50 protein-coding genes (2 of these 50 cut by a window edge) are annotated in these 55,988 nt (G+C 66.4%); 26 read left to right on the top strand and 24 right to left on the bottom strand.

Annotation, left to right across the window (positions count from 1 at the left end):
* Window positions 1–816, bottom strand: the 5' portion of a protein-coding gene (locus AC1Q7Q_RS08335) for an alpha/beta fold hydrolase (protein WP_492374789.1). It extends 27 nt beyond the left edge of the window; 816 of the gene's 843 nt are visible here — the first part of the coding sequence; its start codon is at window positions 814–816; its stop codon lies off the left edge, out of view.
* A 28-nt stretch (window positions 817–844) separates the two neighbouring features.
* Entirely contained in the window at window positions 845–1,597 is a 753-nt protein-coding gene (locus AC1Q7Q_RS08330) for a maleate cis-trans isomerase family protein (protein WP_043352885.1), read from the bottom strand.
* Window positions 1,598–1,978: 381 nt separating this feature from the next.
* Here AC1Q7Q_RS08330 and AC1Q7Q_RS08325 point away from each other — a divergent pair, with 381 nt between their 5' ends.
* The 5 genes from AC1Q7Q_RS08325 to AC1Q7Q_RS08305 all read left to right on the top strand — a co-directional run bounded on the left by AC1Q7Q_RS08325 (window position 1,979) and on the right by AC1Q7Q_RS08305 (window position 9,559).
* On the top strand, window positions 1,979–3,133 hold the full coding sequence (locus AC1Q7Q_RS08325; RefSeq protein ID WP_492374788.1) for an FAD-dependent monooxygenase: 1,155 nt from the start codon (window positions 1,979–1,981) through the stop codon (window positions 3,131–3,133).
* Window positions 3,134–3,216: 83 nt separating this feature from the next.
* Window positions 3,217–3,723 (top strand): (2Fe-2S)-binding protein, encoded by a 507-nt coding sequence (locus AC1Q7Q_RS08320; protein WP_492376017.1) that lies wholly within the window; start codon window positions 3,217–3,219, stop codon window positions 3,721–3,723.
* Window positions 3,720–6,743, top strand: coding sequence for a c-type cytochrome (locus AC1Q7Q_RS08315; RefSeq protein ID WP_492376015.1), 3,024 nt, complete (start codon window positions 3,720–3,722; stop codon window positions 6,741–6,743). Before AC1Q7Q_RS08320 ends, AC1Q7Q_RS08315 begins: the two co-directional genes overlap by 4 nt.
* A 415-nt stretch (window positions 6,744–7,158) precedes the next feature.
* Complete coding sequence (locus AC1Q7Q_RS08310; RefSeq protein ID WP_492376014.1) at window positions 7,159–8,469, top strand: MFS transporter; 1,311 nt, start codon at window positions 7,159–7,161, stop codon at window positions 8,467–8,469.
* Between the two features lie 325 nt (window positions 8,470–8,794).
* Window positions 8,795–9,559 carry an IclR family transcriptional regulator gene (locus AC1Q7Q_RS08305; protein WP_492376013.1) on the top strand — a complete coding sequence of 255 codons (765 nt, stop codon included), beginning with the start codon at window positions 8,795–8,797 and terminating at the stop codon, window positions 9,557–9,559.
* Here AC1Q7Q_RS08305 and AC1Q7Q_RS08300 read toward each other — a convergent pair.
* The gene (locus AC1Q7Q_RS08300; RefSeq protein WP_492376012.1) at window positions 9,556–12,381 is read right to left on the bottom strand and encodes a hypothetical protein; all 2,826 of its coding nucleotides are present in this window, start codon (window positions 12,379–12,381) and stop codon (window positions 9,556–9,558) included. The genes AC1Q7Q_RS08305 and AC1Q7Q_RS08300 overlap by 4 nt on opposite strands.
* A 199-nt stretch (window positions 12,382–12,580) precedes the next feature.
* On the opposite strand from AC1Q7Q_RS08300, the gene AC1Q7Q_RS08295 reads away from it, so the two are divergent.
* From AC1Q7Q_RS08295 to AC1Q7Q_RS08265, 7 genes are all read left to right on the top strand, one after another.
* Window positions 12,581–13,315: an IclR family transcriptional regulator gene (locus tag AC1Q7Q_RS08295; protein ID WP_492376011.1), complete on the top strand. Its 735-nt coding sequence runs from the start codon at window positions 12,581–12,583 to the stop codon at window positions 13,313–13,315.
* Window positions 13,316–13,382: 67 nt separating this feature from the next.
* Window positions 13,383–14,972: an OPT/YSL family transporter gene (locus tag AC1Q7Q_RS08290; protein WP_492376010.1), complete on the top strand. Its 1,590-nt coding sequence runs from the start codon at window positions 13,383–13,385 to the stop codon at window positions 14,970–14,972.
* Window positions 14,973–15,017: 45 nt separating this feature from the next.
* Window positions 15,018–16,202 carry an aminotransferase class V-fold PLP-dependent enzyme gene (locus tag AC1Q7Q_RS08285; RefSeq protein ID WP_492376009.1) on the top strand — a complete coding sequence of 395 codons (1,185 nt, stop codon included), beginning with the start codon at window positions 15,018–15,020 and terminating at the stop codon, window positions 16,200–16,202.
* A 34-nt stretch (window positions 16,203–16,236) separates the two neighbouring features.
* Window positions 16,237–16,992 (top strand): dipeptidase PepE, encoded by a 756-nt coding sequence (gene pepE, locus AC1Q7Q_RS08280; protein ID WP_492376008.1) that lies wholly within the window; start codon window positions 16,237–16,239, stop codon window positions 16,990–16,992.
* 126 nt (window positions 16,993–17,118) lie between these two features.
* Window positions 17,119–18,267 (top strand): porin, encoded by a 1,149-nt coding sequence (locus AC1Q7Q_RS08275; protein WP_492376007.1) that lies wholly within the window; start codon window positions 17,119–17,121, stop codon window positions 18,265–18,267.
* Window positions 18,268–18,623: 356 nt separating this feature from the next.
* Window positions 18,624–19,583, top strand: coding sequence for a DUF1177 domain-containing protein (locus AC1Q7Q_RS08270; protein ID WP_492376331.1), 960 nt, complete (start codon window positions 18,624–18,626; stop codon window positions 19,581–19,583).
* A gap of 120 nt (window positions 19,584–19,703) precedes the next feature.
* Window positions 19,704–20,402: a hypothetical protein gene (locus AC1Q7Q_RS08265; protein WP_492376332.1), complete on the top strand. Its 699-nt coding sequence runs from the start codon at window positions 19,704–19,706 to the stop codon at window positions 20,400–20,402.
* An 11-nt stretch (window positions 20,403–20,413) separates the two neighbouring features.
* Here the strand turns inward: AC1Q7Q_RS08265 and AC1Q7Q_RS08260 are convergent, their stop codons facing one another.
* From AC1Q7Q_RS08260 to AC1Q7Q_RS08250, 3 genes are all read right to left on the bottom strand, one after another.
* A complete protein-coding gene (locus AC1Q7Q_RS08260) occupies window positions 20,414–21,403 on the bottom strand; it encodes a VTT domain-containing protein (protein WP_492376333.1) in 990 nt (329 codons plus the stop codon).
* A 199-nt stretch (window positions 21,404–21,602) separates the two neighbouring features.
* The gene (locus AC1Q7Q_RS08255; protein ID WP_492376334.1) at window positions 21,603–22,016 is read right to left on the bottom strand and encodes a copper resistance protein CopQ; all 414 of its coding nucleotides are present in this window, start codon (window positions 22,014–22,016) and stop codon (window positions 21,603–21,605) included.
* A 174-nt stretch (window positions 22,017–22,190) separates the two neighbouring features.
* A complete protein-coding gene (locus AC1Q7Q_RS08250; protein ID WP_492376335.1) occupies window positions 22,191–22,910 on the bottom strand; it encodes an FMN-dependent NADH-azoreductase in 720 nt (239 codons plus the stop codon).
* A gap of 95 nt (window positions 22,911–23,005) precedes the next feature.
* Between AC1Q7Q_RS08250 and AC1Q7Q_RS08245 the strand changes: the two genes are divergently transcribed.
* From AC1Q7Q_RS08245 to AC1Q7Q_RS08235, 3 genes are all read left to right on the top strand, one after another.
* The gene (locus tag AC1Q7Q_RS08245; protein ID WP_492376336.1) at window positions 23,006–23,926 is read left to right on the top strand and encodes a LysR substrate-binding domain-containing protein; all 921 of its coding nucleotides are present in this window, start codon (window positions 23,006–23,008) and stop codon (window positions 23,924–23,926) included.
* A 106-nt stretch (window positions 23,927–24,032) separates the two neighbouring features.
* The gene (locus AC1Q7Q_RS08240) at window positions 24,033–24,593 is read left to right on the top strand and encodes a cupin domain-containing protein (protein ID WP_492376337.1); all 561 of its coding nucleotides are present in this window, start codon (window positions 24,033–24,035) and stop codon (window positions 24,591–24,593) included.
* Window positions 24,594–24,663: 70 nt separating this feature from the next.
* Window positions 24,664–25,014 carry a DUF1304 domain-containing protein gene (locus AC1Q7Q_RS08235; protein ID WP_492376338.1) on the top strand — a complete coding sequence of 117 codons (351 nt, stop codon included), beginning with the start codon at window positions 24,664–24,666 and terminating at the stop codon, window positions 25,012–25,014.
* A 25-nt stretch (window positions 25,015–25,039) separates the two neighbouring features.
* On the opposite strand, the gene AC1Q7Q_RS08230 is transcribed toward AC1Q7Q_RS08235, so the two are convergent.
* Both AC1Q7Q_RS08230 and AC1Q7Q_RS08225 read right to left on the bottom strand, forming a co-directional pair.
* Window positions 25,040–25,480, bottom strand: a complete 441-nt coding sequence (locus AC1Q7Q_RS08230) for a type II 3-dehydroquinate dehydratase (protein WP_492376339.1) — start codon at window positions 25,478–25,480, stop codon at window positions 25,040–25,042.
* Window positions 25,481–25,537: 57 nt separating this feature from the next.
* Window positions 25,538–26,908 carry an MFS transporter gene (locus AC1Q7Q_RS08225; RefSeq protein WP_492376340.1) on the bottom strand — a complete coding sequence of 457 codons (1,371 nt, stop codon included), beginning with the start codon at window positions 26,906–26,908 and terminating at the stop codon, window positions 25,538–25,540.
* A 213-nt stretch (window positions 26,909–27,121) separates the two neighbouring features.
* Here AC1Q7Q_RS08225 and AC1Q7Q_RS08220 point away from each other — a divergent pair, with 213 nt between their 5' ends.
* Entirely contained in the window at window positions 27,122–27,904 is a 783-nt protein-coding gene (locus AC1Q7Q_RS08220) for an IclR family transcriptional regulator (RefSeq protein ID WP_150986556.1), read from the top strand.
* Between the two features lie 26 nt (window positions 27,905–27,930).
* On the opposite strand, the gene AC1Q7Q_RS08215 is transcribed toward AC1Q7Q_RS08220, so the two are convergent.
* The gene (locus AC1Q7Q_RS08215; protein WP_492376341.1) at window positions 27,931–28,452 is read right to left on the bottom strand and encodes a hypothetical protein; all 522 of its coding nucleotides are present in this window, start codon (window positions 28,450–28,452) and stop codon (window positions 27,931–27,933) included.
* Between the two features lie 420 nt (window positions 28,453–28,872).
* On the opposite strand from AC1Q7Q_RS08215, the gene AC1Q7Q_RS08210 reads away from it, so the two are divergent.
* Entirely contained in the window at window positions 28,873–29,721 is an 849-nt protein-coding gene (locus AC1Q7Q_RS08210; protein ID WP_174423415.1) for an IclR family transcriptional regulator domain-containing protein, read from the top strand.
* 47 nt (window positions 29,722–29,768) lie between these two features.
* Entirely contained in the window at window positions 29,769–30,866 is a 1,098-nt protein-coding gene (locus tag AC1Q7Q_RS08205; protein ID WP_492376342.1) for a diguanylate cyclase, read from the top strand.
* 32 nt (window positions 30,867–30,898) lie between these two features.
* Here AC1Q7Q_RS08205 and AC1Q7Q_RS08200 read toward each other — a convergent pair whose 3' ends face one another.
* Window positions 30,899–31,648: a flagellar brake protein gene (locus tag AC1Q7Q_RS08200; protein ID WP_492376343.1), complete on the bottom strand. Its 750-nt coding sequence runs from the start codon at window positions 31,646–31,648 to the stop codon at window positions 30,899–30,901.
* 225 nt (window positions 31,649–31,873) lie between these two features.
* On the bottom strand, window positions 31,874–32,812 hold the full coding sequence (locus AC1Q7Q_RS08195; protein ID WP_492376344.1) for a LysR substrate-binding domain-containing protein: 939 nt from the start codon (window positions 32,810–32,812) through the stop codon (window positions 31,874–31,876).
* A gap of 124 nt (window positions 32,813–32,936) precedes the next feature.
* On the opposite strand from AC1Q7Q_RS08195, the gene AC1Q7Q_RS08190 reads away from it, so the two are divergent.
* Window positions 32,937–33,575, top strand: a complete 639-nt coding sequence (locus tag AC1Q7Q_RS08190) for a LysE family translocator (RefSeq protein ID WP_253933311.1) — start codon at window positions 32,937–32,939, stop codon at window positions 33,573–33,575.
* Between the two features lie 21 nt (window positions 33,576–33,596).
* On the opposite strand, the gene thpR is transcribed toward AC1Q7Q_RS08190, so the two are convergent.
* From thpR to AC1Q7Q_RS08170, 4 genes are all read right to left on the bottom strand, one after another.
* Window positions 33,597–34,166: an RNA 2',3'-cyclic phosphodiesterase gene (gene thpR / locus AC1Q7Q_RS08185; protein WP_492376345.1), complete on the bottom strand. Its 570-nt coding sequence runs from the start codon at window positions 34,164–34,166 to the stop codon at window positions 33,597–33,599.
* Window positions 34,167–34,229: 63 nt separating this feature from the next.
* A complete protein-coding gene (locus tag AC1Q7Q_RS08180; RefSeq protein ID WP_492376346.1) occupies window positions 34,230–34,763 on the bottom strand; it encodes a methylated-DNA--[protein]-cysteine S-methyltransferase in 534 nt (177 codons plus the stop codon).
* Entirely contained in the window at window positions 34,760–36,253 is a 1,494-nt protein-coding gene (locus AC1Q7Q_RS08175; protein WP_492376348.1) for an AlkA N-terminal domain-containing protein, read from the bottom strand. The genes AC1Q7Q_RS08180 and AC1Q7Q_RS08175 overlap by 4 nt, the downstream gene beginning before the upstream one ends.
* A 588-nt stretch (window positions 36,254–36,841) precedes the next feature.
* Window positions 36,842–37,693 carry a hypothetical protein gene (locus tag AC1Q7Q_RS08170; protein WP_492376347.1) on the bottom strand — a complete coding sequence of 284 codons (852 nt, stop codon included), beginning with the start codon at window positions 37,691–37,693 and terminating at the stop codon, window positions 36,842–36,844.
* A 1,519-nt stretch (window positions 37,694–39,212) separates the two neighbouring features.
* On the opposite strand from AC1Q7Q_RS08170, the gene AC1Q7Q_RS08165 reads away from it, so the two are divergent.
* From AC1Q7Q_RS08165 to AC1Q7Q_RS08150, 4 genes are all read left to right on the top strand, one after another.
* Window positions 39,213–39,509 (top strand): hypothetical protein, encoded by a 297-nt coding sequence (locus AC1Q7Q_RS08165; RefSeq protein WP_492375358.1) that lies wholly within the window; start codon window positions 39,213–39,215, stop codon window positions 39,507–39,509.
* A 203-nt stretch (window positions 39,510–39,712) separates the two neighbouring features.
* Window positions 39,713–42,592, top strand: coding sequence for a M16 family metallopeptidase (locus AC1Q7Q_RS08160; RefSeq protein ID WP_492375357.1), 2,880 nt, complete (start codon window positions 39,713–39,715; stop codon window positions 42,590–42,592).
* A gap of 147 nt (window positions 42,593–42,739) precedes the next feature.
* Entirely contained in the window at window positions 42,740–43,123 is a 384-nt protein-coding gene (locus AC1Q7Q_RS08155; RefSeq protein ID WP_006159736.1) for a hypothetical protein, read from the top strand.
* A gap of 343 nt (window positions 43,124–43,466) precedes the next feature.
* The gene (locus AC1Q7Q_RS08150) at window positions 43,467–44,777 is read left to right on the top strand and encodes an MFS family transporter (RefSeq protein WP_492375356.1); all 1,311 of its coding nucleotides are present in this window, start codon (window positions 43,467–43,469) and stop codon (window positions 44,775–44,777) included.
* 12 nt (window positions 44,778–44,789) lie between these two features.
* On the opposite strand, the gene AC1Q7Q_RS08145 is transcribed toward AC1Q7Q_RS08150, so the two are convergent.
* From AC1Q7Q_RS08145 to AC1Q7Q_RS08130, 4 genes are all read right to left on the bottom strand, one after another.
* Window positions 44,790–45,647, bottom strand: a complete 858-nt coding sequence (locus AC1Q7Q_RS08145; protein WP_492375355.1) for a M78 family metallopeptidase domain-containing protein — start codon at window positions 45,645–45,647, stop codon at window positions 44,790–44,792.
* A 148-nt stretch (window positions 45,648–45,795) separates the two neighbouring features.
* On the bottom strand, window positions 45,796–46,953 hold the full coding sequence (locus tag AC1Q7Q_RS08140) for an acyl-CoA dehydrogenase family protein (RefSeq protein WP_150986502.1): 1,158 nt from the start codon (window positions 46,951–46,953) through the stop codon (window positions 45,796–45,798).
* A gap of 160 nt (window positions 46,954–47,113) precedes the next feature.
* Window positions 47,114–47,512 carry a lysozyme inhibitor LprI family protein gene (locus tag AC1Q7Q_RS08135; RefSeq protein WP_492375354.1) on the bottom strand — a complete coding sequence of 133 codons (399 nt, stop codon included), beginning with the start codon at window positions 47,510–47,512 and terminating at the stop codon, window positions 47,114–47,116.
* Between the two features lie 151 nt (window positions 47,513–47,663).
* Window positions 47,664–47,984, bottom strand: coding sequence for an H-NS histone family protein (locus AC1Q7Q_RS08130; protein WP_174426112.1), 321 nt, complete (start codon window positions 47,982–47,984; stop codon window positions 47,664–47,666).
* A gap of 1,074 nt (window positions 47,985–49,058) precedes the next feature.
* On the opposite strand from AC1Q7Q_RS08130, the gene AC1Q7Q_RS08125 reads away from it, so the two are divergent.
* From AC1Q7Q_RS08125 to AC1Q7Q_RS08115, 3 genes are all read left to right on the top strand, one after another.
* The gene (locus AC1Q7Q_RS08125) at window positions 49,059–49,226 is read left to right on the top strand and encodes a hypothetical protein (RefSeq protein WP_492375353.1); all 168 of its coding nucleotides are present in this window, start codon (window positions 49,059–49,061) and stop codon (window positions 49,224–49,226) included.
* A 211-nt stretch (window positions 49,227–49,437) separates the two neighbouring features.
* On the top strand, window positions 49,438–50,388 hold the full coding sequence (locus AC1Q7Q_RS08120) for a LysR family transcriptional regulator (protein ID WP_492375352.1): 951 nt from the start codon (window positions 49,438–49,440) through the stop codon (window positions 50,386–50,388).
* 102 nt (window positions 50,389–50,490) lie between these two features.
* Window positions 50,491–50,964, top strand: coding sequence for an aminoacyl-tRNA deacylase (locus AC1Q7Q_RS08115; RefSeq protein ID WP_441632760.1), 474 nt, complete (start codon window positions 50,491–50,493; stop codon window positions 50,962–50,964).
* 150 nt (window positions 50,965–51,114) lie between these two features.
* Here the strand turns inward: AC1Q7Q_RS08115 and AC1Q7Q_RS08110 are convergent, their stop codons facing one another.
* From AC1Q7Q_RS08110 to AC1Q7Q_RS08090, 5 genes are all read right to left on the bottom strand, one after another.
* A complete protein-coding gene (locus tag AC1Q7Q_RS08110) occupies window positions 51,115–52,116 on the bottom strand; it encodes a Bug family tripartite tricarboxylate transporter substrate binding protein (RefSeq protein ID WP_492375351.1) in 1,002 nt (333 codons plus the stop codon).
* A 265-nt stretch (window positions 52,117–52,381) separates the two neighbouring features.
* On the bottom strand, window positions 52,382–53,635 hold the full coding sequence (locus AC1Q7Q_RS08105; protein ID WP_492375350.1) for a Zn-dependent hydrolase: 1,254 nt from the start codon (window positions 53,633–53,635) through the stop codon (window positions 52,382–52,384).
* Between the two features lie 67 nt (window positions 53,636–53,702).
* Window positions 53,703–54,776 (bottom strand): histone deacetylase family protein, encoded by a 1,074-nt coding sequence (locus AC1Q7Q_RS08100; RefSeq protein ID WP_492375360.1) that lies wholly within the window; start codon window positions 54,774–54,776, stop codon window positions 53,703–53,705.
* 20 nt (window positions 54,777–54,796) lie between these two features.
* On the bottom strand, window positions 54,797–55,114 hold the full coding sequence (locus AC1Q7Q_RS08095) for a cupin domain-containing protein (RefSeq protein WP_253928501.1): 318 nt from the start codon (window positions 55,112–55,114) through the stop codon (window positions 54,797–54,799).
* 40 nt (window positions 55,115–55,154) lie between these two features.
* Window positions 55,155–55,988: the 3' portion of an NAD-dependent succinate-semialdehyde dehydrogenase gene (locus AC1Q7Q_RS08090; RefSeq protein ID WP_492375349.1), read on the bottom strand. 633 nt of this gene lie beyond the right edge of the window; only the last 834 of its 1,467 coding nucleotides appear in the window; the start codon falls outside the window, past its right edge; the stop codon is at window positions 55,155–55,157.

Genomic DNA, 55,988 nt, shown 5'->3' with positions numbered 1-55,988 from the left:
CGGCGCACCGAGGAAATCGCCGAAGGCGCGGTAGAAACCCGCCTCGTCGTCCCACGGGATCATGTGGCCGGCATCCGCCACGCGCGCAAGCTGCACGGCAGGCAGCAAACCGCGAATTTCCTCGATGTCTTCGGCGCGGATCACGTCGCCGCGGCCGGCCACCATCAGCAGCGTGGGAACCCGTACCGACGGCATGTCGGCATGCACGTCATCGCGGTGGAAGTCCTCGAAGCTCGTGACGATGGCGCGCTCGTCGCAGGTGTGCAGCCACTCGGCGCGCAGGCGCAACTGCTCATCTGTCCAGGTCGGGCAGAAGCGGCGCATGCCTTCGGCATCGATGCCCTGGCGCGCCAGGCGGATGGAATCCACGTACCACGGCAGCTGCGAGGGATAGGCGCGCCGTCCCGGGCCGGAGACGGGCGGGTCCACCATCACCAGCCGGGTCAGCCCGGCCGGATTGCCGCGCGCGGCGCGAATGCCGATGCGCGCGCCCATGGAATGGCCAACGATGGCATAGCGCGCCAGGCCGAGCGCGTGCGCGAAGGCGACCACATCCGCCGCCTGCGCGTCCAGGCCGTAGTCCAGCGCATCGCCGGTCTCGGACAGGCCACGTCCACGCACATCCAGGATATAGGTATCGAAGTGCTTGCCGAACTGCTCGCCGACAAAGCCCCAGGTGACCGCCGGGCTGGTGATGCCGGGCACGATCACCATGGCATCGCGTTGCGCGCGCGCGCCGGTGCTGCCGCCGTAGCGCAGGTAATGCTGGCGGATGCCATTGGCGAACACGTTGCCGCCTTGGAGAAACTCGCTCATTGCTGGGCTTCCTTTACCGAAGACGTGATCAATAGGCACCTGACAGCAGCGCACCCGCGCCGGGCACGACCGGCTCCAGGTCGAGCTGCTTGAGGATGGCGTAGGTGGTGGCAATGGCCGCGGTGATGACCGGCTTGCCGGTCATGGCTTCCACCTTGGCCACCGCCGGCAGGGACGGCATCTGCACGCAGGCAGACAGCACGATGGCATCCACATCCTTGGTGTTCATCTGCGCGACGATGCCAGGCAGCCTGGCGGGGTCGTGGCGGCCCACTTCGAGGTTGTCGGGGATTTCCAGCGCGCGCCAGTCCACCACTTCATAGCCTTCGTTGCGGATGTAGTCCACCACCAGCTCGGTCAGCGGCTTCATGTACGGCGCAACCACGGCGATGCGCTTGGCGCCGATGACCTTGAGCGCGTCGATCAGCGCGCCGGCGCTGGTGATCACGGGCGCGTCAGCGCCGTTGGCGGCGGTATGGGCCTGCAGGCGCTTTTCAGAGACGCGATGGTAGCCGTGGCCCATCGCCATGATGGCCACCAGGCAGGCGTAGCCCAGCACGTCGACGCGGGCGTCGCTCAGTTCCAGCGCGCAGCGGTCGGACTCGGCGTCCATGGCCGCCAGCTCTTCCTTGACCACTTTCTTCATGCGCATGCGGCTGGAATGGAAGGTGAAGCGTTCGGGGCGCACCTGCTGGCGCAACGTCAGCATCGCCGGGATCTCGGTTTCCATGGTGGTGTTCGAGCTCGGCACGATCTGGCCGATACGGAAAATTTTCTGCACTGTCGACTCCGTCATCTGTTTGTTCTGTCCACCCGCCCTGGCGCCCGTCCTGGCGGAGAAGCGCCCTGCACGGCCGGACCGGAGCCTTCATCGGTCTCCGTGTCCTGCGAACGATTGTAGTGTACACACGATATTTTCACAACAAGACGTTAGACCGGGCACGGCGCACGATTTCAGTGCCCACTTCATGAATCAACCCCTCATATGGTGCTTGATTTCACGGTCTATGGGCATTAACGCGGGGAAGCCACTTTGGCATAAGGGTTTTCCATAGGGGTGGCATGTCACTTCTTTACAAGCAAATTTATCGTGTGTACACTCGATTTACCGATTGGCCAGACGGCCACTTCAGACCCACATCACACCGCCAGGAGAAATATCGTGCAAGGCAAACCACGGATCGCAGTGATTGGCGCCGGACTGGGGGGGACGGTCGCGGCCGCCCTGCTGCAGCGCGCCGGATTCCAAGTCAAGCTGTATGAGCAGGCTCCGGCGTTCTCGCGCCTGGGCGCCGGCATCCACGTCGGGCCCAATGTGATGAAGGTCATGCGCAGGATCGGCCTCGAAGATGCGCTCAACGACATGGGCTGCCACCCGGACTACTGGTACAGCCGCGACTGGCAAAGCGGCGAAGTGATCGCCCAGATCCCGCTTGGGCGCTACGCGCTGTCGCATTACGGCGCCAGCTACCTGACCGTGCACCGTGGCGATTTCCACGCCCTGCTGACCGAGGCGGTGGCCCCCGGCACGCTGCTGTTCGACAAGAAACTGGCCGGTGTGGAAGACCTGGGCCATGTGGTGCGCCTGACGTTTGCCGACGGCACGGTGGACGAAGCCGACATCGTGATCGGCGCGGACGGCGTGAACTCCCGCATCCGCGAGACACTGCTGGGCGCTGAGCCGCCCAAGTACACCGGCTACGTGGCGCACCGCGCCGTGTTCCCGATCGCGCGTGTCAAGGGCTTCACCCATGACCGCTGCACCAAGTGGTGGTCCGACGATCGCCATATGATGGTGTACTTCGACACCAGCAAGCTTGACGAGATCTACTACGTCACCGGTGTGCCCGAGCCCACCTGGGACATGACCAAGAGCTGGCTGCCCAGCAGCATCGAGGAAATGCGCGTTGCGTTCGACGGCTGGCACGAAGGCGTGCAATCGCTGATTGAAGGCACCGTGGAAGTGACCAAGTGGCCGCTGCTGGAGCGCGATCCGCTGCCGGTATGGAGCCGCGGCCGCCTGGTGCTGCTGGGAGACGCCTGCCACCCGATGAAGCCGCATATGGCGCAGGGCGCGGCCATGGCCATCGAAGACGCGGCCATGCTGACCCGCTGCCTGCAGCAAACCGGGCTGTCGGACTTCAGCGCCGCGTTCTCGCTGTACGAAGCCAACCGCGCCGAGCGTGCCGGCAAGGTGCAACTGGTTTCACACAACAACACGTGGCTGCGCACCAACGAGAACCCGGACTGGTGCTTCGGTTACGATGTGTTCAACGAGCCGCTGGTGGAAGCCGGGCGCGTGGCCGCCGCAGCCTGAGCCACGCCCCAGCCAGACCGCCGGGTGCCTTCCCGGGCCCCGGCCCCGAGCGAGTGATGTTCTAAAACGCCCCCAGCCCCCCGATGAACACGCCCCGCCCCCTGTGCCTCCGGGTCAACCGGACCACGTACCAGCTCGATGCCGAGGTCGATCCCGACACGCCGCTGCTCTACGTCCTGCGCAATGACCTCGCCTGCAACGGGCCAAAGTACGGCTGCGGGCTGGGCCAGTGCGGCGCATGCACGGTGCTGGTGGACGGGATGGCGGCGCGCTCCTGCGTAATTCCCGTGAAAGCGGTGGCGCAACGCGCCATCACCACGCTCGACGGGCTGGCCACCGGCGGGCAGCCCGATCCGGTGCAGCAAGCCTTTATCGATGAGCAAGCCGCGCAGTGCGGCTATTGCCTGAACGGCATGATCATGACCGCCAAGGCACTCCTGGCGGAAAACCCCGACCCCAGCGAGGCGCAGATCCGCGAGGCGCTGCGCTTCAACCTGTGCCGCTGCGGCACGCACGTGGAGATCCTGCGCGCGGTGCAACGCGCTGCCGTGTTGCTGCGCCAGGCCGCAGGCCGGGATGGCGCGGCATGAGCGGGCGCGACGACCTCGTCATGGCGCAGGCCGGCCCCGGCGCATGGCAGCCGCCGCCCGAGCGGGAGTGGCTGGCCGGGCACGTCATCCGCCCGCCCGTGCTGGCATGGCAAACCGGCACGCTGCTCAGCGCCCGCCTGATCGATTGCGACGATGCGGCCGCGCGCGCGGTGCCCGGTGTTGCCACGGTACTGCGCCGGGGCGACTTTCTCGGCATCGCTGCCGATACCGCGCCACAGGCGCTGCAAGCCGCCCACGCGCTACGCGCCCACTGGCAAGCCCCGCCGAAAGCGGCAGCCTCGGGCTTGCCGCTCGCCCGCCGCATCGTTGCCGAACACGGCGACGCCGCGCAGGCCATGGCGGATGCCGCTGGCCGCAGCGCGCAGGACTATCAATGGCCACTCGCCGGCCTGCAAGCCGCTGGCTGCACCGCGATTGCGGACTGGCGCGACAGCGCGCTGCGCGTGTGGCTGCCCAGCCGCCGCCCCGGCGCGTTGCGGGCCGAACTCGCCGCCCTGCTCGGCATCGGCGAAGACCGCATTACCTTGATCTGCTGGCAGGCTCCAGGCAACGACGAAGATCCCCTGTACGCCCACCACGCCGCCGCCGATGCCGCCCTGCTGGCGCATTCGGCCCGGCGTGCGGTGCGCGTGCGCGTGGAGGCCCATGAACTTGGCGCCATGCAGGCAGTGGTCAACACCCATATCGAAAGCGCCTGGACGCGCGATGGCGAAATTGCCGCCTATGCCGTCAACTCAGCCGTGGATGCGCGCGGCAGCGCGGCGGTCATGCACGCGCCGCCGTTGGCGCTGTGGCTAACGCGCACGCCAGCGCCGGTCAGCGAGATCGAGCCGCAAGCGTCCGCCCCGCACGACGCGGGCGACGATGCCATCCTGCCACCCTACCGCTTTGACAGCCTGAGCGTCGCGCAGGCCGACCTGCCGGGACAGCCCCGCGCGGCAAGCACGCCGGCGCAGGCAGCGCGCGCCCACGTGTTCGCGCATGAGTCGCACCTGGACGAAGTGGCGGCAGCTAGTGCGCAGGATCCCGTGGCCTTGCGGCTGCGCCATCTCGACGACGCGCGCGGTGCTGGCCTCGTGCGCCGGGTCGCGGCGCAGGCCAACTGGCAGCCACGCGGCGAACGCCCGCAAGCGCAACAGAACGTACGGCGCGGACGCGGCTTCGCGTACGCCAGCACCATCGAAGCCGGGCAGGCCGATGGCGGCCAGCCCGTGCACAGCTGGTCGGCCTGGGTGGCGGAAGTCGAAGTGGATGCCACCACCGGCGAGGTCAGCGTCACCGGCGTCACGCTAGGACACGACAGCGATGCGGGCGAACAGGGCGGGGCCAATGCCGTGGCCTTGCAGCAGGAAGCCGCGCGCGCCGCACAGCAACTCACCGTCGACGGCAGCCGCTTCGATAGCTGGCCCGCCGCCAACCTGCCCGCGGTACACCATGCCAGCCTGCCGGCGCTTGCCACCACGCACTTGCCGCATTTGCCGGAAGTGCGCGTTGCCGGCGCGCTGACCCCCGCCAGCGCCACGCTCGGCACGAGCGCGGCCGCCACCCTGCCCGCCGCGCCGGCCGTGGCCAACGCCATCTACGACGCCACCGGGGTACGCCTGCGCGAGCCGCCCTTCAGCGGCGAACGCATCCGGCTTGCGCTGGCCGCGCAGGCCAATCCCGAAGGCACGCCCAAGCGCGGCGCCGCCCGCAGGCGCAACTGGCTGCTGGCCGGCGCCACCGCGGCGGCCGGCTTGTTCGCCACGGCAATGCCATGGCGTGCGCCCATTGCGCCCGTGGCCCCGCCCGAACCCGGCTTCTACTCGGCCGCCACCATCGAGCGCGGCGGGCTGGTAGCGGCGGCCGGGGATTGCGCGGTCTGCCATACGGCACCCAACGGCGCGCGCAATGCGGGCGGGCTGGCGCTGGACACGCCGTTCGGCACCATCTACAGCACCAACATCACACCCGATGTCGAGACCGGAATCGGCAACTGGTCCTACGCGGCGTTCGAGCGCGCCATGCGCCAGGGCATTCATCGCGATGGCCGGCATCTATACCCGGCGTTCCCCTACACCGCCTTTGCCAAGACCAGCGATGGCGATCTGCAGGCGCTCTACGCTTACCTGATGGCCGCCGAGCCGGTGCGCGCCAAGGCGCCCGAGACCGCGCTGGCCTTCCCCTACAACCTGCGCCCGCTGATGGCCGGATGGAACCTGCTGTTCCACAGCCCCAAGCCCTTCGAGGCCAATCCGGCCCGCTCGGCACAGTGGAACCGCGGCGCGTACCTGGCCGAAGGGCTGGGCCACTGCAGCGCCTGCCATTCGCCGCGCAACGCGCTGGGCGCCGAGCAAGGCGGGCGGCGCTATCTTGGCGGCGGCGAGGCCGAAGGCTGGGAAGCGCCCGCGCTGGGCAAGCTGTCGCACGCACCGGTGCCGTGGACGGAGCAATCGTTGTTCTCCTACCTGCGCACCGGCTACGCCCCGCATCATGGCGCGGCGGCCGGGCCGATGGCGCCGGTAATCGAAGAGCTGGCGCTGCTGCCCGAGGATGATGTGCGCGCCATCGCGCACTATGTGGCATCGTTCGGCGACGCGCAGCCCGATGCGGCGGCGGCCAGCGCACAGGCGCAGCAGCTTGAGCAACGCAGCGCCGATGCCGCGCGCACGCTTGGCGGACCCGCCGCGCGCCTGTACCAGAATGCCTGCGCGGTCTGCCACCAGAGCGACCAGGGCATCAGGCAATTCGGCATCAAGCCGTCGCTCGCGCTCAATACCAACCTGCACGGCGACAAGCCGGACAACCTGATCCGCGTGCTGCTGGATGGCATTCCCACGCCGGGGACAAGCGATCTGGGCTATATGCCAGCCTTTGGCGAGAGCCTGGACGACCGTCAGCTGACGCAACTGGTGCACTACCTGCGCAAGCGCTTCGCCCCCGACAAACCCGCCTGGGACAACGTGGACGATACGCTCGCGCGGCTGCGCGCGACGCCCACCCACCAACTCACTCATTAAGCAGGCAATGAACAACGCCAGGCCGGCCTGAAGCCATCAGTCCGCCATTTTTCCGGCAAGCCGCCTTGCCGCCGCCCCCTGCCGCGCGTACCCGGTGCATACGCCGCGCGGCAGGGGGAAAACCCCGAGGAGAAAACCACCACCACGCTCTTGCTAGCTTGTTTTATGTAGCTTACGCTGAACGATCATGTAGCGGGCACTACATGAGTGCCGGATGAAGGAAAGCGGTGCCCACCCTGCACAAGGACGGCGCGCAACACCCCGGCCAGCCCGCAGGAAACCATAAAAAAACAGCCCATCCATCACTGAACAGGCCTGGCCCGCTGCTTGCATAGCAAACAGCACAAGCCAGCCGCTCTCAGCGGTGGCAAAGACACACACACGGTAGACAACGGTAAACAGTAAAGGAGTGAACATGTCGTATCAGTATCAAGACGGCGCGGCGGGCGTACTACCCGCGGCGGCCGAGCCAGACATCTACCGCAAGGTGACCTGGCGCCTGATCCCGTTCTTCTGCGCCTGCTATCTCGCCGCCTATCTCGACCGCATCAACGTCGGGCTGGCCAAGCTGCAGATGCTGGACGACCTGCACTTCAGCGAGACAATCTACGGACTGGGCGCGGGCCTGTTCTTCGTGGGCTACATCCTGTTCGAGGTGCCCAGCAACCTGGTGCTGCAAAAGGTGGGCGCGCGCCTCTGGATCGCCCGCATCATGGTGACGTGGGGCCTGCTGTCCGGCGCAACCATGTTCGTCAACACGCCAACGCAGTTCTACGTGCTGCGCTTCCTGCTGGGCGCGGCCGAGGCCGGCTTCCTGCCCGGCGTGCTGCTGTACCTGACCTACTGGTTCCCCACGCACAAGCGCAGCAAGATCATCGCGCTGTTCATGATGGGCCTGCCGCTTGCCAGCATGATCGGCAGCCCGCTGTCCGGCTGGATCATGACCGCTTTCGCCGGCATGCACGGCTGGGCCGGCTGGCAGTGGCTGTTCTTCCTGGAGGCCATTCCCTCGGTGCTGCTGGGCGTGATGGTGTTCTTCTACCTGCCCAACGGCATCAAGGATGCCAAGTGGCTGCAGGCTGACGAAAAGCGCACGTTGCAGCGCAATCTGGATACGGACGTGCTGGTGGAAAACAACCACTCGCTGATGGCCGCCTTCGCCGATCGCCGCGTGTGGATGCTGGGCCTGATCGACATGTGCCTGCTGATGGGCACGTACTCCATTGGCTTCTGGATGCCCACCATCATCCGCGACTCCGGCGTGGCCAGCCCGCTGCACATCGGCCTGCTCACCGCCATCCCGCACGCCGCGGCGGTGATCGGGATGCTGCTCAACGGCGCACACTCCGACAAGACACGCGAGCGCCGCTGGCACATTGTGCTGCCCACCCTGGCAGGCGCCGCCGGCCTGGTCGGCAGCACCTTCGTCACCGGCTCCACCTCCGCCACCTTGGTGATGCTGACGGTGGCCAATGTGGGCATCGTGGCGACCTTCCCGGTGTTCTGGTGCCTGCCATCCACCTTCCTGAGCGGCACCGCGGCCGCCGCCGGCATCGCGCTGGCCTGCTCCATCGCCAACCTGGGCGGCTTCGCGGCCACCTACCTGCTGGGCTGGCTGAAGGACACATTCCACAGCCCGAGCGCTGGCCTGATCCTGTTCGCAGGCTGCCTGGTGGCGAGCTGCTTCCTGGTGCTGGCGATGCCGGCCAAGGTGGTTAACCGGTAGCCTGGATCAGGCCCGTGCCGGAGCCGCCGAACGGGCCAAATCCGCGCGCCATGACGACGGCTGTCTCTCCATCTCCCCTCAGGGGGAGAGGGGTGGCTTAGCTAGGAGCCACTTGAAGCGAAGCCCGTGGTGTTTGTGTTTTCCAGCACGCAGGCGTAACGAGCGCCCGCCCTCTCTCCCAACCTCTCTCCCGCGCGTGGGAGAGAGGAGCACGACAACGTAGATCCGGCCCTTTCAGCAGCAATGCGAGCACAAAGATTGAGCCGCACGCCGCTTATCCGTACCATGCTGCCCATGCAAAGCAGGATCAAGGCAGGATAACGGTATGACTCTCAAGACTCTCGACGGCGCGCTGGCCTTGCTGACCTACTTCACGGTGCGCCAGCCCACCTGGGGCGTGCGCGAACTGGCCAAGCACAGCGGGGTGCATCACGCGGTGGTGCACCGCGTGCTGGCCACCTTTGCCGCCAACGGTTTCCTGGTGCAGGACGCAGCCAGCGGCAAGTATTCGCTGGGGCTGCGGCTGTTTGAGCTGGGCCAGGTGGTGCGCAAGACGTTCTCGCCCGCCGAGGTGGTGCAGCCCGTACTGGAAAAGCTGGCCGCGCAAAGCGGCGAGACTGTCTTCCTGTCGTGGCTGGACGGCCATGAAGGGCTATGCGTCGGCATGGTCCAGAGCCAGCATCAGCTGCGCTTCTCGATCGAGCTGGGACAGCGCTTTGCGCTGCACGCGGGCGCGCACGCCAAGGCCATCCTGGCCTTCCAGGACGACGCCTTCCGGGCTCGTGTGCTGGAAAACGCCAGGCAGCGCGCCCAGGGCCAGCCTACGCTGGCCGCGCCCGATCCCGCCGTCATCGAGCCGCAGCTTGCCGAGATCCGCGAGCAGGGCTGGGCCCATACGCGCGGCGAGGCCGCCGCCAGCGTGGCGGGGCTGGCCCTGCCGCTGTGGTCGCGCGACCAGACCGAGGTGGTTGGCTCGCTGGCCATTGCCGGTCCGCAGCAACGCCTGAATGAGGAGTCGGTCCCGCGCATGCTGGAAGCCCTGCGCGAAGCCAGCCGCCGCCTGGAAGAGGTGGTGGGTTTCGGGCGCTAGCGCGCCCACAAGGCGCGCGCCACCGCATCGCCGCCGGCACCACCGCCGAACACAAGCTGACCGATGGAGAACCCCAGCTCGCGGTAGCTCTCCCACTGCGCTTCATTGAAGAACTGCTCGATCGTGGGTTCCTGCGGAAACGCCGGATGGCCGGCGCGGTACTGCTGCACATCAACCGGCGCCGAGGCAATCGGGCAGGGCTTGAGCAGCACGATGCGCGATACGGGACGGCGCGTGGCGGCGGGCTCAAGCGCACGGTACACGTTCAACAGCAGCGCGCACTTGTTGGCCGCCGCCGGGTTCTGGCGAGCCGCCGGCAGAAAATCCTCCGGCGTGCCGAACACGCTGCCCAGCACGGCATCGCCGGCGGCCGCGGCATCGACCACGATCTCCAGCCCCATGTCGATGCGGGCCAGCCGGATCAGGTTGGCCAGGTCGCCGAACTGGTAGTCCGGGTCCGCTCCGCAATCGCACAGCACGACCAGCCCCACCCCGCGCTCGGGCCGCAGCAGCTCATACACGGCGGTGTTCTCGAAATGCCCGCCGTCCGACAGGTATTGCCAGCCGCGCCGCGTGCCATGAAAGCGCGCGCTCAGTTCGCAGGCCAGGTAGTACTGCGTGCGGAACAGCGTGATCAACCCGCCCAGCCAGGGCGACCCGGGCAGGTCCGCCTGCACGCAGTTGCGGTCTGCGCCGCCGGCGCGCGGCGCGCTGCCGGCATCCAGCGGGTACGACGGCCACCAGGTGCCCAGGCGCAGGTTGGCCAACCCTAGCAGCAGCGATGTGCCCAGCGTGGTGGAGCGGCCCAGCCCGGTCGAAACCACCGCGCCCGAGGTCGCGATCCAGTCGCCCAGCGTGCGCGATTGCGAGAGCTCGCTGCCGCCCGCCTTGTGCGTTTCCGGAAAATAGCGCTGCCCGTCCACGGTGAAGCGCACGAACGAATCGTCGGGCATGGTACGCGAGGCCGTCGCCGGGAGCACGAAGGGGCCCGGCGCCACGCATAGCGGCTTGCCCTTGCGGTCGCGCTGCACCAGTTGCTCGGCGGGATCCACGGTGAGGTTGAGCGTGACGTTGATCAGGTGCAGCGGCGCCAGCATGGCGGGATCGTAGTAGGTGTTCAGGCTGAGCGCATCGCCGTCCGCTGGCTCGGCCACGCTCAGCCTGGCGCGCTGGCTGCCATGCTGCTGCGCGGGCGCCGCGCCGCTGCCGGGCATGAAGCGCTTGCCGTTGGAGCCGCCGAGGTAGGCGCGGGTCAGCCGGGCCGAGTAAAACGGCTGCAGCGTCGACAGGTTCAGGAAGCCGGCGAAACGCCCGGCGATCATGGTCAGCCCGAGCGCCAGCACGATCAGCGTGCACAGCACCGGCGTGGTGTAGGCGTTGCCGAAGGTGAACCAGTCGAGCGGCTCGCCACCATTCCAGCGCACCCACAGCACCAGCCATGACCACAGCACGAAGACCAGCAGCGCCACCACGGCGGCGGCAGCGCCGGCCAGCAGCGACACCGGCAGACGCGCGCGCCACGTGCCGCCCTTGCCATTGCCGCCGTTACCGCCCTTGCCGTCTACCAGCGCCGCGCCATAGCGGATCAGCCAGACCAGCCCACCCAGCGTCCCCGCCGGCCCGAGCGTGCGCCAGGGCTGATGGGAGGCCTGCGTGTAGAGATAGAAGGTGCGCGCCACGGTGTCCGCCACACCCAGCGCCGCGAGCCACAGCGCAACGCCAATGGCCTGGCTCAGCAGGCGCGTGGCCCGCACCCGGTAGTCCTGCACGGTAGCCGGCGGCATCCGGCACAACACAAAGCAGCAAGCCACGCCCAACAGCGTCAACACCGCCATCGCCAGCAACAGGCACGACAGCACCAGCCCCAGGTGGTGCAGTGCCGCGGCCATGACCAGCATCGCCACGCCGGCCAGCGCGGCCAGGCGCGTGGCGAGGCTGTCAAAGCCCAGGGCCAGCTTGCCATCGCCGCCGCGCGGATAGACCAGCCAGTACGCCACGCCCGGCGGCACGGCAAACAGCAGGAGCGCCGCCAGCGGCAGCCACAGCAACTCGCTCCACCAGATCGCCAGGCCACCCTCGTTGAACACCTGGCGAGCGTCGTGCAGCAGGTCCAGTTCGTGCCGGCCCAGGTCGAGCCAGGTGCCGATGGCGAGATGGCGCAGCAGCGCCAGCACCGCCAGCAGCAACAGCAGCGCGCTGCCGATCACGTACTGCATGGCGAACCAGTTGCGCACCACCAGCGAGGCCGCGTAGAGCGAATCGCCGGCGCCGGTCGGCGTCAGGTAACGGCCGTTCTCGCGCAGCCACGCCACCGCGGCGCGCCCCGGATCGGGGGCGTAGGACACCGACGAGTGGATGCGCTCCGGCGGCTCATGCTGCAGCGTGCGGTAGGCGAGTGCCGCAGCCTCCGGCGGCGTGGTGCCCGGCTTCAACCGGCCCGGCACAAACAGGCTGCAAAAGAAAGCGCCGATGTAGCCGCCGCCGCTGACGGTGGACAGGTAGTCAAACTGGCCGAGCAAGGAGGTAGTGGCTGGCGCGGGGGCGGGGTTGATGGCATCCGGTCCGTCGCCTTCCTGGATGGCGTCCGGCGGCGCCTCGTTGGCAACTGCGTGCAGCGCAGGACCGGCCACCGGTGGCGCAGGCGCCTTGGCCAGTGCCTGCATCACGCCCAGGCAGAACGTCGCGCTGCGTATCCCGCCGCCCGAGAGTGCCAGCGCCCAGTTGCTGTCGCCATCGCGCAGGCGCCGGGCAATCCCGAGCTGGCGGCGCCGGCGCGCAATGCGGGCCAGTTCGTCATCCGAAGGCTGCTCTTGGACTGGCATGCGGGGCCCCTTCCTTTGCACATTCCCGCCCAAGTATAGGCGGCGTCATGGTGTGGCGAAGCACGCATGCGTGCGCCGTTGCGCGGCGACGTTCGGTGTTTACCCTGATTGTTCGATGCCATGGCGAGGCCTAGCATTTTACATGTAAAGAGACACTGTCTCTTATACAGAGACAGAAACAGCAAGACGCAAAGATCGCATGCTCAAGACCCTCAACGGCGCCCTCGGCCTGCTGACGCATTTCAGCGTGCGCCAGCCGAGCTGGGGCGTGCGCGAACTCGCCAAGCACGCCGGCATCCACCATGCGGTGGTGCATCGCGTGCTCGCGACCTTCGCCGCCAACGGCTTCCTGGTGCAGGACGCGGCCGGCCGCTATGGCCTGGGCCTGCGCTGGCTGGAACTGGGGCAGGCCACGCGCCAGGCTTTCTCGCCCAGCGAAGTCGTGCAGCCCGCGCTGGAGGCGCTGGCCGCGCAGAGCGGCGAGACCGTCTTTCTGTCCTGGCGCGAGGGCTTTGAGGGCTTGTGCACGGACATTGCACAAAGCCCGCACCAACTGCGCTTTTCCATCGAAGTGGGCCAGCGCTTCCCGCTGGTTGCCGGCGCGCATGCCAAGGCCATCCTGGCCTTCCAGGACGAGGCCTTGCGCCTGCAGGTGTACCGCGCGGGCGGCTGGCAGGACGCGGCGGTGGACGCGCTGGAGGCACAGCTCACCCGCATCCGCGCCGACGGCTGGGCACATACCCGTGAAGAAGCCGCCGCCGCGGTGGCCGGGCTGGCGGTGCCGCTGTGGTCGCGCGACGGGCGCGCGGTGGTGGGCTCGCTGGGCATCGCCGGGCCGATGCAAAGACTGGACGTACAGGCCGTTCCCCGCCTGCTGGACGCGATGCGCCGGGCCAAGGGGCCAATCGAGGAGGTTGCCGGCTTCATCCGCTAAAAAAAACGTGCGGAGAACACTGGCAGGACAGATGATGAAAGGTAGAACCATGGAAACCCCGGCAGCAATGAACCCACACCTGGCGGCCAAGCCCGCCACACGCGCGCGCATCACCGAACCCTTCCTGCTGCTGGTATCGGTGGGGCTATCGGTCTTCGGCGCGATGATTGGCATGCAGCTGATCGTCTCGCTCGGCATCTCGGCCAATACGTCGATCATCGGCGCGCTGATCGCCATCGTGTTCTCGCGCATCCCGCTGGAGATCACGCGGCGCTTTCGCGTGCTGGAGCGCCAGAACCTGGTGCAGACTGCGATTTCCTCGGCCACCTTCGGCGCGGCCAATTCCCTGATGATCCCGCTCGGCGTGCCCTACGCCATGGGCATGCCGGAGCTGGCCACGCCGATGCTGATCGGCGCGGTGATCGCCATGTTTGTCGACGGCGCCATGCTGTATTTCCTGTTCGGCAGCAAGATCTTCCCGGCGACCGGCACCTGGCCGGCCGGCATCGCCACCGCTGAGGCGATCTGGGCTGGCGACCGCGGCGGGCGCAAGGCGGCCTTTCTCGGCCTGGGCATCGCGGTGGGCGTGGGCGGGGCCTGGCTGGGCATCCCGATGTCGGCCTTTGGCGCTGCGTTCCTCGGCAACCTGGCCGCGCTGAGCATGTTCGGCCTGGGGCTGCTGACGCGCGGCTACTCGGTGCCGCTACTCGGCATCGACATTGCCAAGGCCTATATCCCGCACGGCCTGATGATCGGCGCCGGGCTGGTGGCGCTGTTCCAGGTGGCACGCGAGATCCACAAGTCGCGCAACGCCCCCGCCGCCGACGCCCGCACCATCGAAGTCCCGGCCGCGCGCGCCAGCCGCATTCTCTCGGGCGGCTTCCTGGTCTACCTGGCCATCGCACTGCTGATCTCGGTGCTGGCCGGCCATGTCTCCGACATGTCGCTCGGCATGCTGGTGGCATTCGTGCTCTACGCCGCGTTTGCCGCCTATGTGCACGAGCTCATCGTGGGCATCGCGGCCATGCACTCGGGCTGGTTCCCGGCCTTCGCGGTGGCGCTGATCACGCTGACCATCGGCATCCTGATCGGTTTCCCGCCGACGGCGCTGGCGGTGCTGGTGGGCTTCTCCGCCGCCACCGGCCCGGCCTTCGCCGACATGGGCTACGACCTCAAGACCGGCTACCTGCTACGCGGCGAAGGCCGCGACATGGAGGCGGAGCTGGCCGGGCGCAAGCAACAGTTCTTCGCCGCGATGATCGGCTTTGCCGTGGCGGCCGTGGTGGTGCTGGTGTTCCACGGCACCTTCTTCTCGCAGGGCCTGCTGCCGCCGGTGGACCGCGTCTATGCCGCATCGATCAAGGCCGGCTCGTCCGCCGAGATTGCGCGCAACCTGGTGATCTGGGCCATTCCGGGCGCGCTGTTGCAGTTGCTGGGCGGCTCCAAGCGCCAGCTTGGCATCCTGCTGTCCACCGGCATGCTGATCGCCTCGCCGCTGGCCGGCTGGGCGGTAATCGCAGGGCTGCTGATCCGCTTCGTGCTGCTGCGCCTGCGTGGCGAGCGCGATATCGCGCAGATGAGCGCCTTCGCCGGCGGCGTGATCGCGGGCGACGCGCTGTTCAGCTTCTTCGGCTCGGTCACCAAGCTGCGCAAGTAAGCCTTGCCGAAGCACCTTCTTTCCTGCATCACCCCGAGACGTTCCATGGATATCCAAGCAATCCGCGCCGACACCCCGCTGACGGCCTCCACCATCTATCTCGATACCGCGGCGGCCTCACCGCCGCCGGACGCCGTGCTCGACGCGGTGCGCGCGTACCTGCTCGATACCGGCCACGTTGGCATCTACCTGCCGGCCTTCCGCAAGGCCACCTATGCCCGCGTGGAAGCCGCGCGCGCACAACTCGCCGGCCTGCTGGGCGCGGCCGCCGACGAGATCGCCTTCACCAAGAATGCCACGGAGAGCATCTCCATCGTGGCGCGCGGCATCGCCTGGCAAGCGGGCGACGAAGTGCTGGTGGCCGACACGGAAATGCTCAGCAACCTGCTGCCGTGGAAGCGCCTGGAGCAAACCCACGGCATCGTGGTGAAGATGGTCGCGGCCGATGCGCAAGGTCTGCTGAGCCCCGACAGCTTCACCGCCGCCGTCACCCCGCGCACGCGCCTGCTGACGTTCTCGCACCTGCCCAATTCGACCGGCGCGGTGCAGCCGGCCGCCGCCATTTGCGCGGTGGCACGCGCGCATGGCGTGCTGTCGCTGGTCAATGCCGCGCAAAGCGTGGGCATGCTGCGCTCCGACGTGCAGACGCTGGATTGCGATTTCCTGGCCGGTTGCGGGCGCAAGGCGCTGCGCGCCACCGAAGGATCGGGGTTTCTCTATGTGCGCCGCGCGTTGATCGAGACCATCGAGCCCGCGCTGGTGGGCTGGTGGAACGGCAGCTATGACCGCGCCACCGGCGCGCTGTCGCTGGTGCCGGGCGCACGCCGGTTTGAAGCCGGCTGCCCGATCGTGCCGGCCATCCTCGGCCTGGGCACCGCCATCGGCTATGCCGAACGCATCGGCATCGACGCCATCGAAGCACGCGTGCGGGATCTCACCGCCTACGCCGTGGAAAAGCTCTCCGCCGTCGCCGGCTTCGAACTCTACGGCCCATCCAATGCCGCCGACCGCATCGGCATCGTGCCCTTCAACGTGCGCGGCGTGGACCCGGCCAAGATCGTAGCCGCGCTGGAGCAGCAGCAGTGCATCATCGAAGCTGGCAACTTCATGGCCGATGCCATCCTGGCGCGCTACGGCGTATCCACCATGGCACGCGTCTCGCTGCACTACTTCAATACGCATGAGGAAATCGACCGCGTGGCCGAACTGATCGCCGCCGCCGTGGCCTGAGCCTGACATCACGACTGAACTACCGGAACCCGACATGAACCAACGCATCTTGCTGATGAGCAGCTCCCGCAAGGACAACCTCGGCTACCTCGAACACGCTGACGCGCAGATCCATGCCCTGCTCAGGCACGAGCCACGCAAAGTCTTGTTCATCCCCTTCGCCGGCGTGACCTTCAGCTTCGATACCTATGAAGGCATGGTCAAGCCGGTGTTCGAGCGCCTGGGCTACGCGCTGGCGTCCATCCACCACAGCGCCGACCCGCGCCGCGCCGTGGACGAGGCCGAAGCCATCGCGGTTGGCGGCGGCAACACGTTCGCGCTGCTCAAGCGCCTGTACGACGCCGATCTCGTCGACGCGATCCGCGCCAAGGTGCAGGCCGGCACGCCGTACGTGGGCTGGAGCGCCGGCAGCAACGTGGCCTGCCCGACCATCCGCACCACCAACGACATGCCCATCGTGCAGCCACCCTCGCTGCGCGCGCTGCGCCTGGTGCCGTTCCAGATCAACCCGCACTTCATCAGCGGCAAGCCCGCCGGCCATAACGGCGAAAGCCGCGAAGAGCGCCTGGCGGAGTTCCTGCACATCAACGCGCCGGAGCAGGTCTTCGCGCTGCCGGAGGGCTCCGCGCTGTTCTCCGACGGCAGCAACGGCACGGTGCTGGGCGAGCGCCACGCGCTGCACTTCACGGCCGAGGGACAGGTACAGACGCTGCGCGAGGGCGAGACCTTCCCTTTGTCGCGTATCACCGGGCCGGCCGGCATGGACGGCTGGCAAGACTTCCGGGCCTGATTTCCGGGCCCGAATCCGGGACCTGATTCCAGGCGCCTCGCGGCGCCAAACCACCTACGCCACACCCCGACGCAGGGCGAAAGACCCCTGCGCGGGCCCCCTATTACCCTTGGAGGAGGAAACACCATGACTAACAAGCACTGGCTTGGCGCACTCGCATTGAGCCTGCCCGCCGCCGCAATGGCGCAGAGCGGCGTCACGCTGTACGGCGTGATCGACACCGCGCTCACCTACCAGACCCATTCGGACCCCAACGGCAGCGCGCTGGCTGGCCTGCAACAGGGGGGAGAGGGCTTTCTGTCCGGCAGCCGCTTCGGCCTCAAAGGCAGCGAAGACCTGGGCGACGACCTGTCGGCGGGCTTCGTGCTGGAAAACGGCCTGCTGGCGGACACCGGCAAGCTCGACCAGCAGGGCCAGCTGTTCGGGCGCCAGGCGTATGTGAGGATCGGCAGCAAGCGCTACGGCGAAGTGGCGCTGGGCCGGCAGTACACCACGGCCAACACCATGCTGTACTACGTGGACCCGCTCGGCGTGGGCGCCGCGCCGTCCAATGCGTGGATGGTCTTCCTGACCGGTCAGCGCTATGACAACGCGATCAGCTACACCGGCAACTACGGCCCGGTGGCGCTGATCGCCGAGTACGCGCTGGGCGAGACCGCCGGTAAGGGCTCCGCGATGTCGTCGGTCTCGCTGGGCGTGAAGTACGCCTCGGGCCCGCTAGTGGCCGTGGGCGACTTCCAGCAAACCCGCGACAGCATGAGCCGCGCCGCGCGCATCTACCTGGCCGGGCTGAAGGCCTCGGTCGGCCGCGCGAGCCTGTTCGCCAACTATATCTACAGCGACCGCGACGCTGGTTTCGACTCGTCCAAGGGCGGCACCGATACCGCCACCATCACCAGCATGTCGACCGCCGCCACGGCCACCAACCGCGCGGCGTTCAACTCGGTGTTCGGCAGCAGCCGGCGCGACGACTTCTTCACCGTGGGTGCCAACTACACGGTCACCCCCGCCGTCACGCTGACCGCCAGCGTGATGCACGACCGCACCCGCGCCGACGCCTTCAGCGGCAACCGCACCACCGCCTACGGCGTGGCGGACTACGCCTTGAGCAAGCGCACCGACCTCTACCTGGCGCTGGCGTACGACTGGGTGCATGGCGACTGGTCCGGCCTGTTCGGCAACGCAACGACCAACTGGACCGGCGACAGCGGCAAGAAACTGGACGGCCGCAACAACCAGACCACCGTGATGCTGGGCATGCGCCATTTGTTTTGAAGGTACGGCAGGCCAACGCGGATTGGAATGACGGCGGCATATCCGCCGCCCGCCCTCTCCCCCAGCGGCAACAGAAACGACATCGTCAGCGCACCGATTCGGTGTAGCCGTGATTCCCGCCCATCAGGCGGGAATCACCCACGCGCGATGCGAAGCGAGCCGTCAAGGTGTGCCAAGGCCGTATGGGGCGCCTTCTTTGCCTACTTTCTTGGCAAGACAAGAAAGTAGGTCGCCGCCCCGCAGGGGTGGTGAAACTGCCTTTGACTCTAAGCCTTTGACTCTAAGTCTTTGACTTTAAGCCTTCGACCTTAGGCCTTTGAAGTTGACTCCAACCCACCCCATTCAAGGAGACCCCCATGACCCTGCAACAAACCCTCGTCATCCACGAAGCCCTGGACAGCCCCAACGCCAACGGCGCAGTTGTCCGCGAACTGTTCGATGCCTACACCCCCGCCGGCGTAACGGTAGACGTCGTCACCATCAACAACGCCCCGCCGGAACCCACCACAAACACCACCGACTTCATCACCATCGTCATCCCCGGCACTCAAGGCAAGCGCGGCGGCGGCAAAGCCCCCACGCTAGGCGTGATCGGCCGCAATGGCGCCATCGGCGCGCGCCCGGAGCTGGTAGGCCTGGTGTCCGACGCGGACGGCCCGATCGGCAGCCTGGCCGTGGCGCTCAAGCTGGCGCAGATGAAGCACAAGGGCGACCACCTGGCCGGCGACGTCATCGTGACCACGCACTTGTCCACCAACGTGTCGATGCAGCCGCACGATCCGGTGCCCTTCATGGGCATGCCGGTGTCGTCCGACACCATGAACGAGTACCAGGTGCTGCCCGAAATGGATGCGATCCTGTCGCTCGATGCCTCCAAGGGCAACAGCATCATCAAGCACCGCGGCTTTGCGATCTCGCCCACCGCCATGCAAGGCTATATCCTGCGCGTGAGCCCGGACCTGGTGGCGGCGATGGAATCCACCACCGGTTGCCCGGCAGTGACCTTCCCGATCTCGCAGCAGGACATCACGCCCTATCACAACGGCCTGTACCACTTCAACAGCATCATGCAGCCGCATGTGGCCACCGCCGCTCCGGTGGTAGGCGTGGCGCTGACGGCGAAGTCGGTGGTCTCGGGCAGCGCCACCAGCGCCAACCACGAGATCGACATTGCCGAAGCCGTGCGCTTCTGCGTGGAAGTGGCCAAGCGCTTCGGCGCGGGCAAGTGCCAGTTCTTCAACGTGGTGGAATGGGGCAAGATCCGCGCGATCTATCCCGACATGACAGGTTTCCAGCGCGCCGGCACGGCGCACTGAAACGAGGCGCCGCGGTGCCCGGACGTGCGGCAAGCCACACGCGGGCATTTTCAGCGGGCGCGCTTCGGTGTATGGTTGCGCTCCTGACGCAGTCGCCGCTTGAGCGGCTATTCTTGCAACATGCTCCGCCTGAACGACACCGACGGCCCCACGCTGTCCCGCTGCCTGTCCACCCTCGCCGCCTGCGCCGCGCTTGCAGCGCTGCCTGGCTGCGAACGCAATGAACCGGCTCCGGCCACCTCCGCCACATCCGCATCCGGCGCTGCCTCATCGGATGCGCAGGCGGCGCGCGCCGACGACGCCGCCCCGCCGGACGACGCGCCCAGCTTTGCGCCCGCGCCGCTGGCCCGCCCACTGGTCGCGCTGCGCGGGCTGACCAGCATGGCGGACGTGCAGGCGGCGTGGGGCAAGCCGCCGGACATCACGCCCAACCAGGATGAATGCGGCACGGCGCTCGACGAAGAGCACCTGATGCACTACCACTACCCCGATGCGCTGATCGAAGTGGGCCGCAGCGGCGACGCCGTGATCCGCGCGCTGCACGGCATCCCGGCCGGGCTGACGCTCAAGCTGGAAAGCCAGGACATTACCGCGGCCTCCACGCTGACGCAGCTCAACACGGCCCTGCGCAAGAACCCGCGCTGGAAGATGGCGGAGGGGCCAGGCAAGGTACGCAGCCCGTCCGACCGCGACGAGGGCGACCCGCTTGAGCAGCTCGCCTACACCACGCTCTACACGCTGGACGGCGACGGCGACCAGTACCGCCTGTATTTCCTCGGCGACCGGCTGGTGGGCTACGCCTACTGGGTCGGCTGCTGACCCCCGCGGCGCTAGCGCAGCGCGCCGGGACCACCCGTGTGTGGCGCAAGCGCCGCTGCGGCATCGCCCTCGGTGGCAGCGGCCTGCGATGCCTCGCCATGCAGGCGCTTCCATTCGTCAAAGCCGCCGGCCAGCGCCCAGGTATTGGCGTAGCCGGCCGCCTTCAGGCGTTCCGCCAGCACCGCTGCCGACACCTCATGCGGGCAGGCGCAGTAGACCACGATGTCGATGCTGGTCGGATGCTCGGAGAGTAATTCCAGCGGCGCATTCAGGTCGATGATCATCGCGCCGGGGATCCGCTCCACCGCGTCGCTGCGCACGTCAAGCACCAGCGGGAAGCGATCGCCCAGCCGGCGCGCTTCCAGCTCCCCCACCGACATGCGGGGCACGCGCCGGGTGCGGCGCAACAGGCGCACGCGCCGCCAGAACTTCCACGCGACGAAGGCGGCGAAGGCGCCCAACACCACCATGACGGCCACCGGGCCATAGGTGCTGAAGGCGTCCAGGATGACTTCGACAAAATCGGTAAACACCACGCCAACCAGCAGCGCGCCGCCGGCCCACACCAGCGCCCCGATGGCGTCGTAGAACAGGAACACCGCGAACGGCGTGGAGGTCATGCCGGCCATGGCGGTGGACAATGCGCCGGCGCCCGGCAGCAGCTTGGCGAACACCAGCGAGCGCGGGCCCACGCGCAGGTATAGCGACTGGGTCTGGCGGATGCAGCTGTCGGGCGAGATGGAAACGCGGCAGATGGTGCGCAGCATGGGTTGCCCGAGCCGCTTGCCGGCGAAGTACCAGGCCGTGTCGGCAATCAGGCAGGCCAGGATAACGGCCGCCAGCACGGCTCCCAGCGCGGGGCCGCCCTCGCGCATGCCGAGCGCGCCGGCAACGAACAGCATGGGAACGGCCGGCACCGGCAGCCCGGCCTGCTCGGCCAGCACATTGAGAAACACGAGCATCACGCCGTGGCTCTCCAGCAAGGACTGCAATTCACCCACACCGATCTCCCGCGCTATGGCCGTTTTCGCCCCTTCAGGGTAATCGGCGCGAGCGAGGATGCTCGCGCCGACGGGCATAGGCAGTAGTGTGCCACCAAGGTGGCGCGGTGCAGTGCATTGACTTGCATGCGAACTTCAAAAACCCTGAACGAGGCGCCTGCAAAGCCGCGGGCCAGCGCTTCGGCTATCGCCCCGATGATCAGGCATGCGCGCCATCCTGATAGGTGTCGAACTTACGCGCGGGATCCGCGGAAGGGCCGCTGCGGTCCATGCCGGCCAGTTTCTGCGCGCCGTCCTGGAACGGATCGACCGTGCGCGCCGGGTCCGCGGAAACACCGCCGCGGTCCATGCCAGCCAGCTTCTGCGCGCCGTCCGAGAACGGATCCGGCTTGCGCAGGCGGCTGGCATCCGCGCCCGTCGCCGGCGCGGCGGCCGGGTCCAGGCGAGCGCCATCGCTAAAGACATCGAAACGCGACGCATGGAAGACGTAGCCGTAGCGGTCCCCGGACACGGCACTGTCCTGGGGGCCAGCGGCTTGCGCCGGAACCGCCGTGGCGGCAATGCCGGCAAGTGCGGCCGAAGTCATCAACAACTTGAAGAAATGGCGGGGCATGGCAATCTCCTTCTGGGCGATCGGCGGATCGCGGCTGGCTTGCAGGGGAGCAGCGCCTTGCGCTGGTCCGGCCACACGTGAATCGCGCGGTTAAACCAGATACGCTGCAAAGCGCGGCGTGGATGCACAAGGACGCTGGATGCGTGCGAGCCACGCGCAAAGACCGCACTGGGCTCAGGGCTGCAGGGCAGCGGCCTCGCAGGTCATTCGCCGCATCGCCGTGGCGACTGCGGCATCCACCTGCACCTCGGCCTGCGCAATCGAGGTAGCCAGCCGCTCGCCACCGAACTCGTCATACTCGATAGCGACCTCCAGCGTGTCATCGATGCCGATGTAGTCGAACGCTGCACGCAGCGCCGGGGTGACATGGTCGAGCCGGGCCAGGCGGCCACCGTAGCCGTAGTCGCCGCGCGCGGTCAGCAGCACCAGTTGCTTGCCGCGTCCCGCCAACATCGGCCAGTAAGGCTCTCCCACGCGTTCTCGATCAAAACCGAAGGTCTTGCCCACGCGCACGATATTGTCGATATATGCCTTGAGTTGTGCAGGCACGCCAAAGTTGTACATCGGCACGCCGATCACCAGCACATCGGCGCGCTCGACTTCCGCGACCAGGCGATCGCTTTCGGCCAGCAACGCATCCATCCACCGCTCGCGCCGCGCGGGTGGCGTGAAGGCGCTGCGAATCCAGTCAGCGTTGACGGGCGCGGGCGGTTGCTGTCCCACGTCGCGATAGGTCAGCGTGTCCGCGGGACGCGCCGCTTGCCAGAGGCTGACGAAGCGGTGCGAGAGACGGCGCGTGTGCGAGCCGTGGGCGTCGGTGCCGGAACGTCCCGGGCGGGCGCTGGCGTCGATATGCAGGAGGTGAGCCATGTTGTTCTCATTGCGGTTGGTCATGCCTGAGCCGTTCTCATGGCTCAGCACATGCGATTAGGGGTGATGGCAATGTAGACTCGCTACAATCCCCTCACAACCGATCCTTTCTCTGCCTCATGGCTGAAGATTTCTCATCTGAAACCACGCCCCGCCGCCTGCCGCCGCTCGCCGCGCTGCGCGCTTTCGAAGCCACCGCGCGGCACCTGAGCGTCAAGCACGCCGCACAAGAGCTGTCGGTCACGCCGACGGCGGTGAGCCATCAACTGCGGCTGCTGGAGCAGGTGCTTGGCGTGACACTGTTCGAGCGCCTGCCGCGCCGGCTAGTGCTGAGCGCGCACGGCGCCGCACTGTACCCGGGCACGCGGGAGGGCTTTGATGCGCTGGAGCGGGCCGTGGGCAGGCTGCGCGCGCCGCCATCGCGCAAGACGCTCACGGTGTCGGCAACGCCGGCCTTCGCCGCACGCTGGCTGCTGCCGCGCGCACCGAGGCTGCGGGCCGTGGCGCCGGAGTTCGACCTGCATGTGCATGCCTCGCTGGATGCCGTGGACCTGCATGCGGGCCACGCCGACGCCGCCATCCGCTACGGCAGCGGCAAATGGCGCGGGCTGGACGCCGAGCTGCTATGGCGTGAGCGCTTTGCCCCGGTCTGCAGCCCGCTGCTAGGCGTGAAGAGCGCCGCAGGGCTGCGCCGCCAGACCTTGCTGCACCACCAATGGCGCAGCCACGCGCGCCGCCCCATAACTTGGGCCCTGTGGCAGCAGGAGGCCGGGCTGGACCGGCTGGATGCGGCCAGCGGCCCCGTTTTCTCCGACGAGACCCACGCCATCCTCGCGGCGCTTGGCGGCCAGGGCGTCGCCTTGCTGAGCCTGACACTGGTGGAGGAGGAATTGCGCAGCGGCGCGCTGGTGCAGCCCTGCGGCCCGGCCATCGAGGGCGACGGCTATTACCTGGTCTACCCGGCACACCGGCGCGACGACGACGCGGTGCGCGCCGTGCGCGCATGGATCGGCCCGCAGGCGGATAACGCGATGCGCTGAGGCTGCGGAGTCGCTCATCCTGCGGAGTTGTTTTCGCGTGGTTGCTGGTTGCTTACCGCGCCGGCAAGCGGGCATGATGGCGGCTACCGATCCCGGAGCCCCGCGCATGCCTGCCCAACCTGACTCGCAATACCAAGACAAAGACCAGCTGATCCAGCGCTTCGGCCTGCAGCCGCATCCGGAAGGCGGCTACTACCGCGAGACCCATCGCGACGCCGTGCGTGTTTCGCGTGTTTCGCGTGTGTCGCATCTGTCGCGTGAAGGGGCAGGCAATCCCGCCACACATGCCGCCTCCACTGCGATCTACTACCTGCTGTGCGACAGCGCATACTCCGCCTGGCATCGCATCCGCTCCGACGAGGTGTGGCACTTCTACGCGGGTTGCCCGCTCAACGTGCATGTGCTGGAGCAAGACGGCAGCCTCACCACGCACCGGCTGGGCAATGCGCTCAGCGATGACAACGCGGTGTTCCAGGCCGTGGTCCGGGCTGGCTGCTGGTTCGCCGCCGAGCGCAGCGATCCGGATGGCTTCTCGCTGGTAGGCTGCACCGTGGCGCCGGGCTTTGAGTTCAGCGAGTTCGAGCTGGCCGATGCCGACAGCCTGCTGGCATCGCACCCGCGCCATGCCGCACTGATCGCGCGGCTCGCCCCTGCGCCACAACGCTGATGCGCTGATGCGCTAAAACGGCAGACCGCCCAAACCCCTTCCCGTTTTTTCTCTTTTCGAGATCCCCGCCATGAAATGGTTTTCCCTTGCAGCTGTGGCGCTGGTAGCGCTGGAACATGTCTACATCATGGTGCTGGAGATGTTCCTGTGGGATAAGCCCAAGGGCATGCGGGCCTTCGGGCTGACGCACGAGTTCGCCGTTGCCACCAAGGCGCTGGCGGCCAACCAGGGGCTGTACAACGGCTTTCTCGCGGCTGGCCTGCTGTGGGGCCTGGCCACCGCCGCGGTGCCGGTGCAGTTGTTCTTCCTGTGCTGCGTGCTGGTGGCCGGCATCTTCGGCGCCTGCACGGCCAGCCGCAAGATCCTGTGGGTGCAGGGCTTGCCGGCGGCGATCGCCATCGCACTGGTGCTGCTGGCCTGAGGCGGCCGGCAGGCTTGGCGTCGTACTAGCTGCGCAGGGCCTCGGCCATGGCGCGCAGCGCCAGCGTGTAGCCGGCAACGCCAAGCCCGCAGATCACGCCGGTGGCCGCGCGCGAGATCAGCGAATGGCGATGGGTCTCCTCGCGCGCATGGATATTGGTGATGTGCAGCTCAATCACCGGACGCTGGATCAGCTTGACGGCATCCAGCACGGGGATGGAGGCGAAGGAGAATCCGGCCGGATTGATGATCACGCCCGCGTTCTTCTCAAACGCTTCCTGCAACCAGTCCACCATCGTGGCTTCGCTGTTGGTCTGGCGAAAATCGCACGCGATCCGCAGTTCATCCGCCAGCGCCGCAACCCGCTGCTGGACCTCGGCAAGCGTGGTCGTGCCATACAGGTGCGGCTCGCGCTTGCCCAGCATGTTGAGGTTGGAGCCATTCAGGACATAGACGAGTTCGGTCATGATTTGTGGCGCGCGGCAATGCGCCGCGCGCTGAATGAGTTAGTGGGATTTGCAGGGTTAGTGAGATTTGCGCGTGCCGATCGGCATGAACCGAGCGCCTTCGGCGATGACGCCGGGTGCATCGGAACGGTTCATGTCGATGCCACGCGTCTCGGGCGCCGTCAGGATCATGGCCAGCGAGATCAGGTTGAACACGACGCAGACGGCGACCACGCCCCACGGCGAGCCGTTGCAAACCTGCAGCAGCCACACCGCGACCACCGGCATCGGCCCGCCGGCAATCAGGTTTGCGCCGGTGTATGCAAGCGCCGATCCCGAATAGCGGACATTGGTCGGAAACGCTTCGGCGAAGGCGACCGGCTGGATGCCGCTCTGGAACTGGGTGAAGCCCAGGAACAGGCCCATGATGGCGAGCATCGGCAGGAAGCTCTTGGTGTCGAGGATCTGGAAGTAGACGAACAGGATCAGCAGCGTTGCGACGGAACCAATGGCCAGCGCCTTCTTGCGGCCGATCTTGTCGCTGAGCATGCCACCCGCCAGCGCGCCGACGATGGCGCAGACATTGGCGCCCATCAACAGCAGGAAGCCGGTCTGCTTCGGCACTTCAAGCGTCTTGGTGATGTAGCTCAGCGAGAACACGACAATGAGGTAGAAGATCGCCGCCGGGCCGCAAAAGAACAGCATCCAGCGCAACACCGTTTTGCCGTGCAGGCGCAATGCATCGCGCAGCGGGTTGCCCACCTCGGCCACCTGGCTCTTGCGCAGCTCGACGAATGCCGGCGTTTCACTGACCTTCAGGCGGATATACACGCCGACGATCACCAGGATGAAGCTCAGCAGGAACGGCACGCGCCATCCGTAGGCGTCGAACGATTCCGCCGACATCGTGGAGGCAAGCAGCAACAGCACGCCATTGGCAAGTATCTGGCTCAGCGGAGAGCAAAGGCCCAGCAGGCCGGAGTACTTGCCGCGCCGGTCCGGGCTGGCGTGCTCGATAGCCATGAGTTGCGCGCCGGTCGATTCGCCCCCGAGCGCGAAGCCCTGCAGGATGCGCAACAGCACCAGCAACACCGGCGCCCAGACGCCGATCTGCGAGTAAGTGGGAAGCAAGCCCATCAGCACGGAGGACAGCCCCATGATCGTGACCGTGCCCAGCAGCAGGTTGCGGCGCCCGAGCTTGTCGCCAAGGTGGCCGCAAATGATGGCACCGAGGGGCCGTGCCGCCAGGCCAACGCCGAAGGTGGCCAGCGATGCCAGCAGCGCGGATGTTGGCTCCATGGCCGGGAAAAACAGCCTGGGCAGGATGGTGGCCGCCAATGCCCCGTAAAGCGTAAAGTCGAACCACTCCAGTGCGGTGCCGATGGTGGCGGCCGCCACGGCGCGCGTGCGCATCGCTGCATTGGCCGGGCGTAGTGTCTCTGCAGTCATTTTGTCTCCTGGCATTCTCTTCCTGGGAAGGGTAGGCGTCGCTGCCCTTCCGATGTCGTTGAAGCCGTCCAACGCTCTCGCGCTTCTGCCTTCGTGCCGGTTGGATCGGTAAAAGCATGCTAGCAAGGGTTTGTGAATATCATTCCAATCTTGACGAATTGAAATTCGTATTAGATAGTCACGAACTATATTGACGTCAGCAGGGAGTTCGCCATGTCAGGCGTACTACGCACACTAGGCATCCTCGAATATCTTTGTACCCAGGTCGAGGCCGTGCCGCTCGCCGCCATCGCCGACGATCTCGACATCCCGCGCAGCGCGTGCCACCGCCTGCTGGTCGACCTCAAGAATGCGGGCTATGTACGCCAGTTGCGGGACCACGGCGACTACATCCTGACAACCAAACTGGTGGGAATGGGGCTGGGCTTTCTAGCAACGTCCGGCATCGTGGACATCGCGCAGGCCAGGCTGGACCGGCTGGCGGATACGTCGGGCGAGCTGGTGCGCCTGGCCATTGTCGACGGGGATCGCCTGACCTGGGTGGCCAAGGCGCAAGGCGCGCTGCGGGGACTGCGCTATGACCCCGACATGGGCATGGACACGATTCTTTCGTGCAGCGCGACGGGACACGCCTGGATGCAGACCATGACGGACGAACGCGCCCTGGAGCTGGTGTCGCGGCAAGGGTTCGGGCAACCGAATCAGTACGGCCCTAATGCGCCCACCACCATCAAGGCCCTGCTGGGCTTCATCCACCGGGCGCGCGAGCGCGGCTATGCCACGATCAATGAAGTCTTTGCGCCGGCTATGACGGCCATGGCGGCCCCCGTGCAGCGCCGTGGGGGCTATCCGGCAATCGGCGTGATCAGCATTGCGGGCCCGCTGAGCCGGCTGACCGAGCAGCGCATGAAGGCGCTGGGCCCGGCGCTGCTTGCCGCCGCCGCGGAACTGGCGCTGGCAAGCTCGGCCTCGGCGCTGTTCAACCGCGCTGTGTGAGCATTCTCCTGGCCGCTCAGGGCCGCTCAGCGCGGCTTGCGGTATTCGTTCTCGATCCAGTCCGCGGCGCTGGCCTTGCTCAGCTTGAAGCCCGGCGACACGCGCACCTGGGCCAGTTCGTCGCCGAGCTCGTCGGTGGCGCGCAGCACCGCGAAGGGATTGTCTTCGTCGGGCACGATGTCGAGCGTCACGCTGATGCGCGCCGTGTCCGTGTCGACGATCACGCTCTTGTGCAGCATGGCGTGCAGTTGCTGCTCGTGCCGGCGCAGCACTTCGGAGGCCGTCTTGACCAGCGTCGAGAAGGCGTTGGTGTCCAGCGGCTTGGGGTTCTTCTTGTCGCGGCCCATGGTCCAGGGGCCAACCAGGGCGGGCTCGGGCTCGCCGTCCTTGATCATGGCAACGGCCCAGCCGTCGTCGTCCTCGTTCTTGATCACGCGGGCGGTCCAGCCGTCGGCACGCCACAGGCGCGGCTCCTGGATCTTTTCTGCGTTGTCCCCTGCGGCGTCCTGGTCGTCGGCTTCGGTGGAGAGTTCGGGCTGATGGGTCATGGCTGGCTTCAATTCGGGGCTGCGCGGTGGGCTGCGGGCGCTGGCCGGGGCGCCACGCAATACTTGGCGGGGGCGGACCGGGACGGCGGCGGCATCAAGGGCGCGATTTTACCCCCCTCGCCACGGCGGGGGCGCCAGGCGTCACGCGCGCCCGGCGGCTGAGACATCGCGAGGCATGAATCCCCTCGGAAGTTGTATTTAATGTCTAACCACCGCGTCCTATGCTGGACATGTCGCTGAGACCCCCGTCTTGATGACACACCCTTCCAGTCGCCGTGCCCTTGAGACGGCGACGTTTTTTTACCAGCCAACCCGATCCCCGCACCAAAACGGGGATCGGCCGCAACAAAAGCGCTGGCCCGAGGCGCCCAGCCGGTTTAAGATGCGCGATTATCGAACAATCCGCGCGCACTCGCCCACATGGACGCCCCCATTCCCAGCAGCCCTGGCCAGGCAACGGCCGCCACTGTCCGCGTCGCCCGCCCCCAGGCCGACCTTCTCAACAGTTTTGCCGGCGACCCGAATTTCATGCTGTCGCTGGCGCGCGGCTTGAGCGTGCTCGAAGCTTTCTCGGAGCGTAAGCGCCCGCTCACCATTTCCCAGGTGGCGCAGCGCACCCAGCTCTCGCGCGCATCAGTACGGCGCTGCCTGTACACGCTGGAGCAGCTTGGCTACGTCAGCCAGCAAGGCGGCCAGTTCGCGCTGCGCCCGCGCGTGCTGCACCTGGGCCATGCGTATTTCTCGTCGACGTCGCTGGTGTCGCTGGCCCAGCCGATCCTCGACGCGCTGAGCACGCGCATCCAGCAGACCTCGGCACTGGCCATCCTGGACGACACCGACATCCTTTACCTAGTGCGCTCGGAGGTGCAGCGGGTGCTCACTTATTCGCTCGGCATGGGCAGCCGGCTACCGGCGTACTGCACATCGATCGGCCGCATGCTGCTGGCCCACCTGGCCGAGCCGGCGCTGGAAGACTTCTTCGATCACGTCGACCTGCGCCCGCGCACGCTGCAGACCAAGATCTCGCGGCCCGAGCTGGAGGCCAGCTTTGCGCATGCGCGCGAACTGGACTACGTGCTGATCGACGAAGAACTGGAGCCCGGCCTGCGCGCCATCGCGGTGCCGGTGCGCGGCATCTCAGGCAGCGTCATGGCGGGCATCAGCGTCAGCGTGCGCGCGGCGCAGGTATCGGAAGCAGAGATGATCTCGCGCCTGCTGCCGCCCATGCGCGAAGCGGCAGTGGCGATCGGCAAGCTGATCGCCGCCTGAGCCGCCTGAGCCGCCTAAAACCAAAACCGACAAGGAACCGCAGATTCATGGCGCAAAGCACCCTTAACCCGCTGGCAGGCAAGGGCATGCGTTTTGTCCGGCGGGTCTATGCCATGCGCGCCATCGGGCTGGCGATCGGGTTCTTTGCCGTGGCGGCGGCCATGCTGGAAGCGGGCGCGCCGCGCTGGCTGCTGGCGCTGGTGTTCCTGCACGGCTTTGTCTGGCCGCACGTCGCTGCCTGGCGCTCAAGGCGCAGCGAGGTGCCGTTCCGGGCGGAAACCCGCAACATGATGATCGACGCCGTGCTCGGTGGCATCTGGGCCGCGGGCATGAAATTCAACCTGCTGCCGAGCGTGCTGATCCTGTCGATGATGAGCATGAACAATGTGGCGGCAGGCGGCACGCGCCTGCTGCTGCATGGCTTGGGGTGGCACCTGGCGGGGGTGCTGGCGGGCATCGTGGCCTTCGGCGCAGCCTGGCATCCGGAGGCCAACCTCACCACCATCGTCGCCAGCCTGCCGATGCTGGTGCTCTACCCGCTGGCGCTGGGGCGCACCACCTACAGCATCTCCCGCCGGCTGGCCGCGCACGGCAAGGAGATCGAGGCCAACAGCCGCCTGGACGGCCTCACCGGCGTGCTCAACCGGGGCTATTGGGAGGCCATGCTGGCCGCGGAGTTCCAGGCCTGCAAGACCGGGCGGCGCAGTACCGCCAGCCTGGTGCTGCTCGACATCGACCATTTCAAGCAGCTCAACGACACCCACGGCCACCTGGCCGGCGACGAAGCGCTCAAGGCCTTTGCCGCGCTGGTGGTACAGCACGCCGCGCAGCAAGGCCCGGCTGGCCGCGGTGAAGCGCGGCAATGCCTGGTGGGACGATACGGCGGCGAGGAGTTTGGCGTGCTGCTCAGTGGCGCGAGCCTGACGCAGGCGGTGGAAATGGCCGAGCGTCTGTCGCGCTCGCTGCAGCCGGGCGCCGCTTGCGGGGCGGGCATTGCCGCGCTGCGCGGCCACACCGCCAGCCTTGGCGTGGCCGCCTTTGATGCCGGCATGGCGGGCCACCACGAATGGTTGGCGCACACGGACCGCGCGCTTTACGAAGCCAAGCGGGCCGGCCGCAACCGGATTCGCATCAGCGCGGGTTGAGCGCAAGCAGCGGAAACCGCAGCCAGATGCGCTTAGCCGCGGCTGGCAAGCTCCAGTGCAAACACTAGGCGCTGCAGGAAATTCTCCATGCGGCCGTCAAGGTTGGAGAACGCACAGCCGAAATGGTGGATGGCGCTGTCATCGCGCCCGGCCAGCCAGTGGCCCACCACTTGCAGGCTCAGGTCCAGCTTGCCCAGCGCACCAAAATCCAGATGCACGCCGGAGATGGTGGTGCCCACCGGCAGCTGCGTGGCGTCCACGGTCTTGGAGCGCAACCCGACACCCGAGAGCGAGAGATCTGCAATATCGAGCTTGAGCACCGTGCCGTCGCTCATCTTGATGGTGCAGACGTAGCCCTTGGTGACCAGCGTGCGTGCGCGGAAATGACGGCGGCGCTGGAAGTGATAGAGCTTCTCCGGGAACGGCGCGGAAAATGCCGGGCCACCCTTGTACTGGGTGATCTCGGGCGTGCCGATCATGAAGTTCACGGGCACCCCGCGCAGCGATGCCGAGAAGGCATTCTCGTTGGAAGCCAGCAGCGCCTGCCGCTCGGGCTCGGTGGAGCACCAGTCGAAGACAAAGGTGCGGCTGGCCGGATCCACATGCAGCACGGACGTGACCATCTCGTGGGCGGTACGCGCGCGCACGTTCAGGATGCACTTCTGCCAGGCGAGGTCGCGCAGCACGGTGCCGATCTGCGAGGAATGGGTAAGGCGATAGCGGTCGTCTGGCAACGCGCCGGCGTCAAGCTCGGATTGCTCCGGGGAATCTTGGAGACTCATGAAAATCACGCAAACGTCTGAGAGAGGCCTGCGTCGCGCCAGACTGGCTTGCGACGGGGGAATTCGGGCTACCCGCATACCCGGATGCAAGCGGGGGCGAGCGGCTAGCGCCGCATGTTAAGCGCGACGCCTGCTGCTGCGCAAGCTCTTGTTTGAACAACGGCGAAGTGTGGCAAAACTTGAGCCAGACTTCCGAGGGGTAGCCCGCCGGGACGGGTTCGCGCCTCATTTGCCGTCTTCACGCCCACGTTGTTTTGCCGCGCCCTTGGCCCCGCGTGCCGGATGTGGCGATGCGGCCACCTGGGCCGGATCCGCGCCGAGCGATGCTTGCGCCTCCTGGCACAGCCAGTCCCTGACCGCGCGACGCCGCGCATCGTGCTCGAACGCCACTGGCGAGAGCAACTGATAGCAAGATCCGTCGCGCACGAAGCCTCGCGGCGCGGCGATGCGGCCGTCGGCGAGCTCGTCGGCCACCATCAGGCGCGACGCGATCGCGCAGCCAAGCCCGGCCGCGGCAGCCTGGATGGTCAGGTAGAAATGCTCGTACCAGGCATCCGCGCCAAAGCGCTGCGCGCCGCCGGCGGCCTTGGCCCAGCGCTGCCAGGCATCCGGGCGCGAGCGTGTGTGCAGCCGGTGGGACAACGCCCCGACACTAGCCCCGACGCGGCAGACCACGCCCACCCATTCCTCGGCGACCTCATGGGCATGCAGCTCCGACCCCACATGAAAATCGTTGCGGCGCAGCGCCAGGTCCACGCCGCTGCGCGCGAAGTCCACCGGACCACCGGCGGCCATCAGGTGCAGCGTCACCTCCGGATGCGCCGCGGTAAAGCGCGGCAGGCGAGGAATCAGCCAGCGCATGGCAATGGTGGGCTCGCACGACAAGACCAGCGCCCTGGGCTGCCCATGCGCGCGGATGCGCTGCGCCGCCGCGCCCAGCACTTCGAGCGACTGCGTGGCGGCGGCATGCAGGATGTGCCCCGCCTCGGTCAGGAACACGGCGCGGTTGCGGCGCTCGAACAGCGCCACGCCGAGCGCCTCCTCCAGCTGGCGAATCTGGCGGCTGACCGCGCCGTGGGTCAGGTGCAGTTCGTCCGCAGCCCGCATGAAGCTCTGGTGCCGCGCCGCGGCCTCGAAGAATCGGATCCCGCCCAGCCAGTGCATGCTCGCCTTGATGTGTCAGTTTTTCTCACGGATTTGCACGAGTATAAATCGGTTGTGGCGCCACATATCAACGCAGAGAATGCCTGGAACCCGATTTCTATCCGGTCAAGGATCCTCATACAAAATGCACCCTCTCACCGAACTGCTGGCCGTCGCCACTATCACCGTGCTGGCCGTGATCAGCCCGGGCCCCGACTTCGCCATGGTGATGCGCAACAGCTTCGTGCATGGCCGCAAGGCCGGGCTGCTGTGCGCGCTCGGCATCGCCCTTGGCGTCCAGGTGCACGTTTTCTACACGATGTTTGGCGTGGCGTTGTTGATGGAGCACGCGCACAAGCTGTTGACGGTGGTGAAGCTGCTCGGCGCCGCCTACCTGATCTGGATCGGCATCCAGACTCTGCGCAAGCGCGCGCCGGACCCGAATGCGCCGCCGCTCGGTGCGGATGCGGGCACACCTGCGCTGACAGCGCTCGGCGCGCTCAAGATGGGCTTTCTCACCAATGCGCTCAATCCCAAGACCACGTTGTTCGTGGTCAGCACCTATACGCAGGTGGTGAATGCGCAAACGCCGCTGGCCGTGCAGTTCGGCTATGGCCTGTTCATGTCGCTGGCGCACCTGGCCTGGTTCGGCCTGATTGCGTGCTGCTTTTCCACGCCCGCGTTGCGCGCCGCCATGCTGCGGCGCCAGCGCTGGCTGGATCGGGTGATTGGTTCGGTGTTGCTGGCGCTGGGGGTGGCGCTTGGCCTGGGCAACCTCGCATGACGCGGGCCGTTGCCGGCGGCATCAGCCTGGCGCCGGATCCAGCCCATACGCACGCCGGCATACATGCTGCGCGCCGCCCGCGCGCAGGTGGCTTTGATACAGGATGAAGCGCGCCACAGGGAACGGCTCGCACACCAGCCCGGCCTGCGCGTCGCGCCATGCCTGCAGCGCGGTATCCGCCACGGCAGGCCCGCAGCGCGCCAGCGTGATGTGGGGATGGAAGCCCGCACGCTGCTGCAAGCCCGCATCGGGTAACGTTGTGCCCTCGCATCCGGCAAGCGCCTGCGCCATCTGCGCATGCAGGCTGTCCAGCGCCGCATGGGGCGCCACGCCCGCCCACAGCACACTCGCCCGCCGCCCGCGAAAATAGCCGGCCTCTTTCACCGTGAGCGCAAAGGCCGCGCCGCAGACGCCCCCAAGCGCCTGCTCGATGCATGCCGCGGTGGCGTCGTCCTGCTCGCCGAGGAAGTGCAGCGTGAGATGGACCTGATGCGGCGCCGCCGCCCGGATGCCCGCCACGCGCGGCACGCGAGCCAGCAACGCGGACGCCAGCGCTGGCGGAACCTCAATCGCCACGAACAAACGTGCCATCAGTCTCACCTCCCGTGACGGCCTGGCGCGGGTGGTCAAGCGCAGCGGCGCGATGCCGCTCGCTCAAAACGCCAACGCCGACTGACGCAGGATGGGCAGTGCCATGGCCGCGGCCGTGCCTTCGAGCCGGAGCAGCGCGCGCTTGCGGTCGGTGCCACCGGCATAACCGGTGAGGTCGCCGCTGGCACCCAGCACGCGATGGCAAGGCACGATCACCGACAAAGGGTTGCGCCCCACCGCCCCGCCGATCGCGCGCGCATGGGTGGGGGCGAGGCCCAGCCCAGCGCCCAGTTCGCCATATGACGTGGTCTCGCCGAACGGGATCTCGCACAGTGCCTGCCAGACCGCGTGCTGGAACGGGCTGCCGCCCAGCACCATGGGGACCTTGAAGACCTGCAGGCGCTCGGCGAAATAATCGGCCAGCTCATCGGCGGCCTGCTCGAAGACGGGCTTCGCGGCGGCGGGCACGTTGGTGTCCGGCGTGGCCGCCGCCGGGTAGTACTTCTGCCCGGAGAAGAACAGCCCGCTCAAGCGCGCGCCGTCGACGCGCAGCAGCACTTCGCCCAACGGGCTGGCGACGATGCGGTAGGCAATCATGGTGTGTTCCTTGTTGTGTCTCTTGTCTTGTCGTTTCGTTCCGACTTGTCCGACTTGCCTTCTTCGTAGCGCCGCCACAGGTGGATGGCGGCGTAAGCGCGCCAAGGCGCCCACTGCGCGACGTGCTGGTTCATGCCTCGCACGGTAGCGATGCCGAGCACCTTGCGCAAGACATAGTCGGTGCCCGGAAAAGCATCCGGCCAGCCGAGCGCGCGCATCGCCACGTACTGCGCGGTCCAGTCGCCCACGCCTTCCACCTCGCGCAGGCGCGCCATGGTGTCTTCCGGCGCGGCGTTAGGCTCCAGCTTGAGCGCGCCCGCCGCCACGCGGGCAGCGATGGCATGAATGGCCCGGCCCTTGCCCAGCGGGATGCCGATCTCACGCAAGGCCTCGGGCGACATGCCAGCCAGCGCAGCCGCGCCGGGAAACGTCACGCGCAGTGCCGGCGTGGGCTGCGCCAGCGGCAAACCGTAGCGCTCGGCCAGCCGCGCCAGCAGCGTGCGCGCGTGCTTCACCGAGATCACCTGGCCCACCACCGCACGCACGGCGATCTCAAAGCCATCCACCGCGCCCGGCAAGCGCATGCCAGGCGCTTCGGCAGCCAGCGGGCCCAGATGCTGATCCACCACATCGGGCCGGCAGCCCAGGTCGCACAAGCGCCGCACGCGGCCCAGCGCTTGCGGAATCACATGCGCCAGCGAACCAGACAACGTCACCTTGATCACATGGCGGCGCGCGACATGCTCCAGCCGCAGCCAGCCCACATGCATGCGGCCGCCGCTGTCGATCGCCAGCGTGCGCGCGTAGCTGCCATCGCCAAGCTGCTCGATGCCATCCACCGCGCGCACGCCCAGGAATTGCAGGAACGCCGCCCACGCCATCGGCGGGCGGTAGCCCAGCTCGAACACCAGCTCGTCGGCCACGTTGTCGGCGGCGCGCTTGCGCATGGCCATGGGCGTCAGCCCGTAGCGCGTCTTGAGCACATCATTGAAGCGCCGCACGCTGCCAAAGCCAGCAGCGTGCGCCACGTCGGTCACGGTCAGCCCCGTATCGGTCAGCAAACGCTTGGCCAGCAGCAACCTCTGCGTCTGCGCATACTCCAGCACCGAGACGCCGAACTGCGCATCGAACAGCCGGCGCAGGTGGCGCTCGGTAATGCCGATGCGCGCCGCCAGCCCGGCCACGCCGGCATCCACCATGAAACCCTCGTCAATCAGCGTGGCCGCGGCCTGGGCCAGGCGCCCCGACAGGTCGGCCAGCCCGTGTCCCGGCGCCAGTTCGGGCCGGCAGCGCAGGCAGGGCCGGAAGCCCTGCTTCTCGGCCGCGGCGGCGCTGTCGTAGAAGGTGCAGTTCTCGCGCTTGGGCGTGCGCACCGCGCAGATCGGCCGGCAGTAGACGCCGGTGGACGACACGCCCACGAAGAACCGCCCGTCGAAGCGGCGGTCGTGCGAAGCCACGGCCTTGTAGCAGGTATCCGGATCGAGTTTCATAGCCAGCATGCTACTCCGTTGCGCATGCGGAACTAGCTGGATTCGGACATTTGCCTCGGCGGCGTGTATTGACCTGCCGCACCCCAAGCGATGTGGATTGGACGCGGCCACCTTGCCATCGAGTTGGCGGACGACACATTGGCCATGCCCCGTGCCGCCACCGTGGTGCCAGTCAGCGTTGTGCTGCCGGTGCCGGCAATTGGGTCACCCTTGCCAGCATATTCCTTTCCGGCTGCCTCGACCGGCCCAGGTCAACAGAGCGGCAGCGCGCTGGCATCACAACCGGTTTGGCGCCACGCCCCGCGACCGAGAATTGCTGGTACTGGTTATGAGACACGCCAGCCCCGGAGGGCGTATTGATGTTGACCACCAGCGGTGCCCGGCCGATCAGCGTGCCCGGGGGCATGCGCCCGCCGCAGCTTTGTGCGCAACAGTGAAGCATGCGGCAACAGCCATCCGCATGCCGCGCGTCATGTTGAAAACCAGGCGATAGCGATTGTTGTTCATTGCGTCCAGGCGTCACAAGCTGGGAGGTGCGGCAGTCAGCCGTAATGCGCTTTCGGATTCAGGGCACGCGTTGTCAGGGCACTAGTTCGCGGCCACGATGCCTGTCGTTTCAGCCGTTACGGTGGCCACGCCCACCAGCGGCGCGCCGGAGAGCTTGACGATGCCGGCGCCCGGAGCCAGCCAGGCCGTCCCTTCCAGCACGGGCAGCGGGAACAGGGTGCCGGGATACTTGCGGTCGTAATGCAGCGCCAGCTTGCAAGCGCCCTTGTACGTCACCCCCTTGGCCGTCACGTCTTCGCGGCCGATGTATTGCACGGCAACGCTGACGACCCGGCCGATCGGCTTGAGGGCGGGTTGCGGCTCGGTCGCCAGAGCCTCGGCGTTCGCTTCCGACATGGTGAAGCTGCGTGTCTCGTTTGGCTTCATGCCAACCAGGTTTGGTGTGCCTGTCTGTCCCGACACGTTGTCCTTGAAGGTGAAACGGCGATACTTGGTGTACTTGGTGTACTTGCTGTACGGGCCCTGATCGAGGTCGCCGTAATCGGTTGCGCCGATTGGAAAAATCGCGGAGGCCGGATCGATATAGAGCCGCGCGTTCGTCCCGTGGCCATTGAAGAGGCCATTGACCAGCTTGACCTCGAGCGTGTCGTAGCTGCCGCCGTCGAAGACTGTGGTGCCAATGGCTGTGGCATCAAAGGTTGCCACCTCGCTCACAGGTCCGAAGTTCAGCGTCGCGGTGACCTTTTGTCCGGCGGCAGGCGCCGCCAGGCAGGCCGCATCGAGCGGGTCTGTGTTCACCGGCGCGGGTGTTGTTGCGCTATCGGTGGCGGCCGGCGCGTCATTGGGCTTGGCTCCGCTGCTGCCATCCGACCCGCCACCGCAGGCGACGAGCAGGAAGGTCGTCACGGCCATCGCGGCCATCGCGGGTTTCATCTTTTTTTGCATCCTTGTTCTCCTGGTATTGGAAAGACACCGAAAACCCGCCTGTCGGCGAGCGTGTAGGGAAATTGGCGGGCTTGACGAGACCCCAGGCGAGGAAGGCGTCGTAGTGCAGGCCTTTCACAGGGCTGCCGCGCAGGCGCGGCGCAGAAACGGAGCAAGGCATGGACCCATGCAATCGGCTCAATCGTTGTCTTGGTTGGACGGAAATGCCGGCGAAGCCGGAATGCGCCCACCCTGCGCTGGGCATCAACGCGGAAGTCGCGGCGTTTCACGTTCCGTTGCGAGCGCGCCAATGCAAAAAGACGTTGCAAGGGATGGCGGCTTCGTGCAGCGATGCCGGATCTGGCCGTTTGCGATTTCGCCGTGGAGCGTTACGCTGCCTGCAACGGCTATCAGGTTGCGCAGCGTAGCAATGGAGGGCGTCGATTGAAATCGGACAAGTACGAATTTCGGCTAGGACCGGCGTTAAAAATTGTTACCGTCGAGTTGGCCTTTCGCGCAAATTCGCCTCATTTGCGCGTAATTCCTCGTCGGAATCAATGAGACAAATCCCAATCTGCGATGAGTATTTTTTGACTGGTGTAGCGGGTGTGACTTTTTGTTGCGGCTGGGTTAGGCTGCATTGCACGACGCCATACTTCGCTCGTCGCTGCAACCACAGCGGCCGGGTTTAGCAGCCCGGATGACAGAGGCGGACAGCCGCCACCAGGCGGCGTTTTTGCGTCCGTCGTGCCTCTGCACGTCCTTATGGGCGGGCCTAGGCGGGGGAGCCTTCGGGCTCGCCGGTTCTCTGTCCCGGTCTGCTAACCCCGCCTTGCGCCCGCCCACCCCGATTAGCAGCGGGGAGCGGTGTCAAAGTACGCCGACAGGGGAGGCACCGGCATGCCTCGGTCTTCATTCGCCCATTCCGGGCAAATCGCATCTTCCAAGCTCCCCGCCATCTGCCAACGCCTGCGCGCCTTCCAGTGGAGGCTGCTCGACGTATAACTACCCGCGCTACAACAGCACCGCCCAACGCACAGGCCGCGATACCTGCATGACCGCGCATGCCCCATCCGAAATCCCGCTAAGCCTTGCTGCCGAAAAAACGCGCAGCTCAATGCGTTGTTGTCGGTTGCCATCGAGAACGCGGCGGGCGGCGCCTTCTGCAACGTTTGTCCTCCTGCAGCTCCTTCAGGATGGGCCTTGTGCGCAAATTCGCCCCCATTTGCGCGTAATTCCTCATCGGAATCAATGAGACAAATCTCGATCTGCGATGAATATTTCTTGAGTGGTGTAGCGAATGTGACTTTTTGTTGCGGCTGGGTTAGGCTGCATTGCGCGACGCTATACTTCGCTCGTCGCTGCCACCACAGCGGCCGGGTTTAGCAGCCCGTTTAGGAAGGCGGACAACCGCCAGAAGGAGGCACCTCCATGCCCCAGTCTTCATTCGCCCATTCCGGGCAAATCGCATCCCCCAAGCTCCCCGTCATCCGCCAGCGCGTGCGCGCACCCCAATGGAGGATGCTCGATGTATAACTACCCGCGCTACAACATCACCGCGCAACGCGCAGGCCGCGATACCTTCCTGACCGCGCATGCTCCATCCGAAAGCCCGCTAAGCCTCGCTGCCGAAAAGACCGCGCAACTCAACGCGTTGTTGTCTGTCGCCGTCGAGAACGCGGCGGGCGGCACCTTCTGCAACCTTGGTGAAGAGACCCAGGCCCATCTGCTTTCGCTGGTGGCCGTGCTTGCGCACGAGACGCTGGTGTTGAGCGAACTGGCTGCCGCGATGGATGAGCCGAAAGGCGAGAGTGACGATGGATGATGCCAGCGCGCTGCCACAGCTTGAGGGGTGCGGAACATTCCCAAGTTCACTGCACACCGGTTGAGAAACGCAGCAACATGCCGCTGTGGGCGCGGCAACAGCTAGAATCGGCCATCGGGCCAGCCTTACCGCTGCCTTGCCGCGCCCCGCGGAATCGCACAGATCTCCGCAACAAGGGAGCCAATCCAGACTTCGAATTCCGCATGCGTCTCGTCATCAAGCGCCTTTCCTTGCTGCTAGCCCTGGCTTTCAGCGTATCCGCAAACGCCGCGCCGGGCGTGGCCCACGCGCCGGCGCCAGCTGCCGCGAAGCTGCCCAGCGCGGCGCCGGCGGAAGTCGTCAGCGTGGAAGGCATTACCGAGTACCGGCTGCCCAACGGCCTGCGCGTGCTGCTTGCGCCCGATGCTGCGCAGCCCGTCACCACGGTCAACATGACCTACCTGGTCGGCAGCCGCCATGAGAACTATGGCGAGACTGGCATGGCGCACTTGCTCGAACACCTGTTGTTCAAGGGCACGCCGGCGCTGCCGGGCAACACCATTGCGCAGGAGCTCACGCGCCGTGGCATGCAGTTCAACGGCACCACCGCGTTCGACCGCACCAACTACTACGAGAGCTTCACCGCCAGCGAGGAAAACCTCGACTGGGCGTTGAAGATGGAAGCGGACCGCATGGTCAACAGCTTTATCGCCCGCGAGGCGCTCGACAGCGAGATGACGGTGGTGCGCAACGAGATGGAGCGCGCCGAGAACAATCCCGGTGGCATGCTGATGCAGCAGATGCGCTCGGCCGCCTACCGCTGGCACAACTACGGCAAGGCGCCGATCGGCGCGCGCAGCGACGTGGAGCACGTCGCCATCGGCAACCTGCAGGACTTCTACCATCGCTATTACCAGCCTGACAACGCGGTGCTGGTGGTGGCGGGCAAGTTCGACGTGGCCGCCACGCTCGCGCGCATCGGCAAGTACTTCGGCGCGATCCCCCGGCCCACGCGCGCGCTGCCGGTCCAGTACACCGTGGAGCCGCCGCAGGAGGGCGCGCGCGAGGTCACGCTGCGCCGCGTGGGCGACTCGCAACTGGTCGCGGTGCAATATCACATCGCACCGGGCGCGCATCCGGATACGGTGGCCCTGCAGCTGCTCGCCGATATCCTGACCGATGGCTCGGGCGGCCGCCTGTACAAGGCGCTGGTCGAGAGCGGCAAGGCCAGCTGGCAGTCTGGCTCGGTATCGGGCATGAAGGATCCCGGCTCGGTGCTGTTCGCCGCCGGGCTGAGCAAGACGCAGGATCTCGAAGCCGCGCGCCAGGTGCTGGTGGCGCAGGTGGAGGGCTTTGCCGCCCGGCCGGTGACGCAGGTGGAGCTGGACCGCGCCCGCACCCGCCTGCTCAACAGCTACGAGCGCCTGCTGGAGAATCCTTCCGGCTACGCCGTCGCCTTGTCCGAGGCCATCGCCAAGGGCGACTGGCGCCTGCTGCTGGTGGCACGCCAGCAGGCCGAGCGCGTCACGCTGGCGGACTTGCAACGGGTCGCGCAGAACTATCTGCGCGCCAGCAACCGCACGCTCGGCCGCTTCATCCCCATCGACATGCCGGGCGATGCGCCGGCCGAGACGCTGGCCCGGGCCACCATGCCCGCCGCGCCGGACGTCGCCGCGCTGGTGGCGGCCTACCAGGGCAAGCCGCCCAAGGCCGCGGTGGCCGCCTTTGATCCCAGCCCGGACAATATCGAGGCGCACACGCTGCGCGGCAAGCTGGCCAACGGCATGCAGTTCGCGCTGCTGCCCAAGCCCAGCCGCGGCCAGACTGTTAACGGCACGCTGATCCTGCGCATGGGCGACGTCGCCAGCCTGCAAGGCCAGGATGCGGTCGGCAGCCTCACCGCCGCCATGCTGATGCGCGGCACCGTCCGCCTGGAGCGGCAGCAGATTGCCGACCGACTGTCCGCGCTCAAGGCGGTGGTGTCGGTCCAGGGCGATGCCGAGGCGGTCACTGTGCGTTTTGAAGCGCGCCGCGAAACGCTGGCCGACACGCTCGCGCTGCTGCGCGACATCCTGCGCGAGCCGAGCCTGCCCGCCGCGGAGTTCGAGACCCTGCGCGCCAACGCCATCGCCGGCATCGAGAGCGGCCTGGGCCAGCCCGAGGCGATCGCGTCGAACGTGCTTGGCCGTCACGGCAATCCCTACCCATTGGGGGATCCGCGCTATGTCGGCACCCCGCAGGAGGACATCGCGGCGCTGCGGCAAGTGCAACTGGCCGACCTGCGCGCCTTCCACACGCGCTTCTACGGCGCGAGCCACGGCCAGGTGGCGCTGGTCGGTGACTTCGACCGCGAGGCGGCGCAGGCGCAACTGGCCACGCTGTTCGGCGACTGGCAGGCCCAGGCGCCGTATGCGCGCATCGAACGCCCCTTTGTGCCGCTGGCACCGGCGCACCTGACCCGCGAGACGCCGGACAAGGCCAATGCCATCTACCTGGCCGCGCTGCCGGTCGCGCTGACCAGCGATGCACCGGAATATCCGGCCCTGGTGATCGCCAATCGTGTGTTCGGCGGGAGCGCGCTCAAGAGCCGGCTGGCGGATCGCCTGCGCCAACACGACGGCATCAGTTACAGTGTCGGCAGTTTCGTTCAGGTGGGTGCGCTCGACACCAACGGGCGCTTCGGCATGCAAGCGCTCTATGCGCCGCAGAACCTGGGCAAGCTCAAGCGTGGCGTGGAAGAAGAACTGTCGCGGCTGGCAGCCGCCGGCATCACGCCGCAGGAGCTGGCACAAGCCAGGAGTGGCCTGCTGCAGCAAGGCACGCTGGCCCGCACCAGCGATTCCGCGTTGGCCGGCACGCTCGCCAGCCAGCTATTTCTGGGGCGCACGATGCGCTTTGTCACGGAATACGAGCAAGGTATCGCCACGGCGACCGTCGAACAGGTCAACGCGGCCATCCGCAAGCACCTGGACCCGGCGCGGGCGGTGCATGTGTATGCGGGAGATTTTTCTGTCACGGCAGTGCAAGATGCCGGGGCGACGATAAAGACAATAAAGGCGATAGAGGCGAATGAGCCGGCAAACGAAGCCGTGGCCGTCCCCTAAAAGGCAATACTGGAGGAAAATAGTGGCAACGCAGGGCGGTGTGGGACACCGCTGGCGCAGTAGTCCAAACGGCTTGGGGGCAACCCCTTGCTGCAATGACGCGTTGACTGTATATTCGTACAGTATAAGACGATATAAGAGGTGTGGATGTCAATAGTGCGAGCTAGCAGCAAAGCAGAAGCGCTTCGGCTTCTCGCATCGAAAGATGTGCTGGCGCTTGAGCTGGACTATGAAACCGGATGGCAGGACGCCGTCGAACTTGGCCGGCTCGGAGAGAAACGCGGCATCAAAGTGCAATACCGCGGACAGGAAAGCATTGCCGTCCATTCGCGCGAGGCCCTGATCGAAGGGCTGGCTAAGACCAAGACCACCTTCAGGCAGCGCAATCTGTATTGCCAGTTCGATCTCGGCACGCTTGCCGACCATGAACTGCTCGATCTCGAAGCCAAGGCGACCCGACTGGGCGACTACATCCTGGCAGGCCATCTGCTAAGGGATGTGGACGGAGTCTGGCCGCAAGAAGCGCAGTAACGCAGACAAAGCGCGGCAAGACCAAGCAAGACACAGCAAGACCCACTAATAGGCGTCATTCACGTCAAACGCAGCGGACCTGGCCCATCGCCTCGCCCCGCTGCCCCGACCCACGGCGCCAGCCCTGCCGCGCGATGCGGCCAGACGCGTTTTTCGGCCGGCACCCCGCCGGTGCGGGCATCGCGCCGCCTCGCCAGCCATTCCCTTCCGCCCCCCAAGTAGTGCAAGACAGGTCACCCTGCGCCGCCATCACGGCGCAATCGCACTACACTGGAATTCTGCGTGCCGATCTCGCACCACGGCCTGTTAGCGTGGGCGACATGCCGAAAGGAAGAGACAAACCATGACAGACCTGTCCGCCCCCCTGCTCGATGCGCCGCCGAGTGCCGAGGAAAAGCGCAAGCGCATCTACGCGATCGTGGCCGCGTCTTCCGGCAATCTGGTCGAGTGGTTCGACTTTTACGTCTACGCGTTCTGCGCCATTTACTTCGCGGGGTCCTTCTTCCCCAAATCCGATCCCACGGCGCAATTGCTGAACACCGCCGGCGTATTTGCCGCAGGCTTCCTGATGCGGCCGATTGGCGGGTGGCTGTTCGGGCGGATTGCCGACCGGCATGGCCGCAAGAACTCGCTGCTGATCTCGGTGACGATGATGTGCTGCGGCTCGCTGCTGATCGCCAGCCTGCCTACCTACAACAGCATTGGCGCCTGGGCGCCGGCGCTGCTGCTGGTCGCGCGGCTGCTGCAGGGACTGTCCGTCGGCGGCGAATACGGCACCACCGCCACCTATATGAGCGAGGTGGCGCTCAAGGGCCAGCGGGGATTTTTCTCCTCGTTCCAATATGTCACGCTGATCGGCGGGCAGTTGCTGGCGGTGCTTGTGGTGGTGGTGCTGCAGCAGTTCCTCGACGAGGCTGAGCTCAAGGCATGGGGCTGGCGCATCCCGTTCGTGATCGGCGCCGCCACGGCGGTGGTAGCACTGTTCCTGCGCCGCACCCTGCATGAAACGACCTCCGCCGCCACCCGGGCGAGCAAGGAGGCCGGCACGTTGACGGAGCTGTTCCGCAACCACAAGGCAGCCTTCTTCACCGTGCTTGGCTACACCGCGGGCGGCTCGCTGATCTTTTATACCTTCACCACGTATATGCAGAAGTACCTGGTCAACTCGGCCGGCATGTCGATCAAGACAGCCAGCTACGTGATGACCGGCTGCCTGTTCTTCTACATGTGCATGCAGCCGTTCTTCGGCGCGCTGTCGGACCGCATCGGGCGGCGCACCAATATGCTGCTGTTCGGCGCGCTCGGCACGCTGGCCACGGTTCCGATCCTGACGACGCTCGGGAGCGTGAAGAGTCCCTTTGTCGCCTTCGTGCTGATCTCGCTGGCGCTGGCCATTGTGAGCCTCTACACCTCCATCAGCGGCATTGTGAAGGCCGAGATGTTCCCGACCGAGATCCGGGCGCTGGGGGTGGGACTGGCCTATGCCGTGGCCAACGCGATCTTCGGCGGCTCGGCCGAGTATGTCGCGCTGGACCTGAAATCGCTAGGCCACGAATCCAGCTTCTACTGGTACGTGACGGCGATGATGGTGATCGTGTTCCTGGTCAGCTTCCGGCTGCCGCGGCAGGCCAGGTACCTGCACCACGAGCACTGACGCGCCAGCGCGTCAGATGGGAAAGGCAGCGCGCTGGCGCGCGCCTGCCCGGCTTGCCACGTGCCTGGGGCCCACGGCCAGCTCGATGCCCACGCCATCGCCAAGCAACAATGCCTGCGACGCCGTGCGCACGCCCATGCCGCCACCGAGGTCATCGGCCCGCAGCCCGAAGGCCGTCTCGCTCGCCCACATGCCCAGCGCAGCGCCATCGCGCTTGAGCGTCAGCACGGCCTTGTGCGAGGTATAGGACAGCCAGCGCCGCGCCACGTGATGCACCGGCAGGCACAGGCGCTCGGCCAGCGCGTCCAGCACGTCGAGGTCCACCGCGCCGGGCAAGGCCAGGCGGCAGGCATTGAGCGGCATCAGCAGCCGGCTGGCAAAGGCATAGGCGAGCCCGCCGGCCGAGTCATCGTCCGGCATGGCCATCAGCTCGGCGTTGGTGCACTCCACGTAATCCAGCTCGCTGCCACCCAGAAGCTGGCGGCCTAGCAGGTACGCAATCATGAAGCGCACATCCGGCGCTGCCAGGCTATCGCTGTAGAGAATGGTCCAGGCGCCCGTGCCCGTGCGATACAGCGCGCCGTCGAAGCTTTGCAGGCGGGTTGGCTGGACCGAGGAAACCGGATCGTCGCGGCCCAGCGCGCCGGCGGCATCGAGCGCCAGGCGGATGCAGTCCAGCGGCATGTAGGCGGGCCGCGCGGCGCGGGCCATCAGCGCTGCGATGATCGGGTAGCAAGGTGCGGTGCTATCCGGGCCCGCGTGGTCGTTGCCGGGCGCCGTTTGCGAGGGCGGCGCATCGAGTTGGCAAGGGGCACGCATGGACGGAAAACCGGCGTAGCTAGCGGGAACCTTGAGAGCGGCAATCGCCATCGGGGCAGCCTCCGTTGAGACAACAGGACATTGCGTTGCGCGTGTCCATTGGCCGGGCCGATGCACGCTGCCCACAAGTGGCACTAGTGCGGCACGGGCCCTCTCGCGGAGCCCGCCGGTCATGCCGGCAGGCATCCGCGCCCTCCGATCAGTCGCGCAGCAGCTGCTTGGCGATGATCAGTTGCTGGATCTGCGTGGTGCCTTCATACAGGCGCAGCAGGCGCACGTCGCGATAGAAACGCTCTGCCTTGTACTCGGCGATATAACCGGCGCCGCCATGGATCTGCACAGCGCGGTCGGCCACGCGGCCCACCATCTCGGTGCAGAACATCTTGGTGCAGGAGGCCAGCATGCTGACTTCCGGATCGCTCTTGCCCGGGGTCTTGGCATCGTAGCGCTGGGCGCAATCGCGCACCATCGACAAGCCGGCGTACAGCTCGGCCTGGCTATCGGCCAGCATGGCCTGGATCAGCTGGAAATCGCCGATCGGCTGGCCGAACTGCTTGCGCTCCTTGGCATAGGCCACGGCATCGGTAATCAGGCGGTGCGCCATGCCGCAGGCCAGCGCCGAGATATGCAGGCGGCCGCGGTCGAGCACCTTCATGGCCGTCTTGAAGCCAACGCCGGGCACGCCGCCGATGATGTTGGCCGCCGGCACGCGCACGTTTTCCAGCACCACGTCGCAGGTCTTGGTGCCGCGCTGGCCCATCTTCTTGTCCGGCTTGCCAAGCGAAATGCCCGGGGTGTTGGCCGGCACGATGAACGAGGAGATGCCCGAAGCGCCGGCACCGCCGGTGCGCGCCATCAGGGTGAAAGCGCCCGCGCGCGGTGCGTTGGTGATGAAGCGCTTGGTGCCGTTGATGATGTAGTGGTCGCCGTCGAGCTCGGCCTTGGTCTGCAGCGAAGCCGCATCGGAGCCGGCATTGGGCTCGGTCAGCGCGAACGAGATCACCAGTTCGCCGCTGGCGATCTTGGGCAGGTATTCCTGCTTTTGCGCCTCGGTGCCGTCCATCAGGATGCCCTGCGAGCCGATGCCGACATTGGTGCCGAAGACCGAGCGGAAGGCAAAGGCTGTGTGGCCAAGGTCGTACACCACGTCGCATTCCTGCGACATCGACAGGCCGATGCCACCATAGTTCTCAGGGATGGAGATCCCGAACAGGCCCATCTCCTTCATGTCGGCAACGATGTCCGCCGGCACATCGTCGGTTTCCTCGAGCGTGTCTTCCGCCGGCTTCAGGCGTTCGTCGATGAAACGCTGCACCGACGCGCGCAGCAGCGAAAAGGATTCTGCATCCAGGCTCATGGGGATCTCCGGTCAAAGCAAGCAACGATGTGCCCAACATGGTACGCCGTCACCCGATTTTGACAATCCCACAGGTCTTGAACAGAATGGATAATCCCTTTTGACAATAAGGATAAGAGCATAAAGAGGCATATTCTTGGTGCCGCTGGCCTCCTGCCGGCTAGCGCCCTGCCGCTTCGGCGGCGAAATCGCTAAGCTCCCGCGCCCGGTCCGCCGTCATCTGCATAAAACAGGCGGACGCGTTGACACCGGCGATCGTGCCGCCATCGGGATCGGCCTGGAAGCTGCAATTGGCGTCCCGGAACTTCAGCCAAGCGCGCTGGGCGTCGAGCAATGTTGCTTTCCTGGCAGGAGGCAGTGCCTGTTGAAGGCTTTTATAGGCGGCATTCAACGATTTATCCTGCCGCGCCGTCTCCGCCGCGATGCAGTCGTGCATGCCAGCGGTAGTGACATCCGGACGATCCATGCAGGCCCCGTATTGCTTTGACAACAATTTTTCATCCGCCTGCGCGGCAAAAGACGCGCAAAGCAGCAACGCGGAAAGCAGCGCTTTTTTCATATCGGGTCTGGGGTCTGGCAGGGGGGGAATTTGATGAGGAGCGCCATTGGCCTTGCGCAAGGCTTGCGCCAATGGCTTGCCGCAGTGCCCACAAAGGGGAAGCTAGCGCCGGCGGGGCCGGCGCCACTGCGTCATTGAGACAGCAATGCGATCAGGCTTCGGCGATCAGGAAGCGGGCACGGTTCTTACCCAGCCAACCCGGTGCGCGGCCACGGCCGGTCCAGGTGGCGCCAGTCTTGGGATCGCGATACTTCGCGGGCAGGGTGGACTTGGGCTTAGCCGCGGCGCCATTCGCGCTGGCTGCCGGGCGGCCCCGGCGGCGCTTCGGGGCGATGTCGTCTGCCGTCAGCTCATATTCCGCCATCAGGCCCTGGATCTGCGCAATAACGCCCGCCACTTCGCTGGCACGCATCTCGGCCAGCTTTGCTTCGAGCGCTTCCTTCTCTGCAATCAGCTGCTTGTAAGTTGCCATTTTGATTCTCCTGGAGCGGTGTTAATTCAATGATAGGGGAAAATTTGCTGGCATAGCCTACCACGTTTGATTAAAGAAAATCCAATCGCGTAAGAAGTTGATACAACCGACCAGATTTGCACAAGAATAGAAAACGCCGTGGACACGCCGAATGCGGGTGCGATTGGACGCCGGATCGCACGTGCGAAGCCTCCGCATTGCGGATCGCAATGCGGGTTCAGGTAATACCCTATATGCGGGATTTCTCTGCCATGCCATCGCCACCATTGGATCCCCCCATTGGCCCCCCCCATTGGATCCCCCCATTGGCATGCGCCCTGACGGTGCATTCACCCGACAGCGCGATGACACAATATGACAACATTCCGAAAGGTTCCTGAAAGGCCATTGCCCCGCAGGCATGGAAGCCGCAATTCCCGTTCTGCCACAAAAAATGTACAGACAATGTGATAGAAAAGCCTGTCGGAGCGCGCCCGGCTTTGCCGTAATTGCCCCCAAACCGGATAATCGCATGGGCCTGAAGCTAAGCAATATCCACTTTTTAGCGCAAGCTCGCATGCATCCACGCCTGGACTCGATCCTGACTTGGATGCCTGGCATTCAAGCCCCATCCATCATTCAAAAACAGGAAATGGCAATCCGCTAGCGCGATGCAAGCCCCGGCGGACCGGCTCTCGCACGGCGTTTGATACGCTGCATTCGCGCTTGCGGAATCCAGTGTTCAATGTCATTCCAATAGGCGCTGGACCGCGCCGGACCGCATTGCACGCAAAGGCCGTGCGGATTTCTCCTTTCCTTACCGACCGGGCCGGTGATACCGTGCAAATCGCGCCATTCCAAAGTGAGCCGGCAACGCCAATTTGGGGGGAAACGCCGTGTCGCATAGTCCGGAGCAAATCCCTGAGACGCCGATAGCACCGCGCGAGTTCCGCCGCCGCGGTGCGCTGGCGCCGGGCCAGGCGTAACACCCCGGCGAATCCGTGTTCTACCCGCTCCTATCCGGCCTGGACGCTGTCGTGGCGCGCCTGGCGCTGGCTGGAATTCGCCACCAATTTCCGGCGCCTGGACCGGCGCATGCACAATCAATCGATGATCGCCGATCACCAGCGCACGGTGGTGAGCGAACGCAATATCGGCAACGGATATTTCTCCGCTGTAGTGGCAATCCGCTCCCCCGCACTGGAAGAAACCGTTGCTTGCGAAGATCATCGCTTCGACATCAGGGGACATCAGGGGGCATAAGGGAATAAAGGGAATGCCTCGGCGCAATCCTTTGCGCATCGGCCTTTGACGCAATTGCGTTGTCTTGGCTTGCCCGTCTTTAGATGGCGTGCCGCCACCAGGAGCGGCCAGCATGGCTGGCTCCCGCATTAGACGCGCGGCGGCTTGATAAACTGTTTGCCATGCCCGTCAACGCCAGCACGCTTTCACCCGAACAAGAGCAAGCCACCAAATGGACCTGAACGCCTTACGCCTTTTCGTGGACATCGTCGACGCCGGCAACCTCTCGGCTGCCGCGCGCAAGCTCAAGATGACCCGCGCCAACGTGAGCTACCACCTCAAGGCGCTGGAAGAAGCGCTGGGCGTGCAGCTGCTGCGCCGGACCACCCGGCACGTCGAGCCCACTCCCGTGGGCGCCGGCCTGTACGAGCACGGGCGCAACATCCTCGGTGAAGTGGCGGCGGCTAACGCGCTGATCAACAGCATGGGCAAGAGCCTGCATGGCCATGTGCGCTTGTCGGTGCCTACCGGGCTGGGGCACTCGATGCTTTCGCCGCTGCTGGTGAAGTTCAAGCACCGTTACCCCGACATCACCCTCGATGTGGTGTTCGACAACCGCATCCACAACCTGGTGTCCGAAGACGTGGAGGTGGCGCTGCGCATCATCTCCACGCCGCCGGACTCGGTGGTGGCGACCGAGATCGGCGCGGTCGAGTGGGTGGTATGCGGGTCTCCCGGCTACCTGGCCACGCAGCCGCCCCTGCGCGACCTGGCCGATCTCAAGGACCACGCCATCGTCTGCGCCTCGCCCATCGGCCAGAAGCTCAAGGCCTTTGGCACGCGCGGCACCGGCGGCGACGCCGTGCGCGAGCAAGTGGCGCTGGAGCCCACGTTAAGCTCGGAGAATTTCGCCTTCCTGAAGGACGGCGTGCTGGGCGACCTGGGCCTGGGCATCTTCCCGCTCTATGCCATCGGCGCGGAACTCGACGCGGGCACCCTGCTGCCCGTGCTGGCGGATTACCACATCAGCGTGTTCGGCAGCCGCCTCTACATGCTGACCATGCCCAACCGCTACCAGACCATGGCCACGCGCTACCTGCTGAACTTCCTCAAGACCGAACTGCAGGCCCTGTGGCCACAACCGCGCCGCTTGCCGCCCATGGATGCGCACGACGAAGCATGACACGCCGCGCATGGCACCCCGGCGCCAAAGGCACCGTCTATAGTAGGAAGCGCTAGGGTCCGTCGCGGCCCTGAGCGCAACGTACAGCGAAGGAGACGCATCATGGCCTTGGCTACCACCCTGGCAAATTGCCTCAACAGCAGGAACAGCCGTTTCGACACCATCCGCCATCCCTACACCCTCAGCAGCATGGCCACTGCGGAGGCAGCGCACGTTCCCGGAGATCGCCTGGCCAAGACCCTGTTGCTGGAGGATGACATCGGCTACGTAGCCGCGGTGATCCCGTCCAGCCATCACCTGAACCTGGCAGCCATCTGCGCGCAATCCGGCCGCACGCTGGTACTCGCCCACGAAGACGAGATCCGCGAAGTCTTCAAGGATTGCGACCTGGGCGCCATCCCGCCGGTAGCCATGGCCTACGGCATGCACACCTACCTCGACGAAGCCCTGCTGGCCCAGCCCGAAGTGTTCTTTGAAGCCGGCGATCACCAACAACTCGTGCACATGAGCAGCGAACAGTTCGCCGACCTGATGGTCGGTGCCGAGCACGGGCGCTTCTCGCGCCACATGATGTAGCGGGCCGAAGCCGCCGAACGGGCCAAAACCGCGCGCCATGACGACGGCTGTCTCTCCCTCTCCCCTCATGGGGAGAGGGCCGGGGAGAGGCGTGGCTTAGCTAGGAGCCACTTGAAGCGAAGCCCGTGTTTTTGCCTCGCGCCGGCGGCCTTACTGCAGGCTGATCCCCGACTGCTTGACCAGCTTCTCCGTGCGCGGGATTTCCGCGCCTACCATGGCGTTGAAATCCGCCACCGAACCGCCGCGCGGCTCCGCGCCGGTTGCAGCGAGCCTCTCGCGAAAACCTTGGTCCTTGAGCAGCTTGTTGATCGAGACATTCAACTTGGCAACCACCTCGGCTGGTGTGCCTTTCGGCGCGACAATCCCGTACCAGGGCGCGATATCGAAGCCCGGATAGCCCTGCTCGGCAATGGTGGGAATATCCGGCGCCATCGGCGAGCGCCTGGCATTGGAAACACCCAGCGCACGCAGCTTGCCCGCCTTCACATACGGCAACCCCGTCATGATGGTGTCGAAGTACATCGACACCTGTCCGGAAAGCAAGGCGGGAATCGCCTCGCCCGCGCCTTTGTACGGCACGTGGACGATATCGATGCCGGCCAGCGCCTTGAGCATCTCGCCTGCCATATGCGACGTGGTGCCCGCGCCAAACGACGCATAGGTCAGCTTGCCTGGATTGGCCTTGGCGTAAGCGATCATTTCCGGCAGCGTCTTGAAGGGCAGGCCGGGGCTGGCCAGCAGGATGTTCGGCGTGATGGCCACCACCGCGACCTTCTCGAAGGCGTCTGGATCGTAGCTGAGCTTCTTGTAGAGGAAGCGGTTGGTCACCATGGAAGCAGGCCCCGACATCAGCAAGGTGTAGCCGTCTCCAGGCGCGCGCGCGGCTGCTTCGCTGCCGATCATGGCCGCGGCGCCTGGCCGGTTTTCGACGACGAAGGTCTGGCCGTACTCGCGGCCCAGGCCGATGCCGAGCTGGCGCGTGATGAGATCGGTAGCGGAGCCGGCCTGGAACGGCACGACGATGCGCACGGGTTGGGTGGGCCAGTCGTGCGTGGATTGCGCCGATACAGGGGACGTGGCAAGTAAGCCGGTGGCCAGCATGGCCGCCAGCACGATGGCGCCGGTGCGGTGTTGGAGCAAACGGATGGACATGGGATTCCTTGCTTTTGCGGAAGTGAAGACGTGAACCGTCGTGGTGGCAGCGACGGGCGATGCGCTTGAATTGCAAGTGCTGTGCCATCCGGTTTGAGCCGGAAAGCCGGTCCGCGCGGACGCGGCTGGGCCACCCCCGCCGTTACCGTGGTGTTGGGTTGGCTAGCGCACCGCGATGGTCAGCGGGGCTTCGCGCCGCGGTGCATCCTGCTTGTGTGGCGCACTGGTTTGGACCGATCCGTGACGGCTCCGGGAACGTCGCGGATCAGCCGCTCACGCCACCAGCCTGTGCCACCATTGCGCCCAGCAGCACATTGGCGCCGGCTTCCAGGTGCTCGGGCTTGGCGTCTTCCACTTCGTTATGGCTGATGCCGTCCTTGCACGGGACAAAGATCATGGCGGTAGGCGCCACCGTGGCGATATACACCGCGTCGTGGCCAGCGCCGGTGACGATGTCCTGATGCGTGTAGCCCAGCGCCGCCGCCTGCTGGCGCACGTGGCCCACCAGTTCCGGCGCGAACGGCGTGGGCGGGAAATACTGCACGTCTTCGATCTGCACGCCGAGCGGGTTGCCCGTGGTCTTGCCTTGCGCGAGCGCGTCGCAGGCCGCGCGCAGGCGGGCGTCCATCTCGGCTAGCTTGCCGGCGTCCTGGTGGCGCAGGTCCACCGTGAACTTCACCGTGCCGGGAATCACATTGCGCGAGGCCGGATGGACATCGAGCACACCGACCGTGCCGCGCCCGTGCGGCGCGAAATCGTGCGCGATGCGCACCACCTCCTGCAGGATGAATGACGCGCCATATAGCGCATCCCGGCGCAGCGGCATCGGCGTGGGGCCGGCATGGGCTTCCATGCCGGTGACGGTCACGTCGTACCAGCGCAGGCCTAGCGAGCCGGTCACCACGCCGATCACGTTTTCGGCGTCCTCCAGCACCGGGCCCTGCTCGATATGCGCCTCAAAATACGCGCCAATCTCGCGGCCGCCCACTTCGGCGCTGCCGGCGTAGCCGATGGCATGCAGTTCATCGTCCACGCGCTTGCCGTCGTTGTCTGTCGCTTCCAGCGCGGTCTGCAGCGGGAAGATGCCGGCGAACACGCCCGAGCCCATCATCACCGGCACAAAGCGCGTGCCTTCCTCGTTGGTCCAGATTGCCAGTTCCAGCGGCGCCTCGGTCTGCACGCCCTGGTCATTCAGGGTACGCATGACTTCCAGCCCGGCCAGCACACCAAAGCAGCCGTCGAACTTGCCGCCCGTGGGCTGCGTATCGATATGGCTGCCGGTCATCACGGGCGGCAGGCTGTCGTTGCGCCCGGCACGGCGGCCGAAGATATTGCCGACCTTGTCAACCGTGACGGCAAGGCCGGCATCGCGCATCCAGCCCGTGACCAGGTCGCGTCCCTGGCCGTCGAGCGCGGTGAGCGCCAGGCGCGCATTGCCGCCGCGCGGCGTGGCGCCGATGCGCGCCAATGCCATCAAGGACTGCCAGAGGCGGTCGCCATCGATCTTCAGTGTCGTCATGTCGGCTCTCTTTGTTCAAGCGGAATCGGGTAGCGCATCGGGTAGCGCAAGGGTTGCGGCACGTGGCTCAGGCCGTGGCAGGCACGAGGCCCGACAGGAAGGAATCGAGCGCCGGACCGATGGCCTCGACCTCGTAGCCGCCTTCCTGCACCACCACCGTGGGCACGCCCAGCGCATTGATGCGCTCGCCGATGCCGCGATAGGCGTCCAGCCCCACGCGCAGCACGCTGATGGGATCGTGGATGTAGGTGTCGAAGCCCAGTGCCAGCACCAGTGCCTGCGGACGGTAGTCGCGCAGGGCATCGAGCGCGTTGTCGAGCGCGCCGAGAAAGCCGGCGTCCTCGGTGCCGTGCGGCAGCGGGAAGTTCAGGTTGTAGCCGTAGCCCGCGCCGTAGCCACGCTCGTTAGCGTAGCCGGTATAGAAGGGGTAGTACGCGCTCGGATCGGCGTGCAGGGAGATCGTCATCACGTCGGAGCGCTGGTAGAAGATCTGCTGCGTGCCATCGCCGTGGTGTGCGTCCACGTCGAGCACCGCCACCTTGTCGAAGCGCTTGAGCAAGGTCTCGGCGGCGATGGCTGCGTTGTTGACGTAGCAAAAGCCCACCGCGCGGTCGCTGTGCGCATGGTGGCCGGACGGGCGCGACAGCGAGTAGGCGATGCCTTGCCGGTCCTGCTGCTCGCACACGTACTCGGCGGCGGCCACGGCGCTGTGCGCGGAACGCAGGATGGAGCGCCAGCTCTGCGGCCCGAGCGGCGCGCTCAGGTCGCCGAGGTAATAGCCGGCCTGGGCAATGATGGAATCCGTCGGGCACGGCACGCGGCGCGGCTGGTCCACACGGCCGTTGTAGTAGGGCGAAAGATTGGGCAGCACTTCGATGCCCGGCTCGAACCCGGGCCGCGCCAGCGCCATCCAGCGCTCGTACGCATAACCAAGAAAATCGAGATACGCCGGGCTGTGCACGGCCTCCAGCGGCGCGCGGCCAAAATCGGCCGGCTCAGCCAGCGTGATGCCGCGCCCGGCCAGCGCGCGTTGCAGCGCGTGGGCCCGGGCGGGCACGTCGGTGGGTTCGCACAGGCGGCCCGCACGCATGAACTGGCGGGGCTGGTGCAGCAGTTGGTCATCCGAGAAGAAGGCGCGCATGATTGTTTTTTTGGTGAGACTCACGGTTTCCCGGCTGCGGGAGGCGGCGCAACTGGCTTGATCTCGATTTCCACAAACACGCATTCGCCTTCGTGCGCGTTGATCACGTTGTGCTCGACGCCCGCGCCACGGTAGTAGGCGTGGCCCGCCACGAGCTGGCTGACGACTTCGCCGGCCGGCGTCTCCAGCCGCAGCGCGCCGGTGGTCATCGGCACCACCACGTAGTCGTAGCCGTGGCGGTGATGCCCGGTCTGCGCGCCCGGCGCAAAGCGCCACTCGGTAACGACCACGCGATCATTGTCCACCTGCACGGTGGGTACGGCCTGGGGTCTGCTCATGGTGGGTTCTCCTGAAAACGCGTTGTGTTGTGCCGAGGGCTTAGCGGTCCACGCCGCCCATGCAGAGGTACTTGACCTCCAGGTATTCCTCGATGCCGTACGAGGAGCCTTCGCGGCCCAGGCCGGATTGCTTGACGCCACCGAAAGGCGCCACCTCGTTGGAGATCAGGCCGGTGTTGATGCCCACCATGCCGTACTCCAGCGCCTCGGCCACGCGCCAGATACGGCCAATGTCCCGGCTGAAGAAGTAGGAGGCCAGGCCGAACTCGGTATCGTTGGCCATGTTGACCACTTCCTCGTCGCTGGTGAAGCGGAACAGCGGCGCGAGCGGGCCGAAGGTTTCCTGCTTCGCCACCACCATGTCCGGCGTGACGCCGGCCAGCACGGTGGGCTCGAAGAAGGTGCCGCCCAGGCTGTGGCGCTTGCCGCCCGTGAGCACGCGCGCGCCTTTGCCCAGGGCATCGGCAATGTGCTGCTCCACCTTGGCGACCGCGTCTTCATTGATCAGCGGGCCTTGCAGTACGCCAGGCTCCAGGCCGTGGCCGACCTTGAGCTTGTTCACCGCGGCAACCAGCTTTTCGGCGAAGGCGTCGTACACCTTGTCATGCACGTAGAGGCGGTTGGCGCAGACGCAGGTCTGGCCTGCGTTGCGGTACTTGGACGCCATGGCGCCTTCCACGGCAGCGTCCAGGTCCGCGTCGTCGAACACGATGAAGGGTGCGTTGCCGCCGAGTTCCAGCGACAGCTTCTTGATGGTGGGCGCCGACTGGCGCATCAGGATGCGGCCGACTTCCGTGGAGCCGGTAAAGCTGAGCTTGCGCACCACCGGGCTGCCGGTCAGCTCGCCGCCGATCTCGATCGAGCTGGCGGCGTC

Source organism: Cupriavidus sp. GW823-FHT07A04 (genome assembly GCF_058794615.1).
Note: the sequence above shows the minus strand (reverse complement) of the source record. Positions and strands in the feature narration are given on the sequence as shown.

Excerpts from the sequence above, each read along its gene's own strand:
- AC1Q7Q_RS08100 (WP_492375360.1), bottom strand. The coding sequence starts at position 54,776 with ATGCGCGCCTTCTTCTCGGATGACCAACTGCTGCACCAGCCCCGCCAG.
- AC1Q7Q_RS08235 (WP_492376338.1), top strand. The coding sequence starts at position 24,664 with ATGAAATGGTTTTCCCTTGCAGCTGTGGCGCTGGTAGCGCTGGAACAT.
- AC1Q7Q_RS08255 (WP_492376334.1), bottom strand. The coding sequence starts at position 22,016 with ATGCCCCGCCATTTCTTCAAGTTGTTGATGACTTCGGCCGCACTTGCC.
- AC1Q7Q_RS08095 (WP_253928501.1), bottom strand. The coding sequence starts at position 55,114 with ATGAGCAGACCCCAGGCCGTACCCACCGTGCAGGTGGACAATGATCGC.
- AC1Q7Q_RS08110 (WP_492375351.1), bottom strand. The coding sequence starts at position 52,116 with ATGTCCATCCGTTTGCTCCAACACCGCACCGGCGCCATCGTGCTGGCG.
- AC1Q7Q_RS08275 (WP_492376007.1), top strand. The coding sequence starts at position 17,119 with ATGACTAACAAGCACTGGCTTGGCGCACTCGCATTGAGCCTGCCCGCC.
- AC1Q7Q_RS08310 (WP_492376014.1), top strand. The coding sequence starts at position 7,159 with ATGTCGTATCAGTATCAAGACGGCGCGGCGGGCGTACTACCCGCGGCG.
- AC1Q7Q_RS08155 (WP_006159736.1), top strand. The coding sequence starts at position 42,740 with ATGTCAATAGTGCGAGCTAGCAGCAAAGCAGAAGCGCTTCGGCTTCTC.
- pepE (WP_492376008.1), top strand. The coding sequence starts at position 16,237 with ATGAACCAACGCATCTTGCTGATGAGCAGCTCCCGCAAGGACAACCTC.
- AC1Q7Q_RS08245 (WP_492376336.1), top strand. The coding sequence starts at position 23,006 with ATGGCTGAAGATTTCTCATCTGAAACCACGCCCCGCCGCCTGCCGCCG.
- AC1Q7Q_RS08150 (WP_492375356.1), top strand. The coding sequence starts at position 43,467 with ATGACAGACCTGTCCGCCCCCCTGCTCGATGCGCCGCCGAGTGCCGAG.
- AC1Q7Q_RS08160 (WP_492375357.1), top strand. The coding sequence starts at position 39,713 with ATGCGTCTCGTCATCAAGCGCCTTTCCTTGCTGCTAGCCCTGGCTTTC.
- AC1Q7Q_RS08300 (WP_492376012.1), bottom strand. The coding sequence starts at position 12,381 with ATGCCAGTCCAAGAGCAGCCTTCGGATGACGAACTGGCCCGCATTGCG.
- AC1Q7Q_RS08230 (WP_492376339.1), bottom strand. The coding sequence starts at position 25,480 with ATGACCGAACTCGTCTATGTCCTGAATGGCTCCAACCTCAACATGCTG.
- AC1Q7Q_RS08220 (WP_150986556.1), top strand. The coding sequence starts at position 27,122 with ATGTCAGGCGTACTACGCACACTAGGCATCCTCGAATATCTTTGTACC.
- AC1Q7Q_RS08265 (WP_492376332.1), top strand. The coding sequence starts at position 19,704 with ATGCTCCGCCTGAACGACACCGACGGCCCCACGCTGTCCCGCTGCCTG.
- AC1Q7Q_RS08200 (WP_492376343.1), bottom strand. The coding sequence starts at position 31,648 with ATGAGTCTCCAAGATTCCCCGGAGCAATCCGAGCTTGACGCCGGCGCG.
- AC1Q7Q_RS08190 (WP_253933311.1), top strand. The coding sequence starts at position 32,937 with ATGCACCCTCTCACCGAACTGCTGGCCGTCGCCACTATCACCGTGCTG.
- AC1Q7Q_RS08250 (WP_492376335.1), bottom strand. The coding sequence starts at position 22,910 with ATGACCAACCGCAATGAGAACAACATGGCTCACCTCCTGCATATCGAC.
- AC1Q7Q_RS08135 (WP_492375354.1), bottom strand. The coding sequence starts at position 47,512 with ATGAAAAAAGCGCTGCTTTCCGCGTTGCTGCTTTGCGCGTCTTTTGCC.
- AC1Q7Q_RS08115 (WP_441632760.1), top strand. The coding sequence starts at position 50,491 with ATGGCCTTGGCTACCACCCTGGCAAATTGCCTCAACAGCAGGAACAGC.
- AC1Q7Q_RS08290 (WP_492376010.1), top strand. The coding sequence starts at position 13,383 with ATGAACCCACACCTGGCGGCCAAGCCCGCCACACGCGCGCGCATCACC.
- AC1Q7Q_RS08215 (WP_492376341.1), bottom strand. The coding sequence starts at position 28,452 with ATGACCCATCAGCCCGAACTCTCCACCGAAGCCGACGACCAGGACGCC.
- AC1Q7Q_RS08205 (WP_492376342.1), top strand. The coding sequence starts at position 29,769 with ATGGCGCAAAGCACCCTTAACCCGCTGGCAGGCAAGGGCATGCGTTTT.
- AC1Q7Q_RS08210 (WP_174423415.1), top strand. The coding sequence starts at position 28,873 with ATGGACGCCCCCATTCCCAGCAGCCCTGGCCAGGCAACGGCCGCCACT.
- AC1Q7Q_RS08295 (WP_492376011.1), top strand. The coding sequence starts at position 12,581 with ATGCTCAAGACCCTCAACGGCGCCCTCGGCCTGCTGACGCATTTCAGC.
- AC1Q7Q_RS08140 (WP_150986502.1), bottom strand. The coding sequence starts at position 46,953 with ATGAGCCTGGATGCAGAATCCTTTTCGCTGCTGCGCGCGTCGGTGCAG.
- AC1Q7Q_RS08165 (WP_492375358.1), top strand. The coding sequence starts at position 39,213 with ATGTATAACTACCCGCGCTACAACATCACCGCGCAACGCGCAGGCCGC.
- AC1Q7Q_RS08130 (WP_174426112.1), bottom strand. The coding sequence starts at position 47,984 with ATGGCAACTTACAAGCAGCTGATTGCAGAGAAGGAAGCGCTCGAAGCA.
- AC1Q7Q_RS08305 (WP_492376013.1), top strand. The coding sequence starts at position 8,795 with ATGACTCTCAAGACTCTCGACGGCGCGCTGGCCTTGCTGACCTACTTC.
- AC1Q7Q_RS08320 (WP_492376017.1), top strand. The coding sequence starts at position 3,217 with ATGAACACGCCCCGCCCCCTGTGCCTCCGGGTCAACCGGACCACGTAC.
- AC1Q7Q_RS08175 (WP_492376348.1), bottom strand. The coding sequence starts at position 36,253 with ATGAAACTCGATCCGGATACCTGCTACAAGGCCGTGGCTTCGCACGAC.
- AC1Q7Q_RS08285 (WP_492376009.1), top strand. The coding sequence starts at position 15,018 with ATGGATATCCAAGCAATCCGCGCCGACACCCCGCTGACGGCCTCCACC.
- AC1Q7Q_RS08105 (WP_492375350.1), bottom strand. The coding sequence starts at position 53,635 with ATGACGACACTGAAGATCGATGGCGACCGCCTCTGGCAGTCCTTGATG.
- AC1Q7Q_RS08240 (WP_492376337.1), top strand. The coding sequence starts at position 24,033 with ATGCCTGCCCAACCTGACTCGCAATACCAAGACAAAGACCAGCTGATC.
- AC1Q7Q_RS08125 (WP_492375353.1), top strand. The coding sequence starts at position 49,059 with ATGCACAATCAATCGATGATCGCCGATCACCAGCGCACGGTGGTGAGC.
- AC1Q7Q_RS08120 (WP_492375352.1), top strand. The coding sequence starts at position 49,438 with ATGGACCTGAACGCCTTACGCCTTTTCGTGGACATCGTCGACGCCGGC.
- AC1Q7Q_RS08225 (WP_492376340.1), bottom strand. The coding sequence starts at position 26,908 with ATGACTGCAGAGACACTACGCCCGGCCAATGCAGCGATGCGCACGCGC.
- AC1Q7Q_RS08315 (WP_492376015.1), top strand. The coding sequence starts at position 3,720 with ATGAGCGGGCGCGACGACCTCGTCATGGCGCAGGCCGGCCCCGGCGCA.
- AC1Q7Q_RS08270 (WP_492376331.1), top strand. The coding sequence starts at position 18,624 with ATGACCCTGCAACAAACCCTCGTCATCCACGAAGCCCTGGACAGCCCC.
- AC1Q7Q_RS08195 (WP_492376344.1), bottom strand. The coding sequence starts at position 32,812 with ATGCACTGGCTGGGCGGGATCCGATTCTTCGAGGCCGCGGCGCGGCAC.
- AC1Q7Q_RS08180 (WP_492376346.1), bottom strand. The coding sequence starts at position 34,763 with ATGATTGCCTACCGCATCGTCGCCAGCCCGTTGGGCGAAGTGCTGCTG.
- AC1Q7Q_RS08170 (WP_492376347.1), bottom strand. The coding sequence starts at position 37,693 with ATGAAACCCGCGATGGCCGCGATGGCCGTGACGACCTTCCTGCTCGTC.
- AC1Q7Q_RS08145 (WP_492375355.1), bottom strand. The coding sequence starts at position 45,647 with ATGGCGATTGCCGCTCTCAAGGTTCCCGCTAGCTACGCCGGTTTTCCG.
- thpR (WP_492376345.1), bottom strand. The coding sequence starts at position 34,166 with ATGGCACGTTTGTTCGTGGCGATTGAGGTTCCGCCAGCGCTGGCGTCC.